Raw genomic sequence first — 57,671 nt, 5'->3', positions numbered from 1 at the left:
TCCATCACCCGGTCCCGCCCGAGCACATCGGCGAGCGTGGTCGGCGGAATATCCTGAAAAGCGCTGTTCATACCGTCACCCTAGGACAGGGATCGACCGCCCGGGACGCCCGTCTCGGGGCAGAGCACGCCGTTCTTCGCCACACCCGAAGATCTGCGGATGTTTCTATCGCTGCCAGGGCGGCGGCACCCGGACCGCGGCCATCCCCGCCGCCTCCGCCGCCTGCACGCCCAGCTCGGTGTCCTCGAAGACCAGGCACCGCGCCGGGTCCACGCCGAGCAGCCGCGCCCCGGTCAGGTAGGGCTCCGGATCCGGTTTCGGCTTCGCGTAGTCCTCCGCGCAGACCAGCACCGGGAACCGGTCCAGCAGCCCGACCGCCGTCAGCGAGGCGGTGACCGACTCCCGGGTACTCCCCGAGACCACCGCGAACGGCAGCCGCTCGTGCGCGTCGTGGATGTGCTCCAGCACTTCCGGAACCGCCCGCATGCCGGGGAAACCCTCCTGGAAGAGCGCTTCCCGCCGCTCCGCCACGCCCGCCACCGGCATGCTCAGGCCCTGCTGCTCGTTCAGGTCGGCGATGATGTCGGTCACCAGGCGCCCGCCCCACGCGTAGAACAGTTCCTCCGGGAACTCGCACTCGTACTCCGCGAGCGCCCCGAGCCAGGCTCGGTAGTGCAGCGGCATCGAGTCGGTGATCGTCCCGTCGCAGTCGAACAGATAGGCCTGGAAGTCCCCGTCGGGCAGTGGTAGCAGCACGGCCGGAACGGTACCGCCACCAGGTTGCCACTCTGTGTGCCGAGCCGCCGATCGAGACCGGGGACACGGTCCGCTCCCACCCCTGACCTGGCAGATTTGTGCCATGGACTTCCGTCGCACGTTCCGCTCCGCCGCCATCGCCTACGCCGGTCTGGCCGCCAGCATCCCGCCGGACCGCCTCGACGTTCCCGGCCTCGGCGACTGGAGCCTCCGTGACCTGATCGGTCACACCGTGAGCTCGGCGCTCCGCCAGGTCCCGGCCGTCCTCGCCACTCCCGCCCCGCAGGTGGAGATCGACTCCCCTGAGGGCTACTTCGCCTACGCCCGCTCGGCCCCTCCCGCCCTGGTGGCCGCCGCCGTGGCCGCGTCGACCGAGGACGCCCGCCGGACCGGCGCCTCGCTCGGCACCGCGCCCGCCGACATGGTGAGCGAGCTGGTCGGCCGGGCCACCCAGGCCCTGGCCAACGTCAACGACGACGACCCGGTCGTCACCTCGGCCGGCGGCATGCGCGTCCGTGACTGGATCCCGACGCGCACCTTCGAACTCGTGGTCCACGGCCTCGACGCCGCGGCCGCCGCGTCGCTTCCCCTGGACCTCGCCCCGGACGCCCTCACCGAATCCCTCACCCTGGCCGCCCGCGTCGCCGCGCTGACCGGCCAGGGCTCCACGGTGCTCCGCACCCTGACCGGCCGAGGTCCGCTCCCCGCCACCTTCTCCGTGCTCTGACTCCGGCCGTCTGCCCCTCCGCCCGCCCTCCGCCCGCCCCTCCGTCCGCCCTCCGCATGCCGGGAACGCTATCGGCGGTGGCCGCCGGTGCCGGTAGTGCTGGGTTCACCTTCGGCACTCACCCCGGCGTCACCGCGAAGACTCACCCTGGCACTACCGCCCGGCCGGCCGCCGGACGGTTGGCTCACGGGCATGACGAAGCGGGGTGGACAGGCAGAGACCAGCGGCCGCGCCGCGCCCGGAAGGACGCGGCGCGGCCGCGTGGAAGGGGTGGAACGGGAGTCAGAGGACTTCGGCGGCGATCGGCAGGTCGTTGCCGAACCGGTGGGCGGTGATACTGACGGCCTGCTCGTGCAGGAAGGGCAGGAGCTCGACGCGACCGGCCTCGACCACCGGGCCCGACCAGACGGCCAGGTCGGGGCGCCCGCCGGTGGCCTCGGCCAGAGCGGAGGCCGAACCCCCGATGAGGCGGACGCGCCCGGTGGTGAGAGAGCTTGCGAACGCGGCATCGTCCTCGACGACCAGGTCCCGGCAGCGGGTCGCGAGGGCGTCGGGGAGCGGGGCGGCCGTCGAGACCCGCACCGGAGCCCCGGCGAGCACCCCGGCGGCGAGGACCCGGACCAGATCCGCGACCGGGGCGCCCTCGGCGAGACGAACGGTGACCGGGCAGGGCAGGTAGCGCAGGACGTTGCGCTCCACACCCAGGGCGGAGACGTCGGCCGCCTGACCGAAATCGGACGCCCAAGCCTCGGCGTCGCTCCGTGCGGCGCGTTCGACGCTCGCCATCTCGCCGGCGGTCAGCGCGGTGGTCGCGGCGCCGTCCGGAGTGCCCGCGAAGTCCGGGCCACCGGCCGAGCCGGTGACCGTGACCGGCGTGCGCGCCTCGGTGGGGACCGTGGAGCGGGCGGCGGCGAGCAGGACCCGCACACCCGGGTGGGTGATCTCCGCCGTCGCCGTGGACGGGACGGGGGACCAGGCGGTGAGGCCGGTCAGGTAGTTGGGGCCACCGGCCTTGGTGCCGGGGCCGACCGCCGAGCGCTTCCAGCCGCCGAACGGCTGGCGGCGGACGATGGCACCGGTGATGCCGCGGTTGACGTACAGGTTGCCCGCCTGGACGCGGTCCAGCCAGCGGCGGATCTCGTCGGCGTCGAGGGAGTGCAGGCCGGAGGTGAGGCCGTAATCGACCTCGTTGACGACGTCGATCGCCTCGTCGAGCGAGTCGGCCGTCATGATGCCGAGGATCGGGCCGAAGTACTCCGTCCGGTGGTATGCCGAACCGCGCCGTACGCCGTCACGCACGCCGGGGCTCCAGAGCCTGCCGCTGTCGTCGAGCTTGCGGGGTGCGATCAGCCAGTGCTCGTCCGGACCGAGAGTGGTCAGGCCGTCGAGCAGCTTGCCGGCGGCCGGCTCGACCAGCGGGCCGACCTGCGTCCGCGCGTCCCACGGCCACCCGACCTCCAGGGAGGACACCGCGTCCAGCAGCTGGGTACGGAACCGCTGGGACCGGGCGACCGAGCCGACCAGCACGACCAACGACGCCGCCGAGCACTTCTGGCCGGCGTGGCCGAACGCCGAGGCGACCACGTCCTTGACCGCGAGGTCCAGGTCGGCGCTCGGGGTCACGATGATCGCGTTCTTACCGCTGGTCTCGGCGAGCAGCGGGAGGTCCGCGCGGAATGACCGGAACAGTTCAGCGGTCTCGTACGCGCCGGTGAGGATGACCCGGTCGACCAGCGGGTGCGAGACCAGCTCGCGGCCGAGGGTGCCCTCGTCGACCTGGAACGGGGTGACCAGGTCGGGGTCGGCACCGGCGGCGGCGAGGGCGTCGCGGACGATACCGGCGAGCACCGCGCCACAGCGTTCGGCCGGGCCGGCCGGCTTGATCACCACGGCGGAGCCGGCGGCGAGGGCGGCCAGCATGGAGCCGGCCGGGATGGCCACCGGGAAGTTCCACGGCGGGGTGACCAGCGTGACCCGGGCGGGTACCGGTTCGGCGCCGTCCATCCGCTGGTGGGCGAGCTCGGCGTAGTAGTGCGCGAAGTCGATCGCCTCGGAGACCTCGGGGTCGGCCTGGTCGATCGTCTTGCCGGCCTCGGCGACCATCACCTCGAGCAGCTTGTCGCGGTTGGTCTCGAGGGCGTCACCGACGTGGTGCAGCACGGCCCGGCGGGAGAGGGTGCCCCAGCTCGCGGCGGCCGCGGTGGCCAGGGCCGCGTCGAGTTCCGCGCGCTCGCCGATCCGGCGCAGGTCGAGGCCGAGCGTCGTGGACGGCACACGTTCGAGGATCTGCTGGATCCGGTGACGGTTGACCACGACGGCCGGGTCGGTGTCCGGGGTGTTCTCGAAGTGGCCGGGCACCGAGTGCGGTACGGCGGCGTAACGGTCGGCTACCCGGTTCGGCTCCGGCACGACGTCGTCCAGCGTCTGGAGGGAGGCGAGGAACCGCTCCTTCTCCCGCTCGAACAGGGCCGTGTCCGTGTGCAGCTCGAAGACCGCCGACATGAAGTTGTCCGAGCTGGCGCCCTCTTCGAGACGCCGGATCAGGTACGCGATCGCCACGTCGAACTGCTCCGGCCGGACCACGGGCGTGTAGAGCAGCAGCCCGCCGACCTCCCGCCGGACCGCCTCGGCCTGGCCCTCGGCCATCCCGAGCAGCATCTCGAACTCGATGCCCTCGCGGACGCCGCGCTCGCCGGCCAGCGTCCACGCGTACGCCACGTCGAACAGGTTGTGCCCCGCGACGCCGAGCCGGACGTTGCCGATCCGGTCGGGGTGGAGGGCGTAATCGAGGACCCGCTTGTAGTTGGTGTCGGTCGCCTGCTTGCTCTCGCAGGTCGCGAGCGGCCAGCCGTGCACGGCCGCCTCGACCTGCTCCATCGGCAGGTTGGCGCCCTTGACCAGGCGCACCTTGATGCCCGCGCCGCCGCGCTCGCGCCGCGACGCGGACCAGACCTGCAGGCGCATCATGGCGGAGAGGGCGTCCGGCAGGTACGCCTGCAGGACGATGCCCGCCTCGAGCCCGAGCAGCTCGGGCCGGTCGAGGATCCGGGTGAAGACCGCGATGGTGAGGTCGAGGTCCTTGTACTCCTCCATGTCCAGGTTCACGAACTTGCCGGTCCGCGCCGCGAGCATGAAGAGCGGGGTCAGCTCCTCCACGATGTCCGCTACGGCCTCGTCGAACGCCCACGGGTTGTGCGGCGCGACCGTCGACGACACCTTGATCGACACGTAGTCGACGTCGGCCCGGGCCAGCAGCCGCTCGGTGTCCTTGAGCCGCCGGGACGCCTCGCCGCGGCCGAGGACGGCCTCGCCGAGCAGGTTGACGTTGAGGCGGACGGCGCCCTGGGCGGTGGAGCGGCGCCGGATTTTGCTGATGGCGCGACCAAGGCGGGCGTCGGTGGCGTCCACGATGAGGTGGCCGACCATGTGGCGCAGCGCGCGCCGGGCGATCGGCACCACCACTCCGGGCATCACCGGGGCGAGCGCGCCACCGAGGCGGACCGCGGCCTTCAGGTGTGCGGGGAGGAACGCGGGAACGTCTCCGGCCAGCGAGTTCAGGGTGCGGGCGCTGACGCGTACGTCCTCCGGGCGGACCACGCCGTCGACGAAGCCGACCGCGAAGGCGAGTCCTCGCGGGTCCCGCAGCAACCCGGCCAGCTGAGCTGCCGAACCGCTGACGGGAACGGTCGAGGCCTCGCGCAGCCAGCGCCGAACAAGGGCGATCGTCTCTTCGGCGATCTCAGACATCGGGATGCTCCTTCCAGCAACAGCGACAGTGTGCGTCGGCTGATCCGGTTAGGAAAAGCGATCGTTGATGACGAGTATTCTTCAGCTGAGCTAATGTATGGGCCCATGCTGGAGATCCGTCGTCTGATCCTGCTCCGTGAGCTCGCCATCCGCGGGACTTTGGCCGCGGTCGCCGAGGCGCTGAACTTCACCCCGTCCGCGGTCAGCCAGCAGCTCAGCCAGCTGGAGAAGGAGACCGGCACGGTGCTGCTGCGCAAGGCGGGGCGCCGGGTGCAGCTCACTCCGCAGGCCGAGGTGCTGGTCGAGTCGGTCGGCGAGGTACTGGACACGCTGGAGCGCGCCGAGGCCCGGCTCCAGGCCGCCGCGACCAGGGTCACCGGCCGGGTCCGGGTCGCCGTCTTCCAGAGCGCGGCGCTCGCGTTCATGCCGGCCGCGTTGCGCGCCTCGGCGCTGCGTTTTCCGGACGTACGCGTGGAGATGGTCCAGCGTGAGCCGGAAGAGGCCCTCCGCGAGACCTGGGCGCGGGACTTCGACATGGTTATCGCCGAGCAGTACCCGGCCCACGCGGCGCCACACCATCCGGGCCTGGACCGCCGTGACCTGACCACCGACGCGATCCGCCTGGCTCTGCCGCCCGAGGGGGAGTCGCTGCGCCCGGTCGACTCGCTCGACACCGCCCGGCAGATGCCCTGGGTGATGGAGCCCCGCGGCGCCGCCTCCCGCCACTTCGCCGAGCAGCTGTGCCGCGGCAACGGCTTCGAGCCGGACGTCCGCTACGAGACGGCCGACCTGCAGGCCCACATGCGCCTGGTCGAATCGGGCAACGCCGTCGCCCTGATCCCGGATCTGGTCTGGGCGGGCCGCCCGACCTCCTGCCGCTTGATCGACCCGGGCGGCGCCCCACGCCGCACCATCTTCACCGCCCAGCGGCTGAGCGGCGCCGAGTCCCCGGCGTCCCGGGCCTTCCGCGGCATCCTGGAGCAGACCGCCAACCCGGCCTGACCCGCACCGCTGCGAGAAGCCGGGCCGCCCACGGCCCGGGCAGGCTGCCATGTGACCGCGGCGCGACGGTGCGGGGCGGTGCGTGACGGTGCGGGGCGCTGCGGTGAGGGGCGCGGCGAAGCGCGGGCGGGGAGCTAGTCGCCGCGCTGCCAGAAGCGGCGTTTGCGGGTCTTCTTCGGCTCGGGCTCCGGCTCGTTCTCGCGCTCGATCCGGGCCAGCGCCGCGAGTGCCCGGGACCGGTCCTCGCCGGTGCACCCGGGCGTGATCAGCATCAGCCGGGCCAGCGACTCCTCGATGGTCACCACCCGGGGTGCCGCGGTCGCCGCGTCCAGGCGCAGGCGGACCAGTTCGCGGGCCTCGGTCCGCTGCGCCGGTTCCCGGTACGCGGCGGTGACCAGCGCGAACAGGGCCGCGTCGGCGATCCAGTCCTCGGCGCCGAGGGCCAGGTCGACCAGCACCTCGCGCCGGGTCGAGGTCGCCCACGGTTCGTCGCCCGCGTGGTGCAGGATGCCCAGGCAGACCCACGGCTGGAGCAGGCGGTACCAGTACGCCGGGGTGGACTTGGCGAGGTACTCCCAGCGCGGGGTCGCCGGGGCGGCGGGCGCGTGGGTGAGCAGGCCGATCAGCTCGGCCACCGGGAACCCGCCGAGCGGCTCCGCCTTCAGGTATCCCGAGATCGGGGAGGGCCACGGCTCGCCGGCCACCTCGCGCAACACCGTGACCGCCGCCGCGGACGGCTCGGGGACGGTGGGGAGGGGCCGTTCGCCGTCGTAGCGCCAAGCGGCGTACCGGCCACGGCGCAGCGGCGTGCGGATGTCGGGTTCGGGGAACTCGGCGATCTCCACATCGATCGGCCCGGCGATCCGCTGGCAGGCGGCGACCGCGCTGGGCGGCTCGGCGGCGGAGAGCGCGAGCCCCTCGATCGTCAGCTCCTCACCCTCGGCCCGGCGGCGCCCGACCTCGTTGGCGACGTTCACGATCGCCTCCGAGGGCATCGGCACCCAGTTCAGCCAGGGCCGCGCGGTCCCCGCCATGGCGAAGATGATCTCGGTCATCCCACACGGGTGCGGGTCGTCGTAGACGGCCAGCAGCGCGGCGACATCCCCGGCACCCCGAAACGCGATCGCCTGCCGCGCCGCCTCCCGATGCGGAAACTCCGGATCCGCCACGAAGTCCCGCAGCTGTTCATCCACGTTCTCGAACATGGCGCGCAGCCTAATCGATCATGCTCATCCCCGAGGTCCGGAAGAACCGCGACGACGGCTCCGCCGGAGCCGTTGCCCTGGTAGGGCGCGGTCGCCCGGTGATGGTGGCCGCCGCGATGCCGGATTGCCGTCATCGCCGTATCCCCGGCCAGGGAGGGGATGTCCGGGAATCCGTGATCGGAATGCGGGTCACCCGTGATTTCGCGGGGAGTGCGGTGGCGTGGTGACGGGGCAGGTGGGTGCGGTGAACTCCGGGCGTACGCCGATGGTGAAACGGCAGCCGAAAGACGCGGAGGCGACCGTTCGGCGGTCCTGGATGGCGTCGCCGGCCGGGCGGTGGCCGGTGCGGATCCAGCCTGTCAGGTCGGTGAAGGCCTGCTGGAGTTCGGGCTGGGTGAAATCGCAGTGGCCGACGCCGCGGATGGCGCGGGAGACGAACAGGTTCGCGCGGCCGTTGCGGGCGGCCCGGGCCGCGTACTCCTGCTCCATCGAGAAGGGTACGAACAGGTCGCCGATGTCGTGCAGGGAGAGGACCGGGACCGAGGGGCGGCCGTCGACCGCCGGGATGCCGGAGAGGCCCGGGTCGGCGGTGGCGGTGCGCCGTACCCGGAGGACCTCGGCGTTGAGCTTGAGGTCGGCGATGGTGGGCAGCCGGCCGCCGGAGGTGCTGTACCAGGTGTCCTGGTTGTCGGTGACGTTGCCGGGGGCGATGCTGCCGGTGCCGCCGGTCAGGCCGGGGTAGAGGCCGAACAGGAACGGCAGGTCGGCGAGCGGGTCCAGCGACGTGGCGGTGTTCCAGTACGCGAAGGCCGCGTCGAACCCGGGGCGTTCACCGCCGGTGCGCTGCTCGGCCACCTCGGACCAGATCCGGCCGGCCGGGGTGAGCGCCGGGGGAGCACCCGCGGTCAGGCCGAGGGCGGGCAGGATCCGGCTCACCTGTTCCCGCCACGTGGTCTGGTAGTCGGCGGGCGGGACCAGCGGGAAGTCGATCTTCACGTCGGCCAGGGCGGCGGCGGTGACGTTCGCGTCCAGGAACCAGTCGTAGAGTGAGGTGTCGGCGAGCACGCCGCAGTACGGCATCGCGCCGGCGAAGGCTCGCGGGTACTCCTCGACGGCGACCGCGGTGACGTGCCCGCCCATCGACTTGCCGGACATGATCACCGAGCTCGCGACCCGGCCGGTGACCTGCCGGAAGACATCGATCAGCGCGTACGAGTCACGGACGCCCTGGCCCACGTCGTACCCGTTGGTCGCGTAGCTGGACGCCGTCCACGCATAGCCCTGCTGCACGTAGAACGCGCGCAGGTCGGGATCGTCCACATAGACCGTGGTACCCGTGCCGCGGTAGCCGTGCGCCCAGACCACGAGCCGCCCGTTCCAGTTCCGCGGCACCTCGATCCGGTACCCGGCACCGCCCCGGATCCCGGTCCAGACGCGGGCCCCGGCGAGCGCGGTGAACGCGGTGCCGTCGACGTTGCAGGCCGGATCGAAGACGGTGTACCCGGCGTGTGTGGTGCTCGGGACCGGTGCGGCGCAGGTCGTGGCCGCGCTGGCCGGTGCGCTCAGCACGGTGACCAGGGCGAGAACGACGGCGAGGACGGCCGTGCATTTCCGGCGCATGGTCACATCCAATGGCCGGTCATCGATGTTTGTCAAGCACATCGACGACCGGCCGGGCACTTCAACGGCTTTCTACCCCTTGCGTACGCGCACCGCGACGCTGTCGCCGGTGTACACCAGGTCCGCCCGGTAGCCCGCCGTGGTCACCACGACCTTGGCGAACCTGCCGCGGACGCTGCGCGCCTTGAGGACCGGGATCGTCGGGTCGCAGTGCTTGCCCGCCGCGATCGAGAGCACCACGTTCGCGCCGATGACCGCCTCGCCGTCGACGGTCAGCGGGGTCTTCTCCTCGGCGTCCACCGAGGCGACCAGGGTGCCCGCGCTCTGCCGGAAGCCGCCGCGTACCTTCACGCCGCCGGCCTCCAGCTTCAGCGTGCCGCCGGAGACGGTGACGTCGCCGCCGCCCAGGGCGGTCCGCGAGGCCGCGGTCAGCGTTCCCTCGGCCACCGTGACACCGCCGCGGAAGTCGTTGTCGCCGGAGAGGGCCAGTTCGCCCGAACCGAGCTTGACCAGGCCGCCCCTACCGTCGATGTCGTTCTTCCAGGTGTCCTTCGCCGCGAAGCCGCCCTGCGCCGCGTCGAGGGTGACCGCGACGGTCGCGTCGAACGCGCCGAAGCCGTCGGCCGCCGCGAACAGGTTGATCCGGCCCCACTGCTCGGTGCTGTCCAGGATCGGGTGGCCCGAGGCGAGCCCGGTGGTGCGCAGGACCTCGCGCCGCTGCTCCGCGTCGAGGTAGGGGAGCCGGGTCTCGAGCAGTACCTCGGCGCCCTTGGGCACGGTGAACGGAACCCGCTTGCCGTGCGACGGCAGGTCGTAGGTGTGCTTGTGCCGGATGTTCGCGGCGTTCGCGGACCGGTCGCCGTATTCGTCCACGTAGGAGTGGGCGAAGTCGAACACCCCGGAAGTGCCCGCCTGGGCCTGGAAGTAGGCGAGTGCCTGGGCGCGCGCGTCCGCCTTGACCGACGCGTTCGCCGGGTCGTTCAGGATGCCGGCGGCGAGCGCGGTGGCCAGGATCCGGCCGCCGATCACGTCGACGGGGGAGTGCATGCCGGCCACGATCCGGGTGTGCGCCAGGTCGTACGCGGTGGCGACCAGTTCCTGGAACCGCTCCGGTACGGCGTACGCATAGGAGAGGGAGGCCAGGAAGAGGGCGTTGGTGTGACCGCTGACGAAACCGGCGTCGTCGGTGGGCGACGTGCTGCGCTGGCGCAGCAGCGTCGGAACGACCTTGACCTCGGAGTCGTAGACCGGGAAGCCGAACTCGTCGAGGACGCCGGTGTCGACGACCTTGTTGGCGAGCGTCATCCGCCACGGGCGCGGGTACTGGTACGCGTACTTGCTCGGGTTGCCCGAGGAGTAGTTGCCCCGCAGCGTGTTGACCAGGGTGACCACCCTGCCCAGCGCGGACGAGGTGGAGCCGGCGCCGATCGCCGAGCCGGCCGGGGCGTCCGCCGGGACCGCGTCGCTGATCGTGGTGGCCGGGGTGGTCGCGGGCGCGGCGGTGATGCCGGTGACCGCGAGCGCGCCGGAGCGGTAGAGCGCGGCGAGCGGGCCGAGTCCGGCGATCACCGAGTAGCTCTGGTGCTGGCGGTCGACGACGAACGCCTTGTCCGCCTCGGCCTGCGTCCGCTTCGACGTGATCGTGATGGCGCCGCGCATGCTGGCGCGCAGGAAGGCCTCGTCGAGAACGGTGCCGGTGTTCCACGCGGTGCCGGTGGACCAGACGGTTTGGAAGCCGGAGAGGATCCGGACCGCGGCATTGGTGTCGACGGTCAGGTTCGCCGTGGTGTTCGTCTGGTAGCTGTCGACGAACGCGGCGGCGGTGGAAGCGGCGGCGGTGGAAGCGGCGGTGGTGGAAAGAGGAGCGGCGGAGGCCGGGGAGGCGGCGAGGACGCTCGGTCCAGCAAGGAAACCGGCGGCGGAGGCGCGCAGGATGGTCCGGCGGCTCACGGGCATGGGGAGACTCCACGTGGTGGGGGCAAGATCGCGGCCCAGCCTTAGCGCGCGTTGAGAACACGCAGCTAACGGCCCGTGGGGGGAACGTGAACATCCCTCAACGCGGCGATGCCCACACATGACCAAGGGTATCGATGATCACGACGAGGGTTCCCTTACGGGCGTTCAGGTGTTTACCTTCCGATTCGTGTTGAAGACACGGATCCCCCTCGCGGTCGCCCTCACGGCCGCTGCCGTCCTCGCCGTTCCGGCCACCGCCGCCTCCGCGGCCAGCACCGGGACTCTCAAGCTTCTTTCCTACAATATCGCCGGTCTCCCCGACATCATCTCGAGTGCCGAGACCGATCGGGCGACCGCGACGACGGCCATCGGCCAGCGTCTCTCCCCCTACGACCTCGTCCAGGTCCAGGAGGACTTCAACTACCACGCCTACCTGTACGCCACCGACACCCACACGTACCGGACCGCGACCAGCGGCGGCGCCGGCATCGGCTCCGGGCTGAACACCGTGTCGTCGTACGCGTGGGACGGCGACGACTTCGAGCGGGTCGGCTGGGACTCCTGCCAGTACGACTCCGGTGACTGCCTGACCCCCAAGGGCTTCACCTTCATGCGTACGCAACTCGCCGAGGGTGTGTACGTCGACTTCTACAACCTGCACACCAACGCGGGCACCAACGACGGCGACCTGGAGTCCCGGGCCGACAACCTGGCGCAGATCACCGCGTTCATCGGCACCCACTCCAACGGGAACGCGGTCGTCGTCATGGGCGACACCAACACCCGCTACACGCGGACCGGGGACACGATCGCCGAGTTCGTCGCGAACAACGGGCTCACCGACGCGTGGGTCAAGCTGCAGCGCGGCGGCGTCGCGCCGGCCAAGGGCTCCGACGCGCTGGTCTGCGACGAGTCGGCGATCACCGACACCTGCGAGGTGGTCGACAAGATCCTCTACCGCAGCAGCAGGCTGGTCACGCTGAACGCGTCGTACTACCACAACGAGCACGCCGCGTTCCTCGAGGACGGCACCGGGCTGATGCTCTCCGACCACGACCCGATCCACGTCAACCTGGACTGGTCGGTCAGCTCGTCGTACCAGCTCAGCGAGCAGTTCGGCGGCCCGCACGGCGACTACTACAACGACATCGACGCGGTGCCGGCCGGCGGTCAGGCCACCACGATCGGGCTGCGCGCCGGATCCCGCGTCGACCAGGTCAACCTCACGCTGGCCAACGGCACCACACTCAGCCACGGCGGGACCGGCGGCACCGCGGTCTCCCGCACGCTGAGCAGCGGGGAATACGTGACCACCGCGTACCTCTGCAGCGGCGTCTACAGCTCGCACACGCGGATCTTCTACGCCAAGTTCACCACCAACCTCGGCAACAGCATCGCGGGCGGCACCACCACGTCGACCTGCGTGACCCGTACCGCGCCGTCCGGCTGGCAGATCGCCGGCTTCCACGGCCGCACCGGCGACGAGGTCGACAAGGTCGGCTTCATCTATACCAAGCGCTGACCTCGGCGCACGCTTTTCGGCCGGGAAGGGCTTTCCGCTCTTCCCGGCCTTCATTTCTTCCCGTACGCCGTGAGCATTCCCCTCCGCGCTTAATCATCACCTCTCATTTCGGGGATATTTCGATTCCCGCGTAGATGCAGCTCGGGGTGGGCGTATGAACGATGCCGAATCGTATTTTCGGACGAGTGGCGCTGGTTTCCCGGACGGCCGTCGAGGCGGGGCGTAGGTTCGGTCCCGAAAGCGATCCGACAAATACGGGGGATTAGAGGAAATGAACGTCCGCAAGGTTGGCGCCACTCTCGGCAGTGCGATGTTCCTGGGCGGCCTCGGCCTGGTCCAGGGCCTGACGACCGCACCCGCAGCCGCCGCGCCCGGGCACCACGCCGTCACCACCTCCGCCGCCGACCGCCACGACTGGTGGGAGGGGTACCGGGACGGCAAGGACGACGGCTGGAACGACGCCCGGCGCAGCTGCCGTGAGCCGCGCGACAAGTACGCCGACGCGTACGGCGGCCGCCACGGCCGGGACTACGCCCGCGGTTACCGCGAGGGCTGGGACGACGGCTGGGACAACGGTTACGACCGGTTCTGCGATCGTGACCACGATCGTGACGGGGGCGGCCGGGGTCCCCGTTGAGGCGTCGTTCGGCCATCGATGACTGGAACAGGGGTTCGCCCCTGTTCCAGTTCGGTATCCGGCAGTTCTCGCGGTATGCGCGTCCCGCCCGATAGGGCTACTGTCCACCCTTACACCGTCGGGGACGTGTCTAGGTGGCGACTGATCATGGGTGAACGTGCAGCGGGGATCGCGTACGGGTTCGGCCGGCACCGGGGTCTCCTGGTCGACCGGACCGGCATCGACGACATCGTCTACGGGCGGGCGATCGTCTATCTGGAGAAACCGGACGTCGACCTGATCCGCACCCTCGCGCCACGTCTCTCCGGCGCGGTCGTGGAGGAGCCGGTCACGCCGTATGCGCCGGAGGCCCGGGCACTGTGGGCACTGCCCGTACCGGTCCTCACCGGCATCGCGGTCGACGACAGCTGGCTCGGCCAGGACATCGTCGTCGACTTCGACTCCGCGACCACCGCGCCCCCGGCCGCGCACAACGGCGACCTCCGCGTCTTCGCCGAGGTCACCGACCTGGCGGAGGCCCGCGACTACGGCGGCCTCGCCGACGGCTGGTCCCCGCTGCGCGCCGAGGACCTGCGCGCCATGTCGCCCGACGACCGCGCCGACCTCTGGGAGCTGCTCGCCCTCTCCGGCCGCCGCCTCCCCGCGATCCGCTACTTCGACCAGCCCGGCGCCGCCGCCCCGGCCGCCGCCTTCGGCCGCCGCGGCGTCCGCGACCTGCGCCCCGAGACCGTTCGCTCCTTCCGTACGCTGGTCGCCGAGGCACCCACCGACGATCCGGTGGTGATCCTGCCGATGGTCTCGCTGCCCTCCGAGGTCGACGCCTTCCGGATGGCCGCCGCGTCCCACTGGCGCCTCGGCCTGGACGTCGCCACTCCGGCTGCCGCCCTCGGCATCGCCGACCTCCTCGACGACTGCCACCTCCTGCACGTCAGCACCGGCGACCTGGCCCAGCACACCCTGGTCTGGGACCGTACGGTCCGCAACGACGCCCTGCTCCCGCCCGACCGCCTCCCCCGGGTGGTCGCCCAGCTCACCGAGTGGTCGGTCTCGATGGCGGTCGCCCGCTCGATCCCGTACCGGGTCTCCCTCGACCTGCGCCCGACACCGACCCTGCACGAGCAGCTGACGGCCCTGGGCATCCGCGAGCTCTCCTGCCCCGCCCCCCTCCTCCCGCACTGGCACCGCCTCCTCGACACCCTCCGCTGACCCCGCCGCCCACCGCCCACCGCCCACCGCCCACCGCCCGCCGCCCACCGCCCGCCGCCCGCCGCGCGAGCCCGCTGCCCGCTGCCCGGCGCGCGAGCCCGCCGCCACCGCCGGCCGTAGCGCGGCTTCCGGTTTTGGCTGGTCGTCAGGGGTGTGTCGGGTCGGCCGACACACCCCTGAGCACCAGCCGAGAGGTGGGGGCGCGCTATGGCCGGGAGTGACGCCGGAGGTGGCGTTGCCGTGAGGGGGTCGCCTTTTGCGCGCGGCGGGGGAGGCGACGGCGTACCGGAGAAAGGGTGAAGGCGCCGACGTGAGCCGGCGCCTTCTCGCGGAGCGGGGGGATCAGGGGGTGATGGACCACTGCTGGCAGGAGTTGCCGAGGGCGGTCCACTGGCGGACCAGGACGTTGTTGGCGGTGCCGCAGTCGGTGACGTCGAGGACCAGGCCGTTGTAGCGGTTGGCGATCAGGTAGTAGCCGCCGATCGGGGTGACGGACCACTCCTGGCAGACGTTGGAGAGGTCGGCCCAGAGGTCGATCGACGTGCCGTTCGTGGTGCCGCAGTTGACCGAGTCGAGCTTCGTGCCGCTGTTCACGTTGGTGATGCGGTAGTAGCCGCTGGTGGACTTGGTGAAGGTCCACTTCTGGCAGTTGTTGCTCAGGTCGGAGTACTGCTGGATCGTGGTGCCGTTGGCGGTGCCGCAGTTGACGGCGTCGAGGAGCTTGCCGCTGTTCTGGTTGATGATGCGGTACGCCGTGCCGGTGACCGGGAACGATACGCTGCCGCCGGGGTCGCCGGACGGTGCCGTGATGCTGGTGGAGAGCGCGTCGGGGGTGCCCAGGTTGGGGCTGCCGTCCGAGTTCCAGCCGACCTTCTTGATCCGGGTGGTCCGGGTCGCGCCGCAGCCCTGCGAGGTGGTCTCGTTGGCGTGGTAGACCAGCCACGTCTCGGTGCCGTCGGGGGAGTTGAAGAAGCCCTGGCCGCCGACGCCGTAGACGCCGTTCGCGTCGCTGCGGGAGAAGATCGCGGTGCTCTTCTTGGTCCAGCTGGACGCGGAGAGCGGGCTGCTGCCGGTCAGGGTCAGCATGCCGATCTTGTAGTCCGGGGTGTTGCAGGAGCTGGCCGAGTACGTCAGGTACGTGACGCCGTTGTGCTGGACGACGTACGGCGCCTCCTCGGTGTTCCCGCCGACCATCTCCCAGTCGTACGTCGGGTAGGAGATCCGGGTGCCGTACGCGCTCACCGTCCACGGGTTGGTCATCGGCGCGATGAAGAGGCTCTGCAGGGTGCCGACCCAGGACGAGTAGAAGAAGTAGTTGCTGCCGTTGATCGTCGCCACGCTGCCGTCGATCGCCCAGCCGTTGCTCGCCTGGACGGCGAGCTGGCCCTTGTACGTGTACGGCCCCATCGGGTCGGTGCCCGAGCTCTCCAGCACGTACGAGTGCTGGTTGTCGCAGCACGCCGCGGTGCCGGCCGTGTAGTACAGGTACCAGCGGGTCCCGTTCGGGCCGGTGAGCTGGTGCAGCGACGGTGCCCACATGTTGCAGCAGTTGGCGGTCTCGGTTCCGGTGTAGACGACCGACTCGGCCGCGCCGGGGAGCGCGGCCACCGAGGTCGCCTTCTTGATCACGATCTGCGAGTTCCAGGTCGTGGTGGCCACGTAGTAGTAGCCGTTGTAGTAGCCCATCCACGGGTCGGCGCCGTAGGGGGCGGCGGCGACCGGATTCGTGAACGTCGTTGCGGCCTGACCGGGGGACGGGTGGAGCAGCACGGTGGCCAGCAGCATCAGTACGGCTGCGAGTCGTGCCATCGGGGACATGACAAAGGCTCCCTTCAGGGGGGATGTGGAGCCGGATCGTGTTGCGTTGATGTTAACGATCACACACGTCTGGTCAAGGCCTGTTACATCGGACGCTGTGCACGTTCTACCAAATCGGACGCCACGCCGCTGAGCGTGCGGCCGGTCTCCCAGGAGACCAACCGCACGCTCCGCGAGGTGGCGTAGGCCCTGGTCGAACGGACCCGGCCCCGGCTGACGGGCCGGGTCAGGCGCTGACGTCCAGCCGCCCGCCGCCGCGCTGGGCGAGGTAGCGCAGGGCCGGTTCCAGGTATCCGGCGACCGGGTTCCGGCCGGGGCTGGACTGGTCGTACCGGCGGGAGAGGTCGTGCAGGTAGGTCGCGGTGATCTCCTGGCCGGGCGCCAGGCGGCCCATCGCCCGGTCCGCGGCGATCGCGGCGGCGAGCGAGTTGATCCAGCCCGCGTTCGGCTGCCCCTCGCCGATCCGCTGGCCGGTGGCCTGGTAGATCAGCTCCCGGTCCCGGTCGGTGAGGTAACCGGCGTCGTCACGGGTGTTCCGGGCTCGGTCCCGCACGCTCGGGCGGGCCACCACGGCGTAGGCCTGCTGGGCGCGGCTCAACCGGGAAACGGACATCGGGCGCAACCTCCTGGCGATCGTCCTACTCCCGATCGGCTACCGGGCCCTGCTCCTTAGGCGGCGTACCGTGAGGTCGTCCCCCCGAGAGGACGGGAAAGGACAGGGACATGACCACCTGGACGACCGAGGAGCGGATCGAGCTCGCCAGTGCCAGCCTCGACGGTGATCTGACCCTCGCCGAGCACGCGACCGGCCTGGTCCTCTTCGCGCACGGCAGCGGCAGCTCGCGGCAGAGTCCGCGCAACCGGGCGGTGGCCCGGGACCTCAACCGGCGTGGCCTCGCCACCCTCCTGATCGACCTGCTCACCCCGCACGAGGAGGCCACCCGGGACCTGCGATTCGACGTCGGGCTGCTCGCCGACCGGCTGGTCGGGGTGATCGACTGGCTGCGGGTCCAGCCGGCCACCGCGACGTTGCCGGTCGGGCTCTTCGGTGCCAGCACCGGTGCGGCGGCGGCCCTGGTCGCGGCGGCGGCGCGGCCGGAGAGCGTACGCACGGTGGTCTCCCGCGGCGGGCGCCCCGATCTGGCCGGCCCGGCGCTGATCGAGGTGCGGGCGCCGACCCTGCTGCTGGTCGGCGGGGACGACCAGCCGGTGATCGAGCTGAACGAGCAGGCCCGGAACACCATGCGGACCCGGGCCGAGCTGCGGATCATCCCGGGCGCGACGCACCTGTTCGAGGAGCCGGGCGCGTTGGAGCAGGTCGCCGCCGAGGCGGGGGAGTGGCTGACCGCGCACCTGACGCCGGCTCTGCGATGATCTTCCGAAACCGGACCAGCGCCGGCGAGCTGCTGGCCGAGAAACTGGCAGACGTCCTCACGAGCCGGGAAGAGAAGATCGTCCTCGCTCTGCCGCGCGGTGGGCTCCCCGTCGCGGCGCCGGTGGCGGAGCGGCTCGGCGCGGAGCTCGACATCGTGGTGGCCCGCAAGATCGGTGCGCCCGGCCGGGAGGAGTTCGGCGTCGGGGCGATCGCCGAGGACGGCCCGCCGGTCTTCGACGAGGCCAACCTGCGCTGGGCCGGGGTCACCGCCGAGGACATGGCGGCCACCGTCACGGCGGAGCGGGCCGAACTCGCCCGCCGGGTGCGCCGCTACCGGGGCGACCGCCCCACCCCACCGGTGACCGGCCGGGCCGTGGTCCTGATCGACGACGGCCTGGCCACGGGGGTGACCGCGCACGCCGCGCTGCGCTGGCTGCGCCTCCAGCAACCGGCGCTGCTGGTGCTGGCGGTGCCGGTCTGCGCACCGCAGGCACGGGACCTGCTCGTCCCGGACGCTGACACGGTGGTCTGCCTGTGCGCCCCGGACGACTTCATGGCGGTGGGCCGGTGGTACGAGGACTTCGGCCAGCTCGACGACGAGGACGTGGACGCGGTGCTGGCTACAGCGCGCCGGTGAGGTAGCGCTGCACGTTCGGGCCGACCGCGGCGACCAGCGTCTCGGCCGGCGCGGACGCCAACGGCTCCACCTTGATCACGTAGCGGGCCAGTGCCAGCCCGACCATCTGGCTCGCGGCGAGGGAGACCCGGAGCGGGCCCTCCGCCTCGTCGAGGCCCAGCCTCGGTACGGCCCGCCGCAGCACCTGGGTGAGGATGAACTCCCGGAACAGCCGGGTGGTCCACTCCGTGCCGACCACGGACCGGAGCAGGGCCACCCCGGCCGTCCCGCCGGGCCCGTCCCAGATCGACAGGAACACCCGGACGAACCGGATGCCGATCTCCGCCGGGTCGCCCTCGGCCGCCGCGTCGATCACGTCGACCGGGTCCATCGGGGACTCCATCGCGGCGAGGAAGAGCTTCTCCTTGGTGCCGAAGTAGTGGTGGATCAGCGCCGGGTCGACCCCGGCGGCGGTGGCGATCAGCCGGATCGAGGCGCCGTCGTAGCCCTTCTCGGCGAACGTCCGCCGGGCGGCGTCCAGGATCGATTCGCGGGTGTCCTGGTTGCCGGGGCGGCGCCCGGTGCGTCGTGCCATCGCCACGTCTCCACCGTACAAAAGTCACGAAGCGCCGATGGAACCGAGATGGGCCTCGATCTCCTCGCGGACCGGTTCCGGCAGGTCCTCGAACTGGCAGCCGACCTCGGCGCCGCCCTCCCGGGGCAGGTGGCGCATCACCCGGGCGCCGGCGGTCAGGGTCCTGCCGTCCAGGGTCAGCACCGCGTCCACCCGGTTGCCGGCCGCGATCCGGGCGCCGGCCGGTACCAGGCAGCCGAAGCCGTCCTGACTGAGATCGATCAGCTGGGCGGTGACCGGCTGCGGCGTGCCGGGAACCTGGAGCCGGGCGCTCCCCTCGACGGCGACCCGGTCGTGACGGCGGCGCTCGAGCCGTTCGGCGACGCTGCCGAGGTCGCCGATCTGCGCCATCGTGGCGTCCACGCTCCGGTGCAGCTCCAGCACGATGCCGTGCTGCCGGTCGGCGATCCCGCCCAGCTGCCGCATCGCCTCCTCGATGTCGCCGACGTCGTGGATGATCGCGCTGAGCGTCTCGCCCATCTGCGCCACGTCCGCCTCCAGTGCCGCGATGGTGCTGGTGATCTGTTCGGTCGAGTCGGCGGTGGTGTCCGCCAGCCCCTTCACCTCGTCGGCGACCACCGCGAAGCCGCTGCCCGCGGTGCCCGCGCGGACCGCCTCGATGGTCGCGTTCAGCGCCAGCAGCCGGGTCTGCGAGGCGATTCCGGAGATCACGCCGGCGATCCCGGCCACCTGCCGCAGGCTGGCGTTGAGCGCGGTGGCCGCCTCGTCGGCACTGCGGGCCCGCCGGACCAGGGCCTCGGCGGCCGCGCTGGTGCTGCCGACCCGCCGCTGGGTGTCGTCGGTGGCGGACCGGGCCGCGCCCACGTGCGTGACGACGACCTCCAGCTTGTCGCCGATCACCGCCGCGGTGTCGTCGATCGCCTCCTTGGCCCGCCGCCGCAGACGCTGGTTGAGCTGCCGTTCCTGCGCTCCAGCGGCCTCCGCACGCGCGGCGCGGTCGGCCCTGAGGTGATCCAGCTCCGCGTCCTTCTCCGCCAGCGCTCTGCGGAGTCCCTCAAGGTCAGATTCCGGTTCCTCCGGTACGGCCGGAGCAGAGCGTCGCCGGCGCACCCGTATCGACCGGACGCCGGCGCCGACGGCGATCGTGGCGAGGAACGCGACGAGAACGAGGAGCAGCACGCTATCGGTTTCCCTGTGTGATTTCCCTCAACCCGGCGGACGGCTGCCGATGGTCGGGTCTCCCAGCGATCTTGAGGAGCCCGAGATGACGATCAGCATCGGCACCGCGACACAGACGTCGGCGCGCGACACCCATACCGCCTGGCTGCGGATGCGCCTGCAGGAGCACTCCCGCCGGCAGGCCGCGGTCATCGCGGCCGGACAGCGCGACCGGGCGGACCGCCTCGCCGGCGGGGAGGAGAACCGGGACGCTCAGTGAACCGAGGCGAGCGCCTCGGCCAGCACGTCCTTGGCGTCCCGCACGTCGATCTCCCGGCGCTGCAGCGGGCCACCGGTCTCGGTGAGCCGCGCGGCCGACGGGCCACCGGCGAAGAACGGCGCGAAGCCCAGATCGCAGATGAGCCGGTTGGCCGCCTCCCGGGCGTCCCGCTGATCGGTGCAGATGAACTCGGCGAGCAGCGGGTCGTGCCCGCGCCGCCGGTCCAGCACGTCGGCCGGGATGGTGTTGAACGCCTTCACCCAGTGCGCCCCGGGCGCCCAGCCGATCAGTGTCTCGAAGCCGCTGCGGGACTTGAGGTACTGCGCCGCTATCTGCGGGGCGGCCAGACCGCCGGGACCGGGCGCGTCCGGCAGTGAGCCGTAGCCGAGGGACTGCCGGTCCGGGTTGGTCGCGTCGATGACCACCTTGCCGGCCAGCGCGTCGTGCGCCAGGTCCACGGCCTCCTTCGCGGAGTCCCAGTTCGGGGCGAAGATGATCACGTCACCGAAGTCGGCCGCATCCGGGATCGCCATCGCGTGGACGTGCTCGCCCTCGAGCGCCGCGAGGCGTTCCGGATGCCGCGAGGTGACCGCCACCTCGTGGCCGCTCTCGGCGCACCACGTCGCGAGAGTGCCGCCGAGCTGACCCGCACCAATCACACCGATACGCATGACCTCAGGGTGCGCCGACGGTGGCCTCCTCCGGGGGTAAATCGCCGTACATCATGCGCAGCTCGACCGTGACCAGGTCGTCGACCAGGCCCTCCGGATCGGTGGCCCCGGCGAACGCGGCCAGCTGCAGGTCGTCGGCGAGCTCGGCGAGCACCCGCGCGGACGGCCCGCCCGGCGCCAGGCCCGCGGCCCGGTCCCGCTCGATCCGGGCGGTGAGCCGCTCCACGTGCCCGCGGCGCAGCCCGGCCCGCCACTCGGCGATCGGCGGGCAGCCCGGCGCGGCGGCGAGCGCGCCGGTGAGCAGGCGGCCGTGGTCGCGCCAGAGCGCGGCGAGCGAGGCGATCGACTGCCGCAGCGCCGCCCGGTCCGGCCCGGTCCCGTCCAGCCAGGGTCCGGTGTCCCGGCTCACCTCGGCGGAGAGGCCGTGCAGGAGCGCCACCACGACGGCGGTCTTGGAGTCGAAGTAGAAGTAGAAGCTGGACCGGGAGATCTGCGCGCCACCCGCCAGCTCGTCGATGGTGATCTCCGCGAGCGGCTTGCGCCGCAGCAGCTCACGGGCGGTGTCGAGGATGGCCCGCTCGCGCAGGTCACCCTTGCTGGGACCGCGCCGGCGACCGGTGGTGGGGGAGCTCATGGCCTAACCGTAACGTGGTGTCGAGTTTTTCGACGTACTGTCGATTCCACACAACGATGAGTCTGAGGAGTGCACCCATGCAGGAGATCCGCCTCGCCAGCCGACCCAGCGGATGGCCGACCGCCGATAACTTCGCGCTGGTCGAGGTCGAGACGCCGGTGCCGGGGCCGGGTCAGGTGCTGGTCCGCAACCGGTTCATGTCGGTGGACCCGTACATGCGGGGGCGGATGAACGACGTGAAGTCCTACGTCCCGCCGTTCCAGCTGGGTGTGGCCCTCGACGGCGGCGCGGTCGGCGAGGTGATCGCCTCCAATGCCGAGACGGTGCCGGTCGGCGCGACGGTGCTGCACGGCCTGGGCTGGCGTGACCACGCGGTCCTGGACGGCTCGTCGGTCCGGGTGGTGGACCCGGCCGCGGCGCCGACGCTCTCCTCCTACCTGGGCATCCTCGGGATGACCGGGCTCACCGCGTACGTCGGGCTGCTGGACATCGCGCAGTTCAAGGAGGGCGACACGGTCTTCGTCTCCGGCGCCGCGGGTGCGGTGGGCGGCGTGGTCGGCCAGATCGCCCGGCTGCGCGGCGCCAAGCGGGTGATCGGCAGTGCCGGGTCGGCCGAGAAGGTCACGCACCTGGTCGAGGACCTGGGCTTCGACGCGGCGTTCAACTACCGGGACGCCCCGGTCCGCGAGCAGCTCCGCGCGGCCGCCCCGGACGGCGTCGACGTCTACTTCGACAACGTCGGCGGCGAGCACCTGGAGGCGGCGATCGCGTCGGCCAACAAGTACGCCCGGTTCGCCCTCTGCGGCGCGATCGCCCAGTACAACGACGTCGCGGCGCCGTCCGGCCCGCGTAACCTGGCCTCCGCCATCGGCAAGGAGATCAACCTGCGCGGCTTCATCGTCGGCAACCACTACGACCGGATGCCGGCGTTCCTCGGCGAGGTCGGCGGCTGGCTGCGCGAGGGCCGGATCGGCGCCCGGGAGACCGTGGTCGAGGGCCTGGCCAACGCCCCGGAGGCGTTCCTGGGGCTGCTGCGCGGCGAGAACACCGGCAAGATGGTCATCAAGATCACGGACTGATCGTTTCTTCGCTTTCGGGGCGAAGTGGGGCCAGTGCCGGCAACGTCGACACTGGCCCGTCGCTTCCTGTTGATCTTTTGGATACGGACCGTCCGGCTGAGTGCCGTCGACCGTACGGACGACGCACTGACGGAAAGCAGACACTAGCGTTCCCGTGTGGCAAATCGGTTCCAACTCTGGGGTCAAGCGGGATGGGCAAGCGCCGAGGTGGTCGGCGAGACGCACTACGCGAAGTCGATACGTGCCCTCTTCGGCGCTGACTTCAATCCGCAGGGAACCGACCTCACCCTCCCGGTCCAGCTCATCCCCGACCGTACGAACCGGCACGACCGCAACGCCGTCGGGGTCTGGGCCGACAGCCAGCTGCTCGGGCACCTGCCCCGCCCCGAGGCCGCCCGCTACTCCCCGGTGCTCACCGAGCTCACCAAGCGCAACCTGGTCCCCGAGGTCAACGCGCAGATCCACGGCCGCGAGTGGGACGGCAACCCGAACTCGTTCGACGCGAACATCCGCCTCGACCTGGCCGAGCCGCACATGCTGGTGCCGGCCAACCAGCCGCCCGTCCAGGAGCACCGGCTGCTCCCGACCGGCTCGGCGGTCCAGGTCAACGGCCAGGACCAGCACCTGGACGCGCTCGCCCCGCTGTACCGGACCGAGGGCGAGTGCTGGGTCTACGTGACCCTGCAGGAGATGGCGGACCACCTGGTCGAGGTCCGGCTCGGCGACAAGCGGGTCGGCGACCTGAGCCCGAAGATGAGCGGCGAGCTGCTCCCGGTGCTGCGCCACCAGTCGGAGCGCGGCCTGGTCACCGCGGCGCGGGCGATCGTCAAGAGCACCATGAGCGTCGAGATCCTGCTCTACATCGCCCGGGTCCAGGACCTCGGCGAGAGCTGGCTGGGCTCGTCCCGCTCGGTGGGCGCGGTCTCCGGCCGGCTCACCCCGGCGCCCGCGACCACCCCGGTTCCGCCCACCTCCGGTTCCGGCGCGATGCCCTCGTTCGCCGGGGCCGGGCCGATGCCGCCGCTCAACGGCGCGGGCCCGGTGCCGACCTGGATGACACCGCAGGACACCGTGCCGACCTGGGCCGTACCGCAGCCCGCCCCCGAGCCCACCTGGATGGACCGCAGCGAACTGGTGCCGACCTGGGTACAGCCGAGCACCCAGGTGCCGGGCTGGGCCTCCTCGGTCAGCGGTCCGGTGCCGACCATCGCCGGGCCGACCACCGCGCCGCCGGTGAGCGGCCCGCCGTTGCCGCCCGAGGCGATCGCGCCGACCAGCCCGGTCCCGATCAGCCCGGCGCCCCTCCCGGGCTCCCCGGTGAGCGGCCCCGGCACCCTCTTCGGCGGCCCGGTCGACGCGCCGGGCTCCGGCACCCTGTTCGGCGGGCCGGTCGACGCGCCGGGCCCCGGCACCCTCTTCGGCGGGCCGAACGCGGAGATCGCCGAGACCACCGTGATCCCGGCGCTCACCGCCGTGGTGATGAACCAGCACGCGGCCGTGGCCGCGGCGGCCGCCGCGCCGGTCTCCCCGGCCCCGGAGGAGAACCCGCACCCGGACATCCCGCCCGCACCCACCGGGGTGAAGTTCGTGGTCCCGCCGGGCTGGCCGACCCCGCCGGACGGCTGGTACCCGCCGGAGAGCTGGCGCCCGGACCCGGGCTGGCCGCTGGCCCCGGCGGGCTGGCAGTGGTGGGTCCCGACCTGGGACTGACCACCCCACTAGCCCGCGCCCGGGCCCGGTGACGCCGCGCCCGGCCCCGCTGACGCCCGCGCCCGGGCCGGTGATGCGCGCCCGCCTCGTGCCCGTCGCGCGGCCGCCGGAAATAAGGGATCTGTCCGGAACATAGGATCAACCCGAAAAAACGCCCACATTCGGCCCGTCGCCTTGCTGGAATGGGAAAATGCGGTGGGATCATGCGGACGGGTTGACCGGGCGGCCGGATACGCACGTGCGGGCGACGCTGGAATCATGGCGTGACGGCCTGCTCGACCTCACCGGCGCCAACCCGCTGATCGACGTCGGGCGGGGCCGGCCCGCTGTGGTGGAGATCGTCAGCCCGTCGCCGCGCAGCGTCATCGAGGCGCTGCAGCAGGGCCGTGAGTGCGGCTTCCTCGGCATCGAGGAACAGGCCGAGGGCCCGCGGCCGCGGATCACCAACGTCTTCCAGACCGCGCTCTCCGACGCCGAGATGGACGCCACGCTGCGCGCCCTGCTGCGTACCGCCCAGCGCGACCACCTGGAGCACGGCCTCTCCCCGCTGCACCTGTCGGTCGGCACGCTCTACTGGCGCCCGGGCCAGGACGCCGAACCCGAGTACGCCAGCCCGATCCTGCTGATCCCGGTCGAGCTGACCACCCCGGACCCGCACGACTACCCGCGGCTGCAGGTCCGCCCGGAGGACCCGATCGTCAACCCGGCGCTGGAGATCGTGCTCCGCCGCCAGGGCGTCGACCTGCCGATGGTGGACTCGCTCGTCGGCCTGGACGTGACGGTCTTCTGGGCCCGGCTGGACGCGGCGATCGGCGACCACCCGGCCTGGCACTCCGACGAGGCGGTCCGGCTCGCCCGGTTCCCGGTGCACCGCGAGATCATGTACACCGACCTGCGCGACAACGAGCGCCAGATCCTCGCCCATCCGGTGGTCCGCGCGCTGACCACGCCCGCGGACGAGCAGACCGACTCGTTCCGGTTCGAACCCGCCCCGCCCCGCCGGATCGACGAGCTCTCCGCGCCCGACGACGTGCCGCTGGTGCTCGACGCGGACGCCGGCCAGCGCTCCTGCGTCGCCGCCGCCCTGCACGGCCGTAGCTTCGTGATGCGCGGCGCGCCCGGCACCGGCAAGTCGCAGACCATCGCGAACACCATCGGCTGCCTGATCGCGGCCGGCCGGCGGGTGCTCTTCGTCAGCGAGAAGGCCGCCGCGCTGGACGTGGTCCGGGAACGGCTGCGCCCCTCCGGCCTGCACGACTACCTGCTCGAACTGCACAGCGACAACACCGGCCGGGACCAGGTGGCGTCCGCGCTGGCCCAGGCGCTGGACTTCATCCCGCTGCCGCCGCCCGGGCTCTCCACCGACGAGCGCGAGGAGCTGATCGAGTACCGGCGGCGGCTGAACGCGTACGCCGAGGCGATGAACGAGGTCCGTGAGCCGCTCGGCCACCGGCTGCACGACGTGCTCGGCATGTGCGCGCAGATGACCGACGTCCCCGAGGCGCCGGTACCGCCGGAGCTGCCGATCCCGCTCACCACCGCGTCGCTGCAGCAGGTCCGGGACGCCGCCGAGCGGCTCGGCCGGGCCTGGCGCCCGGCGGTCCAGGGCGACGGGTTCCTCTGGCGGGACGTGATCGACCGCAACCGCCTGGACGCCCGGCTGCACCAGGCACAGTCCGCGCTGGAGCACCTGCGGACGGCGTTCGGCCAGGACCCGCTCGCCGACGCGTTCGGCGCGCACGACATCGGCTCCGGGATCACCCTGACCACGCTGGTCGGGCACGCCTCCCGGCGGCCGCCCGCCGCCGCCGACGAGTGGCTCACGCTGGCCAGCCTGGAGCCGGTCGCCCGGGCCACCGAGAGCCTGGTCGGCCACCTCCGGACGCTGAACCAGGCCGAGGAGGCGGTCCGCGCCAAGGCCGGGGTGACCTGGAGCGCGCTGCCCAACCCGGCGAAGCTGCCGCTGATCCCGAGCCTGGCGCACCTGAGCCCGCCGGCGATCGAACTGCTCCCGCTGACCGCGACCCAGGCCAGCGGGCTGGCCCGCCGGTTCGCCGACGAGGCCGACCGGCTGGAGCAGCACCAGCACAGCCTGGACCGGGTCACCGCCCGGCTCGGCCTGCCCAACGTGGTGGCCTTCCCCGACCTGACCCGGCTCGCCGCCGTCGTCGACCTGCTCTCCCGCCCGGACAAGCCCGAGCCGGCCTGGTTCGACACGATGGGGACGACCCGGGCGCACACCGCGGTCCGGGTTCTCCGGCGGGCGGTCGACACGGCCACCGCCGCCGAGACCCGGGCCCGGCAGTATTTCAACGACGCCGCGCTGGCCGAGCCGGTGGACCAGCTCGCCGAGCGGTTCGACAGCGTGCACAAGGGCATCCGCAAGCTGCGGGCGCAGGCCCGGCGGGACAAGCGGGCGGCCGCCGACATCGCGCTGCCGGACGTGAGCCGCTCCGCCGCGGTGGCCAACCTGGACGCGGCCGCCGCCTGGAAGAAGGCCCTGGCCGAGCTGGACGCCGCCGAGCGCGAGTACGCCGGGATCCTCGGCCGGCACTGGCGCCGCCAGGAGACCGACTTCGACGCGATCCTGCACGCGCTGCGGACCGCCGAGGAGGCCACCCAGATCACCCCGCCGGAGGCGCTGCCCGCGGTGATCGAGCGGATCTGCGCACCCACCCCGAACAGCGCGATCATCCGGATCGTCGGCGAGGCCGGCAAGGAGTTCGACCGGTGGATCGCGGCGCTGCGCCCGGCGCCCGAACCGGCGCCCCGGCCGCAGCTGGCCGGCGGGCCGATCCACGACGCGGTGGTCTGGCTGCGGGCGCACGTCGAGCCGTTCACCGCGGTGGCCGAGCTGACCCAGGCGTACAGCACGGCGGCGGGACGGGACTTCACGCTCGCCGAGGCGGCCGCGATCGGGCTGCTGCGGGAGAGCGCGTCGGAGGCGTCCTCGGCGCTGACCGGGAACGCGACCGAGTACGCGAAGGTGCTCGGGGACGCGTACCGGGGCACCCAGACCGACATCGACGCGCTCGCCACCGCGATGGAGTGGACCTCGGAGGCCCGCCGGGTGCTGGGCGGCGCCGACACCGCGCTCACCGAGAGCCAGGCCGCCGCGCTGCGCAAGGCCCGCCCGACCGACGTCCTGCCGTCCCGGGTCGCCGAGTGGCAGGCCGCCCGGGACTGGATCCTGCGCGCCTTCGCCCCGCAGCGGCACCCGGCACTGACCGCCGCGCTGGACGACTTCGAGAAGGCCAGGGTGCTGATCCGGGACCTGCTCGAGGACAGCCGTGGCCAGCAGGAGTGGTTCGACCACCAGGGCGCCCGGCAGGTCCTCAGCGAGCACGGCCTGGACACGGTGGTGGACTTCTGCGTCCGCGGTGACCTGCCGGTCGAGCAGATCCTGCCGGTGCTGGGCCGGGCCCTCTTCCAGTCCTGGGCCGACACGCTGATCCGCCAGGACGACCGCCTCCCCCCGCTGGACGCCGCCGGACGGGACCAGCTGGTCGCGGCGTTCCGGCTGCTCGACGCCCGGTTGCAGCGCTCCGCGGCGGCCGACGTGATGAACGCCGTCGACGCTCTGCAGCCCTCCGAGGCGGCCGCCGCCGAGGCCGCGCTGCTCCGGGCCGCGGCCGCCGCGCAGGCCGCGGTCCAGGGCAAACGCCTTCCGGTACGCGAGCTGCTGCACCGTACGCGCAACGCCGCCCTCTCGGTGAAGCCGTGCCTGGTGATGTCCCCGGCCGACGTGAGCCGGCTGATCCCCTCGGACGTCAAGTTCGACACCGTGATCATCGACGAGGCGTCCCGGGTGCCGGTCGCCGATGCGATCACCTGCGCGTACCGGGGTACCGCACTGATCGTCTGCGGCGACGACCGTCAGCTCCCGGCCGCGCCGCTGCCCGGCGGCGAGGCCCGCTCGGTGCTGGAGCTCGCCCTGGCCTGCGGCGCGTTCCGCTCGCTCGACCTCGCTACGCACTACCGCAGCCGCGACGAGTCGCTGATCGCCTTCAGCAACCACACGTTCTACCAGGGCACGCTCAACACGTTCCCGGCCGCCGCCGCGCCCGGACCGGACGCCGGCGTCCAGCTCTACCCGGCCGACGGCGAGATGGCGATGCCCGAGCTGGTCGCCGCCCGGGTGGCGCACCACTTCGTCACCCGCCCCGACCTGACCCTCGGCGTGGTCGCCTGCACCGAGCGGGACGTGCTGGAGATCGAGGCCGCGGTCGCCGACATGGTCGCCCCGCCGATGGACGACCGGCTGCGCGGCTTCTTCGTCAAGGACCTCGACCTGATCCAGGGCGACGAGCGGGACGTGGTGATCTTCGCGATCGGCGGCGAACTGGGCGGCCTGGCCGGTCCGGAGGGCTGGCGCCGGCTCAACGTGGCCACCACCCGGGCCAAGCGCCGGGTCGAGGTGGTCTCCGCGCTGCGCGCCCGGGACCTGCCCGAGGACGACGAGGGCCTGCGCCCGCTCGCCGCGTATCTGGAGTACGCCGCCCGGGGCATCCCGGCGCTGGGCCTGGAGGAGCCGGCGCTCACCGCCGAGTCGCAGAACCCGTTCGAGGACTCGGTCCGGGAGACCATCCAGGGCTGGGGCTACCGGGTGCGTACCCACGTCGGCACCGGCGGGTTCCGGATCGACCTGGCCGTGCGGCGCGGCTCCCGGCGGAACGCGCCCTACGCGCTCGGCATCGAGTGCGACGGGACCAGCTACGACGCCGCGCCGAGTGCCCGGGACCGGGACCGGCTGCGCGAGCAGGTGCTCGACGGGCTCGGCTGGAAGCTGCACCGGATCTGGGGCACCGCGTGGTACCTGGACCGTCCGGGGGAGGAGGCCCGGCTGCGGCACGCGATCGAGGACGCCTTCGCCGCGCTGCCCGACGAGGAGCCGGCCGAGCTCACGGTCGCCTCGACGGCCCCGGTCTCACCCGCGCCCGCCGGCGCGTTCGAGGCCACCGCCGAGGAGATCCACGCCGAGGATATCCACGCGGCCGACGAGATCCACGTGGCCGAGGAGATCCGCGTGGCCGACGAGATCCGCGTGGCCGAGGAGTACACCGCCCAGCACGCCTGGTCCGACCTGGACGACATCGGCCTGGCCGACGTGGAGGCGGCCGCCGAGGCCGAGCTGGAGGAGGCGCACGAACTGGACGGCCTGCACGCCGCCTACGCGGCCGGCGCCGAGACCACCCACCACGAACTCGCCGACGAGGAGATCGCCGCGCCCGCCGAGCAGGCCTACGCACCCGAGCAGATGCACGCACCCGAGCAGGTCTACGCACCCGAGCAGGTCTACGCACCCGAGCACGCGGTGTCCGAGCACCTGTCGTCGGAGCATCTGCACGCGGCCGGGACGGTCACCGATCCGGTCGACTGGCCGGTGGTCGGGCCCGAGGAACTGGCCGCCGCGGCCGCCCGCTTCGACCTGAGCCGGGAGCAGCTCGCCGAGTCCGCCCGGCACACCAACGCCAGCCGCGAGGACCTGAGCGAGGTCGCCGAACGCTTCGGCGTCGACGCGGACGAGCTGGTCGAGGCGGCGTCGCAGTTCCTGGCCGGGCTGGTCGAGCCCGCGGCGGCGGAGACCGCGGCCCGCTTCCACGCCGAGCTCTGGGACCGTCAGGAGGCCCGCCTCGCCCCGTGGGAGACCGACCCGGAGGCGCTCGCCGCGTTCCAGGCGGTCGCCTCGGCCCCGCTGTCGGAGCTCGAGCGCGAGCAGAGCGAGCCGGATCTGGAGTACGGCGAGCCGGATCTGGAGTACGGCGAACCGGATCTCGAGTACGGCGAGCCGGAGCACGGTGAGGAGTACGAGCGCGTCCAGGTGTGGAGCGCCGACAACCCGTTCGAGGGGCAGCCGGAGATCGCCGCCGCGGTCGCCGAGTTCGAGGAGACGATGGGCGCCCCGCCCGGATACCTGCACCCGATCACCGCCGCCGCGACCCCGGAGCCGGCCGAACCCGCGCTCTGGGCGGCGCAGAACGCGGGCGGGCACACCGACGAGTGGGCACAGCCGTACCGTAAAGCGGAACTCGACCCGCTCCCGGCCGGCGCCGCCCTGACCGACCCGGACCTGCACGAGGAGATCGCCGCGGCCCTGCGGCGGCTGGCCATCGTGGAGGGCCCGGTGCACATCACGGTGGTGCTGCAGCGGATGCGCGAGGAGTGGGAGCTGGCCCGGATCACCCGGCCGGCCCGCACCGCCATCGAGGACGTCCTCGCCCGGATCGCCGCCGGTGGCGAGGTGACCTGGGACGGTACCTTCCTCGGTGATCCGTTCCAGGCCCACCCGGTGGTCCGGCAGCGCGCCGACGGCGTGGCCCGCAAGGCCGACCAGATCGCCGACAGCGAGCTTCGGATCGCCCTGGAGAACCTGATCGTCGACGGCGGCCACCTCACCGTCGACGAGACGCTGACCGCCGCGATCCGGCTCTACGGCTGGTCCACCCGCCGCTCCACGGAGACCGACGCCCGCCTGACCGGCCTCCTCGCCGACCTGGTCGCCGAGGGGCACCTGCGGCAGGACGGCGACGGCCTCTCCGCGGCGCACGGTCTACCGGACCCGGCCACGCTGGCCCACCACGACGCGGCCCCGGCGACGAGCCGCCGCCGTCGCTCCGCCCACTCCTCCTGACCGGCCGCTCCGGGTCTTGGCCGGCCCCCAGGGGTGCCTCGCTCCACACGAGGCACCCCCTGACCCCGCTGGTCGATGCCGGCGGGATCGTCGCCGACGGGGTCGCGGGGTGGGCGTTCTCGGTCATGGTCCGGGGTGGGCCCTGGCTGGCCGGGTTTGATCGACTTTTCATGATCAACCGCGATGGATGATCTTCGCGGCTGGTGGTCAGGGGTGTCTCGGCGGGCTTGAGGGACCTCTGGGCGCCAGCTTTCCCGGCGTGGCTGGCGTTCACGGGTCTCTCGGAGCGCCTGAGACACCCCGGATCGCCAGCCTGCCGGCCGAGGCACCCGGATCGTCGGCTCACCGTCCGCGGGATTCCGGCCCGCCCGGGTGGGCCGGAGTCGACCAGCAGGGTCACCCCTGGACGCCGGCCAGAACCGGGAGCGGTCAGGAGAGGTGCAGGTCGATGTGGGAGACGCCCGGCTGGACGCCGATCACGGTGCCGGCCGGGTAGCGCAGCGTGTGGTCGCGTTCGGTGGAGATCAGTACCACGCCGATCCGGTGTCCGGCCGCGAAGACGTGGTCGGTGCTCTGCAGGTCCCAGTGGAACGTGTACGGGCGACCGCTCTCGATCGGGACGGTCCGGGACGGTGAGAGCCGGTTGCGGACGTCCAGCCAGCCGCGGGTGACGATCTCGTACGGTGTGGTGGCGGTGACGTACTCGCGGCGGTTGAAGCAGCCCGGGTCGCCGTCGATGCCGGGGCCGACGCAGTCCTGCACGGTGAGCGTACGGGTCCCCGCATACCGCTCCGCCTCGCCGTAGTCGACCAGCAGCGCGGTCAGGTACGGCGAGTCCCCGGCCAGGTCCGCCGTCACGGTGATCCGCGGTGTGCCGGAGAGCCGGGTCTCCCCGGTCAGCGGGGCGCCCAGCGAGAGGAAGCGGTTCGGGTCGGCCGAGGTCTCGTCGGCCACGAGCGAGTCGGCGGTCCGCGACGGGTCGTCCACGAAGGTCACCCGGGATCCGGAGCCGAGCGGCACCCGCACGTCCCGGCCGTCGGGGAGCGGCCAGGTCGAGGCGGTCGTCCACTGGTTCGGCGCGACCTCCACGTCGGCCATCGGCTCCCGCATGATCCCGGTGTCGATCCCGTACAGCCAGAAATCGAACCACCTGTTGAGTGTGGTGAGCCAGGCGTCACGGCGTACGTTGAAAGGATCCGCATGCCCGGCCTGATGCAACCAGATCTTGCGCGGGATGTGGCGCGCGGCAAGCGCGTCCCACCACTGACCGGCCTGGCCGGTGCGGACGTTGTCGTCGTGCAGACCGTGCACCAGCAGCACGCTCGCCCGCACCCGGTCCACGTCGCGCAGGTAGTCCCGCTCGGCCCAGTAGGCGCTGTAGTCGCCGGTCTCCCGGTCCTGGAGCCGCTCCAGCTCGTCCATCACCGGCGCGCAGACCTCCGGATCGGCCCGGGTCAGGACGGCCTTGGCCAGCACGTCGGTGTCCTCGCCCTGATATCCGCCGGGCGCGACCACGCCGCCGTTCGCGCGGTAGTAGCCATACCAGCTGCTGATCGCCGCGATCGGCACGATCGTCTTGAGACCCTCGACGCCGGTGGTGGCGACCGCGTTCGGCAGCGTCCCGTTGTACGACGCCCCGATCATCCCGGTGTTCCCGGTCGACCAGGTCGCGGTGACCGTCGCGCCGGAGGCGTCGAACGCCCTGGCGCGCCCGTTCAGCCAGTCGACCACGGCCTTCATGCCCAGCGTCTCGTTGCGCCCGCCCGAGGTGGGGCAGCCGGTCGAGCCGCCGGTGCCGAGGCTGTCGGCGAAGACCACCGCGTACCCGCGCGGCACGAAGTAGTTGTCCAGGTAGCCTGCGAAGAAGATGTCGTCGGCCCGGTTCACCCCGGCCGCGGCGCCGGCGCTGACCGAGCCGTCCCGGTCGATGTCGTCGTGATTCGGGACGTCGTTGAGCCCGGCGTAGTACGGGCTGGGCTGGAAGATGATCGGCACCCGCAGCCCGCCGGCGGTCTCCGCGGGCCGGATGACGCGAACCGCCACCCGGTCCTTCGCGCCGTCGCCGTCGCTGTCGACCGGTGCCTCCACCCACACCTGTTCGCGGATGGCCGCGGCATAGTCGTACACCGGCTCGGTACCGTGTCTCCCGGTGGCGTGCGCCGGGGCGGGTAGGGCGATGAGGGTGACAGCGAGTAGGGCAGCCAGTCGTCTCACCACCGCATGCTATCGCCATTCATCGATTCCTGTGGGGGCCCGACGTGGATGAGATCACGCCGCTGACCGTCCGCCCGGTCCGCCGTCCGCTGCTCCACCAGCGCTGGACCGACCTGGCGTTCCTGCACTGGGCGGCCGACCCCGCGCTGGTGGAGCCGCTGTTACCGGCGGGCACCCGGCCGGACCTCCTGGACGGTGTCACGTACGTCGGGCTGATCGGCTTCCGGATGGAGGGCGTCGGGTTCCTCGGCGGTCCGGGAGTGCCCTACCTCGGTACGTTCCTGGAGACCAACGTCCGGCTCTACAGTGTCGACGGGCAGGGGCGGCGGGCCGTGGTCTTCCTCTCGCTGGACGCGGAGCGGCTGATCCCGGTGCTGACCGCGCGGGCCACGCTGCGGTTGCCGTACATGTGGTCCCGGATGCGCCTGACCCGCGACGGCGACGTCCTGACCTACGAGTCCCGCCGCCGCTGGCCGTCCGGTCCTGCCCCGGCCGTCAGCCGGATGAGCGTCCGCGTCGGTGCGCCGATCGCCGAGCCGGCGCCGCTGGAGGACTTCGTCACCGCGCGCTGGGGGCTGCACACCACCGCCTGGGGTGGCACCCGGCACCTGGCGAACGAGCATCCCCGCTGGTCGCTGCGCCGCGCCGACCTGCTCGACCTCGACGACGGCCTGGTCGCCGCGGCCGGGCTTCCCGGGATCGAGGGTCCACCGGCGAGCGTCCTCTACTCGCCGGGCGTGCCGGTCACGTTCGGGCCGGTCCGGTCCCCGCACCCGGCCGCGAGGAAGCCGTAGTCCGAGGCGCGGACGGTGACCTCGACCGCCGTGCCCGCCGCCGACCCGGAAGACGCCGTACCCGCTCGCGTCGGCCGCCACCCGGTCCCGGTCGCTGTTCGGCGCCACGATCTGGACCGGCTCGCCGCACCGCGGTCACGTCGCAGAACCGGGCGTTCGTGGTCCAGGGCGCGGTGACGTCGTACGGGATCGATCCGTTCGGATGAACTAACGGGAAGCGCTGTTTCCTTTCTCGGCGTTCTCGGCGTTCTCGGCTTCCAGGATGAAGCGCGAACCGCCGCCCGGGTTCGGCTCGTACCGGATGTCGCCCTGGTTGGCGTGGGCGAGACCCCGCACGATGTAGAGCCCCAGTCCGGTGCCCTGCACGGTGGCCGCGTCCCGGTCGGCCCGGGCCAGCCGGTCGAAGAGGAGATCCCGGAAATCCTCCGGTACGCCCGCCCCGCCGTCCTCTACGGTGACCAGCACCCGGCCGTCCCGTTCGGCGATCCGGATCGCGATCGCGCCACCGCCGTACTTGGCCGCGTTGGAGAGCAGGTTCACCAGGATCTGCTGCAGGTGACCGGCCTGGAACAGCACCGCCGCGTCGCCGCCGTGCACCGGCAGCTCCTCGGCGTCGGCCGCGGCCAGTGCATGCCCGATCTCGGTACGCAGATCCAGGCGCCGCCGGTCGGCCCGGATCGTCCCGGCCTCCACGGTGACCATGGTCAGTACCTCGTGCGCGATGTTGTCGAGCCGCCCGGTCTGCCGCAGGATCGCCTCGATGGCCCGGCTCCGGCGCGCGTCGTCCAGCTCCCGCCAGTCGTCGGCGAGGATCTCGGCGTGCCCGCGGATCGCGGTCAGCGGGTTGCCGATCTCGTGGCCCAGCATGCCGATCAGATCCGACTTCAGATGGTTGGCGGCCTCCAGCGCGGCGGTCCGCTCGGCGATGGCGCGTTCCGTCGCGCGTACGGTGGTGACGTCGAGCAGTTGGACCACCGCCGTGGCCGGCCCCAGCTCGTCACTGATCACCGAGGTGTGCGCGGTGATGGTCAGCGGGGTGCCGTCCCGGTGCCGCAGCACCACCTCGCGCTCGCCGCGATGCCGCCGCCCGGACGCCAGGTCGTCGAGCGCCGCGTCCAGCTCCGGCGAGTCGCCGCCGATCAGGTCGGCGACGCGCAGGGTGGCGGTGGCCGCCGCGGGATAGCCGAAGAGCCGCCCGAACGCCGGGTTCGCCAGCGTGATCCGTCCCAGGTCGGGTTCGCGCAGTCCCATCACCATCTTGGCGATCGGGCTGTGGTCGAAGACCTCGGCGAAACCCTGCTCGCTCTGCGCCAGCCGTTCCATCGCGTCCAGCACCGTGGCCCGCTCGTGTTCCAGGGCCTGCACCGCCGCGGTCGCCCGGGCCAGCAGCTCCTGCCGGATCGCGGTCTCCTCGGCATGCCGGAGCGCCCCGCTGAGCGCGTCGGCGAGCAGGGTGAGCTGGTGCTCGTCCCCCTCGTCGAACGCCCCCGGCCGCCGGCTGCCGACGATCAGCACCCCGAACGGGTCCCCGCCGGCGGCCTGCAACGGCGCGACCACCAGCGACCGTGTTCCGGCGAACCGTGCCATCGCCCGATCCACCCGCGGATCGTCCTCGGTGTCGTCGCTGCGCAGTGTGACCCGCTCGGCGACGGCGAGCGCCGCGAAGTTCCCGCACAGCGGCAGCGGCGGCAGCGCCCGATCGGCCAGCCGCCCGGTCCCGGCCACCAGCCGCAGGCTGCCCCCGTCCGCGTCGACCAGCCGAACCGCCGCGCTGTCCCCGGCCGGTAGCACCTCCAGCGTCCGCCCGGCCATCATCCGCAGCACCGCCGCCCGGTCCCCGGCCACCGCGGTGATCTCCCGCTGCACCCCGATCGTGGTCCGCAGCCGGTCGGTCTCCCGCCGCGCCGCCACCGCCTCGGTCATGTCGGTGATCTCCACGACCAGGTACGGCCGCCCGCCCCGGTCCTCGACCCGCACCGCATGCCCGGACACCCACACCCGTGACCCGTCCCGCCGCGTGAGCTCCCGCTCGGCCAGCGCACCCTCGGTCAGCTGCGGCTGCGCGGCGCCCAGCAACTCCGCCCGGGCATATCCGAGCAGCGCACAGAACGCGTCGTTGACCTCGGTCAGGAGGCCGTCGGCATCGATCACCGCCTTTGCCGCCGGACTGCACGCGAAGGCCGCCGCCAGCAACGGCGGATCCTGGAGCAGTTCTACGGGCCCGGCACTCACCTCCGTCTCATCGGCCGGACGACCTCACACGTGAGCAGACCCGTCCGCCCCGCCCCGCCCTGCCCGCCCCGCCCTGCCCGCCCTGCCCGCCCCGCCCTGCTTGTCCGCCCTGCCCTGCTTGTCCGCCCTGCCCGCCCTGCCCTGCCCGTTCGCCCTGCCTGTCCGCCCCGCCTGGCGATACGGTTCGATGGGCCCGGGACGGCGGGCGCACTCGCCGTCTCCCTCAGGCGCGCGCCCTCGCCACCGCCGCCAGCACCGCCTGAACCGAAGCGGTCAGCACCGACGTGTCCCGCCCCGCGCCCCACCAGATCACCCCGTCGACGCGGCACTCCGCATAGGCCACCGCAGGGCTCTCCGGCCCGCTGCCCACCGAGTGCTGCGCGAAGCTCCGGATGTCGATCCCCAGCGCATCCGCCAGCGCCGCCAACGGCCCGTTCCCGACCCCCTCGACGGCGCCACCGACCACCACGCTGCTGCTGGCTGGCCTGCTGCCGTCGGCTGGCCCGCTGTCGTCGGCCGGCGCGTTGTTGCCAGCCGGCGCGCTGCTGCGGGCGGGTGTGGCCCTTCCGGCGGGCGCGCTGCTGCTGGCGGTGGGTGTGGCCCTGTCGGCTGGTGCGTTGCTGTCTTCGGCCGGCGCGCCGTGGAAGTGGTGCTCGCCCGGTGTGGTCTCCTCGGTGGTCCAGGCGGAGAGCACGGTGTGGCCGGGACGTACGTAGGTCTCGTCGAACAGCGCCAGCAACTCCCCGTGGCCCAGCTCCCGTCCGGTGGCGTCGGTGACCCGCTGGACCGCGCGGGCGAAGTCCGGGCGCATCGCCGGGGGCAGGTCGAGCCCGTGGTGGACCCGGAGCAGGTGCGCGATGCCGCCCTTGCCCGACTGCGAGTTGATCCGGATGACCTCCTCGTAGGTGCGTCCCACGTCGGCCGGGTCGATCGGGAGATAGGGCACCTCCCAGAACTCGCCGCCTCGCTCGGCCCGCTCGATGAGCCCCTTGGCGATGGCGTCCTGGTGCGTGCCGGAGAACGCCGTGTGGACCAGGTCCCCGCCGTACGGGTGACGGGGGTGCACCGGGATCCGGTTGCAGTGCTCGACCACCTCGCGGATCACGTCGATGTCCGAGAAGTCGATCATCGGGTTGACGCCCTGGGCGTAGAGGTTGAGTGCCAGCGTGACCAGGTCGACGTTGCCGGTCCGCTCGCCGTTGCCGAACAGGCACCCCTCGACCCGCTGCGCTCCGGCCAGCACCGCGAGCTCCGCGCACGCCACCCCGGTGCCCCGGTCGTTGTGCGGGTGCACCGAGAGGATCACCGCGTCCCGCCGCTCCAGGTGGCGGCTCATGTACTCGATCTGGTCGGCGTAGACGTTCGGCGTGGCGATCTCCACGGTGGCCGGCAGGTTGTGCACCACCGGGCGGTCCGGGCTCGCGTCCCAGAGCTCGGTCAGACCGTTGCAGATCTCCAGGACGTAGTCCGGCTCGGTGAGGTTGAAGACCTCCGGCGAGAACTCGAACCGCGCCGAGTCGGGTGCCCGCCGCATCACGTGGGTGGCCGACTCGCGGATCATCTTGTGCAGCTCGTCGCGGTCCCGCCCGAGCACCACGCTCCGCCAGGCCGGCGCGGTCGCCGTGTAGAGGTGGATCAGGGTGCGGGGGAGACCCGCGATCGACTCCACGGTCCGGTCGATCAGATCCTGCCGCGCCGCGGTGAAGACCGAGATCGTCACGTCGTCGGGGACGTCGCCGCTGGTGGCCAGGTGCCGCACGAAGTCGAAGTCGGTCTGGCTGGCCGACGGATAGCCGACCTCGATCTCCTTGAAGCCCATCGCGACCAGCAGGTCGAACATCCGCCGCTTCCGGGTGGTGTCCATCGGCTCGGCGAGCGCCTGGTTGCCGTCCCGCAGGTCGACCGGCACCCAGAGCGGGGCGGTCTCGAGGCGCCGCTGCGGCCAGGTGCGCGCGGTGAGCGGCAGGTCGACCCAGTCGTGGACCGCGCGATAGCGCCGGTGGGGCATCGCGCTGGGGCGTTGCGGGTTCCAGTGCGGCGCGCCGGCCGGGACCGGGCCCGCCGGGGTGCGCAGCGTGGGAAAGGTAGCCATGCCCGCAACGGTAGCCACTCCTCAGCTCCTCAGACAAGTTGAATTTCCGATAGGTTGACGGCATGCCGCTGGACGCCATCCGCCCGTCGCCCCTGGTCGAGCAGGCCACCGAGCGCCTGCGTGCGCAGATCACCGGCGGTGACTGGACCGTGGGCACCAAGCTGCCCGGCGAGACGACCCTGGCGCAGATGCTCGGGGTCGGCCGCTCCACCGTGCGGGAGGCGCTGCGCGCGCTCGCCGGCGCCGGGATGGTGCAGGCCCGGCACGGCTCCGGGGTCTTCGTCCTCGCCGCCGAGCCGGTCGAGGAGTGGTCGGTCAAACTGCGCCGGGCCGCGATCACCGACGTGTACGAGGTCCGGATGTTCGTCGAGGTCGGTGCCGCGCAGTTGGCCGCGACCCGCCGGAGCCACGGCGACCTGATCCGTCTGCGCGAGGCCCTCGAACGCCGCCGGGCCGCGGCGCTCGAGGGTGACGCCGCTTTCGTGGAGGCGGACATCGCCCTGCACGCGACCGTGGTGGAAGCCGCGCACAACCCGGTGCTGGACGGCCTGTTCACCGAGTTCGTCCCGGTGCTGCAGAAACGGTTGCTGGACCTGGTCGAGCTGCTCGGCCTGCGGGAACGCGACCCGAACAACGGCGACGCCGGCCACACCGCACTGGTCGACGCGATCGTCCGGCGCGACGCCGAGGGTGCCGCCCGGGTCCTCCGCGAGGAGTTGGAGCAGACCCTCGCACTGCTCCATGCGCTCTGAATTCCTTGCCATTCTCCAAACTGCCGGTAAACGACTGGCCGCTCACGGGCGGAATCGGCTAGAAGGACAGCAACCGGGTGGCCGCCGCGATCGCCCGGACGGACGGGCGATCGGGTACGTCGAGGCCTTCTGCGCCCGGGCCGACGAGCTGACCACCGCGCTCGTCGACGGCGTGGCGCCGGCCGACGCGGCCGCGGCGCGCACCGTGGAGCAGGCGATGTTCACCGGGACCGACCTTCGTCTCGAACTGGACTACCGGAACGCGTACGGTGGGGCCTATCCGATGGTGCAGGTCACCCACGAGGTGGTGTGTTGGGCCGGTACGCGGGAGCCGGCGCGGGGATTACTGGCGTACGCGTCCAGCGAGGCGGGCCAGGCGGCCGCCGTGCGGGCCGGGTACGCCCCACTGCCGGCGGCGCTGCGTGCCCGGGTGGCCGAGGCCGTGGCGGCGCTCGGTTGATCGCCAGTCGTGTTAACACTCACATCCGTGCTCAGATGATCAAATTCAGGCCTTTCGGGCTTTGAGGAGTGGGCCCGGGATCCAGTATGGTGAACGCTAACAACGTCGGTCGTCGAGCTTAGGATGGCGAAGTGACAGTCGGGTCGGAGGCCCTGCGCCAGGATGTGCTGCGGGCCAACCTGGTCATCCCCAAGGCCGGTCTCGCCCAGCTCACCTGGGGCAACGTCAGTGGTGTCGACCGCGAGGGCGGATTCTTCCTGATCAAGCCCTCCGGTGTCGCGTACGACGACCTGACCGCGGAGAAGCTGGTCCCCGTCGACCTCGAGACCGGCAAGGTCCTCGGCGGCGACCTGCGCCCGTCGGTGGACGCCGAGACGCACCGCGCCTTCTACCTGGCGTGGCCCTCGATCGGCGGCATCACCCACACGCACTCGACTCACGGCGTCGCGTTCGCCCAGGCCGACCGGGACATCCCGGTCCTCGGCACCACGCACGCCGACACGTTCAACGGCCCGGTCCCGGTCACCCGCGGCCTCACCGCCGACGAGTGCGCCCACGACTACGAGTGGAACACCGGCCAGGTCATCATCGAGACCATCGGCGACGACGAGGCCGCCGCCGCGATGCCCGCCGCGCTGGTCGCCAACCACGGCCCGTTCACCTGGGGCGCCACCCCGCAGAAGTCGGTCGAGCACGCCATCATCTGCGAGGCCGTCGCCGAGATGGCCCTGAAGACCCTGGCGCTCAACCCGAACGCGGCCACCCCCGCCCACCTGCAGGAGCGCCACTTCAAGCGTAAGCACGGCCCGGGCGCGTACTACGGCAACCCCCGCTAGACCTGATAGAGGCGCTCACACGTCCGGCTGCCTGGGACCGGTGTCGAACAGCGTGTGACGCGCCCTCTCCTCCAGGATGTCGCCACCCTTCCGGTGTTCTCTCTCATCCACCGGATGGAGGGCGACGTTCTGCCGGCCCGGGCGTGGCTGGGAGCTCGCCCGGGCCGGCCGCCACACTCTCTCCGCGGAGCTGTCGCCGTGCCCTGCTACCTTGGCGCGTCCCTCCGGCGGAAGGTTCCCCCGTGCCCGACCCCACGTCCGCCGTTCCCTCTGCCGTGACCGATTCCGATCCGGCTGCGGCCATCGATCCCGCTCCCGCGGCCGCTGTCGATCACGCCGGTGGGGCGCCGTCACGGTTCCGGCTCGCCGCGCCCGCAGTCGTCGTGCCCGTCGTGGTGTCCATCCTGCTGGCCGTACTGGCCTTCCTCGCCGACTCGGTCGACGGCGCTCCCGGACGGTTGATGACCGCGCTCACCAGCAGCGGTTTCGCCTGGGGCCTGGCCGCTTTCCTGACGGCTTTCTCCGCACCCACCCTGCGCCGCGCCGTGATCACCGCGACGGCGCTGCTGACCGCCACGACCCTCCTCTACTACCTGCTGATCCTGCTGGTCAGCCGCCGCTGGTCCGGCGGTTACCTGGAGGACGGCTCCTCCGCCGACATGTTCGGCCTCCTCTCGTTGGCCATCATGACGGCCGCCTGGCTGGTGGCCTCCCTGATCGCCGGCCCACTCTTCGCCGTACTCGGCCACGCGGTCCGCACCGCTCCCCGCCCCCGCGCCGCCCTCGCCCTCGGCACCGCATCCGGCCTCCTGCTGGCCCAGTCCGTCTACGAGATGGCCGCCGTCCCACCGTGGCGCTTCCCCGACATCCCCTTCTCCGACGGCGTCCTCCTCCCCGACATCACCCTCACCGTCCTCCCGCTCGCGGTCCTCGCGATCCTGGCCACCCTCCACCGCCTCTGGCCATCCTGGCCGCTTCTGATCACTTCCCTAGCCGCCGCATCGGCCATCGGCGCCACCCTCTGGTCCATCCCCAACACCATCGCCACCCTTCTTTAACCCCCTTCCCGGGTACGCCCCTGGCCAGCCCCGTTCCCGGAGGCGCCGCAGCCCCCCGTTCCTGTCGTTGTTCCGGGTCGGGATGGGGTTTCCCCGGGCGGAGTGGGCCCTGTCCGGCCGGCATTGATCGACATTCCATGATCAACTGCGGGGGCGATCTTCGCGGCTGGCGTTCACGGGTGTCTCAGCGGGCTTGAGTGACCTCTGGGCGCCAGCTTTCCCGGCGTGGCTGGCGTTCACGGGTCTCTCGGAGCGCCCGAGACACCCCGGAGCGCCAGCCCACCGCCCCGAGACACCCCGGATCGCCAGCCCACCACCCGGGGTGCCGCCCGGCCGTCCATGACCGAGCCTTGGCCGCCGGAGCCGCCGGAGCCGCCGGAGCCGCCGGAGCCGCCGGAGCCGCCGGAGCAGTCGGCTCCGACGTTCCGTGACGGCGAGTGTTCGGGTGGGCTCGTTGAGCATGCCCGGGTGGGCGCGAGTGCCGCCTGGGCGGGTATCCGAGGTGGCGGCGCGTCACAGCGGCGCGGCGAAGCGGTGGGTGGCGGCGCGGTGTTCGGCGGCGCGGCGAAGCGGTGGGAGGCGCCGTGTCACGCCGGATCGGCGAAGCGGCGGGCGATGGCGCGGTGTTCGGCGGCGGCGCGGGCAATGTCGGTGGCCGGGATGGTGATGCCGGGGGTGGGGCCCATCGTGACGATCTGCTCGGCGAAGCGGAGGTGCTGGGTGTGGGCGTGTTCGCGGCAGGCCAGGCAGGTGACGCTCTCCGGGCGGGTGGAGGTCATCGCGTACGGCACGCGCTTGCCGCAGCCGGCCGTCACCTCGGTGGGGAGTTCGCCGACCAGGCCGAAGACCGAGGCGGTGAGGTTGCGGACGGCCGCACGCGTGCTGGGCACGGAGGCCTCCACGTGAATGTGCGGATCCCCGTCGTTCACCCCGCCAGTCTCGCACGCCTCACGCCGGCCGGGACCCCACGACGCCCGCCGGGCCGCCGAAGGGGCGCGCCCCGTGACGCCGGGCAGCCGAAAGGGCGCGTGGCCCCGGCTGAGGGCGGCGTCAGCGGCGGACGGAGTGGGTCAGGTCGCGGAAGAGGGCCTGGACCCGCTGGCGGAGATTGGGTGGATCGGCGTCACGGGCGTTCGGGGCGGGGTCGGACGGGGCCGGCCGTGGCTGCGGCGTCCGGGCGTTGCGGGGCTGGCGGGCGTCGGGTGCGGGTGCCGGGGCGTTCGTGGGTGGGAGCGCCTCGGTGCGCGGGTGCGGGATCTCCCCGGCCGAGGGTGCGTGCCGATTGGCCGGGCCGCGAGGGGTGGTCGAGGAAGGCGGAGCGGGCGGCACCGACGACGACGTGCCGACGGCGGGGGAGGGCGACGTGCCGGCGGTGGCGGGGGAGGGCGACGACCCGGCGGTGGTGGGGGAGGGTGGCGCGCCGGGGGCGGCGGCGGACGGAGGGGCGAGAAGGGGCGGATGGTCGGGATGGTGCCAGGTGAAGCGGGACCCGGCGAGGGTCACCGTCTGGCCCGGGTAGCAGAGACCGGACTGGATGTCCTCCGGGGAAGGAGAATCCCACGAAGGGGAAGGGGAATCCGGCGAAGGGGAAGGGGAAGAGCCTGCCGACGGGGACGGGCCGTATTGGATCATCAGGGCGGTGATCGTGGCGGCGGCGTCGACGTGGACGGCCCAGACCTCGCCGTGGCCGGGGAGGCCGGTGCCGCGCGGGGTCAGGACCGTGGCGCGGCCGCGGAGGGGGATCGCCAGGGAACGGCCGGTCGGGGACGTGATGGCTAGGGTGCCGCAGAGACTGGGGTGCCGTCGGCGGCGCCACCATCCGGGGCCGCTGGATGCCGGGGTCATCAGCTCACCTGTCCTTTCAACGGGTCGAACGGGACCGGGACCAGGCGTGGTTCACACCGGACCGAAGGAGGTTCGGTCCGGCGGAGCCGCGTGCGGGGAGAGAGACCGTGTCGGGCGACGGCGAGAAGGCGCGCGGGCCGGCGGCAACCGGCGGGAGAGGTGCGCGTCGTAGGGGCAGGACGTCCGGTGCAAGAGCATCCGGACACCCCTCGGACTGTAGTGGCTACCCGCCGGCAAGAACCGGTTCATTCACCGGTCAGGGTGAGGTGAAAGTGAATTCCACACGGGATGACCAGGGCGTGAACGAACCGTCATGTCGCGGATCGGACGCAAGAGGGTGGATTCGGACGAGAGGGGGGTAGGCAGGAGTACGGGAGACCTCGGGGGAGGGAGGCGCTCATCGGTTCTTCCGTGGGGCGGTGCTCGTCCGCAGGATCAGGTCCGGGGCGACCACCACGTTCTCCGGCGGCGCGCCGTCGTCCGGGCGGCTCATGTGCCGCAGCAGCAGGGCGAGCGCGCGACGGCCCAGCTCGGCGAAGTCCTGGTGGACCGTGGTGAGCGGGGGCATGAAGTAGCCGGAGTCCGGCATGTCGTCGAAGCCGACCACGCTGACGTCCTCCGGTACGCGCCGCCCGTTCTCATGCATGGCGCGGAGCACGCCGAGCGCTATCCGGTCGTTGGCACAGAGGACCGCGGTGACCTCCGGGTCGGCGGCGAGCCGGCGGCCCTGCTCGTAGCCGGCGGCGGCGTCCCACCAGCCGGGGGTGACCGGGGGCACGACGGCGCCCGCGGCGTAGAGCGTCTCCCGCCAGCCGTCCACACGGGCCTGCGCCTCGGGCCAGTCCGGCGGTCCGGCGGCGTGGTGCACGGTGGCGTGTCCCAGGTCCAGCAGGTGCCGGGTGGCGAGCCGGGCTCCGGCGGCGTTGTCCACGCGTACGGTGGGAAACTGATCGAAGCCGGACCCCGCACCGGAGGCCGGACCCACCACGGGGTTGGCTCCTCCGACGGCGACGCAGGCGAGCCCGGCGGGCGCGTGGGTGAGCGCCGTGATCACCGCCGGCTTGGGCGCGATGGCGATTATCCCGTCCACGTCGTGCTGGGCGAGACGGTCCATCGCCTCCCGGACCGGGCGGTGGGAGAGCTCGCGGACGGTGGCGACGCTGACCAGGTATCCGGCGCCGCGGGCCGCGCTCTCGATGCCGTAGAGCATCGACTCGGGTCCGAAGAGGGTGGTCTCGAAGCCGATGATGCCGAGGGTGTGCGACTCGCGGGTGGCGAGGGTGCGCGCGGCGAGGTTGCGCCGGTAGTTGAGGGAGCGCATGGCCGCCAGTACACGCTCCCGCGTCTCGGCGCGCACGTTGGGATGGTCGTTGACGACCCGGGAGACGGTCTGATGCGAGACCCCGGCCAGCTTCGCGACGTCGCGCATGACGGTGCCCCGCTCCTTGCCGGCTCGTGGCCGGGGGGCGGGTGCAGGCGGCTGGGCTGCCGGTTCGGTGTCCGGCGCCGGGTCAGAGGTCGGCATTGGACGATATCTAGCAGGTGACGGTCCGGTCGCAGCGGGTGAAACCGCCGTTCTTGCAACCTTCCTGAAACAACGATCCTGATCTCTTGACGACCACGATGAGAACGGTAACACTCACGAAACGCAATCTGTGACACCGGTCGCAGGTTCACGGCGATCTCTGCGGTGACAGCGCTGAACGCTGCCCGCTTCTCATTTTGTGAACGGTAACAGTTCGGGAGGTTTGAAGTGCGCGTGAAGATGATCGCGGCGGCGGTGACGGGCCTGCTGGCCGTGTCGGCGCTCTCCGCTTGTGGTGGTGGCGACGACAGCGCCTCGGGCGACGACGGCCAGATCGTCCTCGGTTTCTCGCAGGTCGGCGCCGAGAGTGGTTGGCGTACCGCCAACACCAAGGACATTCAGGAGCAGGCGGCCGCGGCCGGCATCAAGCTCCAGTTCTCCGACGCCCAGGGCAAGCAGGAGAACCAGATCACGGCGATCCGCAGCTTCATCACCCAGGGCGTGGACGTCATCGCGTTCTCCCCGGTGGTGACCTCCGGCTGGGACGCCGTCCTCAAGGAGGCCAAGGACGCCGGCATCCCGGTGATCCTGACCGACCGCGCGGTGGACTCGACCGACACCACGCTCTACAAGACCTTCCTCGGCTCGGACTTCGTCAAGGAGGGCAAGGAGGCCGGCGACTGGCTGGTCAAGGAGGAGGCGAGCGCGACCGGACCGGTCAACGTCGTCGAGCTCCAGGGCACCACGGGCTCCGCGCCGGCGATCGACCGGCAGAAGGGCTTCGCCGAGGCCATCGCGGCGAACCCGAACATCAAGATCGTCAAGTCGCAGACCGGTAACTTCACCCGGGCCGAGGGCAAGACGACCATGGAGGGCTTCCTCCAGTCCGTCAAGGACATCGACGTGCTCTACGCGCACAACGACGACATGGGTCTCGGCGCGATCGAGGCGATCGAGGCGGCCGGCAAGAAGCCCGGCACCGACATCAAGATCATCACGGTCGACGCGGTCAAGGACGGCATGACGGCGCTCTCCGAGGGCAAGATCAACTACATCGTGGAGTGCTCGCCGCTGCTCGGTACCCAGCTGATGGACCTGGTCAAGAAGGTCCACGCCGGCGAGACGGTGGAGACCCGGGTCCTCACCGAGGAGACCACCTTCACCCAGGAGCAGGCGAAGGAAGCCCTGCCGAACCGCAAGTACTGATAGATGCCCCGCGGGTCGCCCCGGCCACACGGCCGGGGCGACCCGTTAAAGCGCGAAACGGAGCCACGCATGGGCGCGCAGTCCCCGGTCCTCGAGATGACCGGGATCAGAAAAGTCTTCCCCGGCGTCGTCGCCCTCGACGGCGTCGATTTCCGGTTGTTCCCGGGTGAGGTGCACGCCCTGATGGGCGAGAACGGCGCCGGCAAGTCCACCCTGATCAAGGTGCTGACCGGCGTGTACGACATCGACGGCGGCGACATCAGGCTCGGCGGCGAGACGGTCCGGATCGGCGGTCCCCTCCAGGCGCAGCAGGCCGGCATCAGCACGGTCTACCAGGAGGTCAACCTCTGCACCAACCTCACGGTCGCGGAGAACATCTTCATCGGCCGGGAGCCGCGGACCTTCGGCAAGATCCGGTGGGGCGTCATGCGCAAGCGCGCCGCCGAGCTGCTCGCCGGGCTCGACCTCGACCTCGACGTCTCGGCGCCGCTGAACACATACTCCCTCGCCATCCAGCAGATGGTCGCCATCGCGCGGGCCATCGACATCTCCGCGCGGGTCCTCATCCTCGACGAGCCGACCTCCAGCCTGGACGCCTCCGAGGTGGAGCAGCTCTTCACGGTGATGCGCCGCCTCAAGGAGGACGGCGTGGCGATCCTCTTCGTCTCGCACTTCCTCGACCAGATCTACGAGATCTCCGACCGGCTCACCGTGCTGCGCAACGGTCAGCTGATCGGCGAGTTCGAGACCGAAGAGCTTCCCCAGGTACGCCTCGTCGAGAAGATGATCGGCAAGGACCTGGAGACACTGGAGGGTCTGGAGGACAAGGCACAGCGCTCGCGTGCCAGGACGGCCGAGGCGAAGCCGATCCTCGAGGCGAAGGGAGTCGGCCGGACGGGAGCGATCGCCCCGTTCGACCTGACCATCCACGCCGGCGAGGTGGTCGGACTGGCCGGGCTGCTCGGGTCCGGGCGTACCGAACTCGCCCGTCTGCTCTTCGGTGCCGACAAGGCCGACACCGGCGAGATGGCCGTCGACGGCAAGCAGGTCAACCTGCGGGACCCGCAGATCGCGATGAAGAAGGGGATCGCCTTCTCCTCGGAGAACCGGCGTACCGAGGGCATCATCGGCGACCTGAGCGTCCGGGAGAACATCATCCTGGCGCTGCAGGCCTCGCGTGGCTGGACCCGCCCGATCCCGCGCCGCAAGCAGGACGAGATCGTCGACAAGTACATCAAGGCGCTGCAGATCCGGCCGGCCGACCCGGAGCGCCCGGTCCGCAACCTCTCCGGCGGCAACCAGCAGAAGGTGCTGCTGGCCCGCTGGCTGATCACCGAGCCACGGCTCCTGATCATCGACGAGCCGACCCGGGGCATCGACGTCGGCGCCAAGGCCGAGATCCAGAAGCTGGTCGCCGAGCTCTCCGACGGTGGGATGGCGGTGCTCTTCGTCAGCGCCGAGCTGGAGGAGGTCCTCCGGCTCAGCCACAAGATCGCCGTGCTCCGCGACCGCCGCCTGGTCGAGGAGCTGGAGAACACCGCGGACGTGGACGCCGACCGCATCATGCAGACCATCGCCAGCGGAGCAAGCTCATGACCATCCTCAAGAACCGGCTGTTCTGGCCGGCCGCCATCCTGCTGGTGTTGCTGGTCGTCAACGTGTTCGCGTCGAACCAGTTCATCACCATCCAGGACGGGCACCTCTTCGGTACGCTCCCCGACATCCTGCGCGGCAGCGCCCCGCTGATCCTGGTGGCGCTCGGCATGACCCTGGTGATCGCCACCGGCGGTATCGACCTCTCGGTCGGCTCGGTGATGGCGATCTCCGGCGCGGTGGCCTGCCTGCTGATCAAGGACCTCAGCGACCAGAACGCGGTCGGCGCGGTGCTGCTCATCGTCGCGATCGCGATCGCCGTCTCGGCGGTGCTCGGCGCGTGGAACGGCTCGCTGGTCGCGCTCGTCGGCATCCAGCCGATCATCGCCACGCTGATCCTGATGGTGGCCGGCCGTGGCCTGGCCCAGCTCGTCACCGACGGCCAGATCATCAACGTGCAGTCCAGCCCGTACGCGACCATCGCCACCGGCTTCTTCCTGACGCTGCCGGTGGCGTTCCTGATCGCGATGGCCGCGGTGGCGCTGACCGGTCTGCTCACCCGGCGGACCGCGCTCGGCCTGTTGCTGGAGTCGGTCGGCGGCAGCCCGGCGGCGAGCCGTCTGGCCGGCATCCGGGCCCGGCGGATCACCATCATGGTGTACGTGGTCTCTGGCGCCTTCGCCGGACTGGCCGGCCTGATCTACAGCGCCAACATCAAGAGCGCGGACAGCATCTACGCCGGCAACCTGATCGAGCTGGACGCCATCCTCGCCGTGGTGATCGGCGGCACCGCGCTGATCGGCGGCCGCTTCTCGATCATCGGCTCGGTCCTCGGCGCGATCCTGATCCAGACGCTCACCGTGACCGTCGTCAACGTCGGCGTACCGAGCAAGGCCACGCTGCTCTTCAAGGCGGTCGTGGTGGTCGCGCTCTGCCTGTCCCAGTCCCTGGAGTTCCGGCAGAAGGTCTTCGGCCGCTTCAAGAGGCCCGCCGCCCGAGTAGAGGTTCCCGCATGACCGCCGTCGACATGACCCCCGTGACGAACAAGAACGTCAACCCCCGGCGCCGCGTCTACCGGCCGAACACCAAGTACATCCCGATCCTGGCGACGCTGGCCCTGCTGATCATCATGTACTGCAGCGCGGTGTCGAACTACGACGGCTTCAGCCAGCCGCGCGTGGTGGTCAACCTGTTCCGGGACAACGCGGTGCTGCTCGTGGTCGCGGTCGGGATGACCTTCGTGATCATCACGGGCGGCATCGACCTCTCGGTCGGCGCGGTCATCTCGCTCACCACCACGCTCACCGCGACGCTGCTGCAGGGCGGCTGGCCGCCCCTGGTCGTGCTGCCGCTGGTGCTGCTGCTCGGCGCGCTGCTCGGCGCCGGGATGGGCGCGGTGATCCACTTCTTCAAGGTGGAGCCCTTCATCGCCACCCTGGCCGGGCTCTTCCTGGCGCGAGGGCTGGCGCTGTTCATCAACCAGAACTCCATCCCGATCCGGGACGGCCTCTGGACGACGCTCTCCGAGTGGCACCTGGTTCTCGGCCCGCGGGTCTACACCACGATGACCGCGCTCACCGCGGTGACCGTGGTGCTGATCGCCGCCGCGGTGCTGGCCTGGACCCGGTTCGGCCGCAACGTGTACGCGATCGGCGGCAGCGCCGACTCCGCCCTGCTGATGGGCCTGCCCGTGGGCCGGACGCGGATCCTCGTCTACACGCTGAGCGGCTTCTGCGCGGCGCTCGGCGGGGTGCTCTTCAGCATCAACTCCACCTCCGGCTGGGCTCTGCAGGGCAACGGGCTGGAGCTGGACGCGATCGCCGCCTGCGTGATCGGCGGCGTGCTGCTGACCGGCGGATCCGGCTACGTCTTCGGCGCGCTGCTCGGCGTGCTGGTCACCGGCCTGATTCAGACGATCATCACGTTCCAGGGCGATCTCAACGCGGCCTGGACCCGGATCATCATCGGCGTTCTTCTCTTCGGTTTCATCGTCATGCAACGGTTGGTGACGAGGAGAGCCAAATGACATACGCCGTCGGGGTCGACTACGGCACGCTGTCCGGGCGTGCCGTGGTCGTCCGGGTCGGGGACGGAGCCGAACTGGGGAGCGCCGTCCACGCGTACCGCCACGGCGTGATCGAGCGGACCCTGCCGGCGACGGGGGAGACCCTGCCGCCGGACTGGGCGCTGCAGGATCCGGAGGACTATCTCGACGTCCTCCGGACCGCGGTCCCCGAGGCGGTCGCGGCGGCGGGGATCGACCCGTCCGCGGTGATCGGGATCGGGATCGACGTCACCTCGTGCACGGTGCTGCCCGTGCTCCGGGACGGCACCCCGCTGTGCCGTCTCCGGCCGGGTAGCCGGCATGCGTACGTCAAACTCTGGAAGCATCACGCCGCACAGGCGCAAGCGGACCGGATGACCGAGATCGCGCAGCGCCGGGGTGAGCCGTGGCTGGGGCGCTACGGCGGCCGGATCTCTTCGGAGTGGCTGCTGCCGAAGGCGCTGCAGGTCCTCGACGAGGATCCGGCGACCTGGGCGGCGACCGAGCGCTGGATCGAGGCGGCGGACTGGATCGTCTGGCAGTTGTGCGGCCGGGAGACGAGGAGTGCCGGCACCGCGGGCTATAAAGGGATATTTCAGGACGGCGCCTATCCGTCCCGGGGCTATCTCACCGCGCTGAACCCCGCGTTCGCCGCGATCACCTCCAAGATCGACGGCCCGGTCGCGCCGCTGGGCGCCACGGCGGGCAATCTCACGAAAAATGCGGCAGAAATGACCGGCCTGCCCGAAGGAATCCCCGTCGCCGTCGGCAACATCGACGCCCATGTCACCAACGCGGCCGCGAAGGCCCTCGACCCGGGTCAACTGCTGGCGATCATGGGCACCTCCACCTGCCACGTGATCAACAGCCCGGAAATATCCGAAATTCCGGGCATGTGCGGCGTGGTGGACGGCGGCGTGATCGATGGGCTCTACGGCTACGAGGCCGGTCAGAGCGGCGTCGGCGACATCTTCCACTGGTACGTGACCACAACCGGTCAGACCCACGAGCAGCTGACCGAGAAAGCCGCCCGGCAGCCGGTCGGCGCGCACGGACTGGTCGCCCTCGACTGGCTCAGCGGCAACCGCTCCGTCCTCGTCGACCACCACCTCTCCGGCCTGATCGTCGGCCTGACGCTGGCGACCGAGCCGCACGAGATCTACCGGGCACTGATCGAATCCACCGCCTTCGGCGCCCGCAAGATCGTGGAAAGCTACGAGAAGGGCGGCATCCCCGTCACCGAGTTCATCGTCGCCGGCGGCCTGAAGCGCAACGACCTGGTCATGCGCGTCTACGCCGACGTCCTGAACCGCCCGATCAGCGTCGCCCCCTCCGAGCAGGCCCCGGCCCTCGGCTCCGCGATCCACGCCGCGGTCGCCGCCGGCGCCTACCCCGGTGTCCGCGAGGCGGCCGCCGTGATGGGCCGCCTGGAGAAGGACGTGTACCACCCGGACCCGGCGAACACCGCCGTGTACGACCAGCTGTACGCCGAGTACGACCGTCTGCACGAGCAGTTCGGCGTCCTCGACACGATGTCCCACCGCTTGCGGCGCATCCGCGACGCCGCACTCTCGCAGGAGGTCCCATGAGTGACGGGCAGATCTGGTTCCTGACCGGGAGCCAGGGGCTCTACGGTCCGGAGACGCTGGATCAGGTCGCCTCGCAGTCCCGCGAGATCGCCGATCAGCTCGACCGGCAGCTCGACGCCGAGGTGATCTGGCAGCCGGTGCTGACCAGCGCCGAGCAGATCCTCGACGTCTGCCGCCGGGCGTCGTCGACGCCGGGCGTGCTCGGCGTGATCACCTGGATGCACACGTTCTCCCCGGCCAAGATGTGGATCGCCGGCCTGGACGCGCTCCGGGCCCCGCTGCTGCACCTGCACACCCAGCACAACGTGGCGCTGCCCTGGTCCGAGATCGACATGGACTTCATGAACCTCAACCAGGCCGCGCACGGCGACCGGGAGTTCGGGTTCATCGAGGCCCGGCTCGGGGTGCCGCGCAAGACGGTGGCCGGGCACGTCTCGAACCCGGCGGTGGTGAGCCGGATCGCCACCTGGGTGCGGGCGGCGCGCGGCTACTCCGCGATGCGCACCCTGAAGCTGGCCCGCTTCGGCGACAACATGCGCGACGTGGCGGTGACCGAGGGGGACAAGGTCGAGGCGCAGCTGCGCTTCGGCGTCTCGGTGAACACCTATGGGGTCAACGACCTGGTCGCCGTGGTGGACCAGGTGACCGACGCCGAGATCGACAAGCTCGTATCCGAATACTCCGACATTTACGAAATCTCGGATGAACTCAAGAATGGGCGAGCCGACTCCCTCCGCTACGGTGCCAGGATCGAGATCGGACTCCGCCAGTTCCTCACCGCCGGGGGCTTCAAGGCCTTCACGAGCAACTTCGAGGACCTCGGCGGCCTGAGGCAGCTGCCGGGACTCGCCGTCCAGCGCCTGATGGCCGACGGCTACGGCTTCGGCGGCGAGGGCGACTGGAAGACCTCGGTCCTGGTGCACACGCTCAAGGCGATGGTCCCGGGCGGCGCCACCTCCTTCATGGAGGACTACACCTACGACCTCACCCCGGGCAACGAGGTGATCCTCGGCGCGCACATGCTCGAGGTCTGCCCGTCGATCGCCGCCGGTACGCCGAAGCTGGAGATCCACCCGCTCGGCATCGGCGGCCGGGAGGACCCGGTCCGGCTGGTCTTCGACGCGGCGCCCGGCAAGGCGATCGTTCTCGGTCTCGCCGACCTGGGGGAGCGCTTCCGCCTGGTCGCCAACGAGATCGAGGTGGTCCCGCCGACCGCGCCGCTGCCGAAGCTGCCGGTCGCCCGGGCGGTCTGGAAGCCGGCCCCGTCGCTCTCCACCTCGGCCGAGTGCTGGCTGACCGCGGGCGGCCCGCACCACACCGTGCTCTCCTCGGCGGTGGGCGCGGAGGAGCTGGCCGACCTCGCCGACATGGTCGGCACCGAGCTGCTGCTGATCGACGCGGACACCACCACGCGCCAGTTCACCAAGGAGGTCCGCTGGAACCAGGCCTATCACCGCCTGGCCCGCGGTTTCCGCTAGAACTCGGCATCGGCGACCTGGATGGTCACGTAGTCCAGGTCGCCGGCGTAGTAGTCACACCCCACGACCTTCTGGTCGCACTGCGACTTGCCGCCGATCGAGAGCGGCCAGTGGTTGGCGATGTACCCGGTCCAGCCCTTCTTCCCGGCGACCCGCTGGCCGTCGATCGCGAGCGCCACCCCGGTGCGCACCCGTACGCAGGTCACCACGTGCCAGTCGCCGTCGTTGATGCTGTACGGCGCCACCGTCTCGATCGTCCCCCGGTCACCGCGGAACACGCACTCCACCCTGCCGTTCGGGATCTGGAGCTTGAAATTGCCGCCCGCGACGGTCGCCTGTCCTTTCTGAATGATGTTGCCGAAGTGGTTCGTCGTCCGCAGACGGAGCGTGACCGAGAAGTCCCGATCGCCGGGGTTCAGTGCGGGATGGTCCGGCACCACCACGAGATGATCAGGATGGGTCGGCGGGGTGTCCGGCTGCAGCCGTGTGAACCGGTACCCGACGTCCATGCCGTTCGTCACCCCGGTGCCCACCTCGGGGCCGATCCGCCCGTCAAGGCCGTGTCCGCTGACGTCCAGCATCTGGGTCGCGCCCGGCGGCTCGTTCATGTCCCAGTAGGCGATTTCGGTCGTGACGGCGAGTGTCGGCGCCGGTGGCGCGATCAGCAGAGCGGTCAGGGCGGTGCCCAGCGCGCGGCGTTTTCCCATATTTTCGTCCTCGGAGGCGCGGTGCGGAATCGTACCGAGAGTAATGGGCGATTTCTCCTATTAGTCCGCGACCCCGGAAAACCCGGCCAGTTGTTCATCTCCGCCCCTCGCCCACTACTAGATCCGGTTGGTAACATCCGCCGATCATGACCGTAGTTTCCGCCGGTCACGACGCTCCCTCTCGGTACCCACCGCACGGCCGTGCGGAGTCTTTTCGAGGGAGCGGCACCAGTGGGACCGGTGCGTAGGAAAGACTGACGAATCAGATAAGGATCGTGTCGAAGTGCTGCTCAACGGGACGAACAACGAGACCTCGGAGCATGCGGTGATCGCACCCAACCCCGGCCTGCCCAACCAGGCCCTGCAGGTGCTGGCCCTTGCCCAGCGCACCGCGGAGGAGCACGTCGCGAGTGCGCAGCACCACGCGGACAAGATCCGGACGGACGCCCTCGCGGCGGCCGAGCAGATCGCCCGCGACGCGCAGCAGCACGCCAACCAGGTCCGGCACGAGGCCGACCGGGTGCTCGCCGAGGCGCGCTCCGCCGCCGAGCAGATGGCGCGCGAGGCCCAGGCCCGTGCCGAGGAGGCGCGCCGCACCGCCGAGAAGATCGTCAACGACGCCCGCCAGCGCTCCGAGGTCATCGGTTCCGACGCGCTGGCCGGTGCCGAGCAGCTCAAGGCCCAGGCCCAGCAGCGCTACGACGACGTGGTGGGCAGCCTCGGCGTCAAGCGCGAGGCCCTGCAGCAGCAGATCGAGTCGCTGGAGAACTTCGACCGCGAGTACCGTGGCCGTCTGACCGCCTTCATGCAGAGCCAGCTGCGGGCCCTCTGGGCCGAGACCCCGCAGGTCACCGCCGAGGTGATCGACGAGGAGCCGATCGCCGAGGAGATCGAGGCCCCGTCGCAGCAGGTCGTCCCGCACGGCCACCAGCACCAGCAGGTGGTCCAGCACGGCCATCACCAGGCCGACGACGCGGACGACGAGGAAGACCCCGAGAACGACCGCTGAGCTCACCGCGAAACGGCCTGGTCCATGTCTGGTCCAGGCCGTTTCGCTGTTCCTGTACGCTCGGCGGCTCACCCGCCGCGCTCAAGAGGTGCCCGGTCAGACGAAGGTCTGCCGGATCTCCCCGATGCCGTCCACCCGGCTCACGAGCACCTCACCGGGCTGGAGATAACGCGGCGGCTGCCGCCGGTTCCCCACGCCCGCCGGCGTCCCCGTGAAGATCAGATCGCCGGGCAGCAGCGGGCAGACCGCCGAGATCCGCGCGATCAGATCGTCGACCGGGAAGATCATCTCGCTGGTCCGGCCGTACTGGACGACCTCGCCGTCGAGGGTGCACTCGAACCCGATGTCCTCCCGGTCCGGGAACTCGTCCGGGGTGACCGCCGCCGGACCGGTCGGGCCGAAGCCGGGGAACGACTTGCCGAGCGAGAACTGCGCCGGCTTCCCCGCGGCCTGGACCACCCGCTCGGAGAGGTCCTGCCCCACGGTCAGCCCGGCCACCGCGCCCCAGGCGTCCTCCCGGGCGATCCGGTGCCCTCCGGCCCCGATCACCGCGACCACCTCGATCTCCCAGTCCGGCTTCCCCGGCGGCAGCGTGACCTCGGTGACCGGCCCGGTGACGCAGGACGGGAACTTGGTGAAGAGCAGCGGGCTCTCCGGCGCCTCGAACCCGGCCTCCGCGGCGTGCGGCCGGTAGTTCAGCGCCACCGCGAAGACCTGCCGGGGCCGCGGCGACGGCGCGCCCAGCTCCGCCTCGGTGAACGGCACCGCCGCACTCCAGTCCGCGCTCTCCGCCCACGCGGCGAACTCGCCGAAGCGGGCCAGCGTCACGTTGACCTCCGCGGCGAACCGCCCGTCGCTGGCCTTCTCGACGTCGAGTGCCCGGCCGTCCTCGATCAGGACGAGGCGGTCGCCGATCGTTCCGAATCGCATCTGCGGTCCCGTCTCAGCTGGTGTAGAGGTCGCTGCTGAACGGCTCGGTGTCGTGCGCGGCCTTCCACGGCACCACGTGGTTGCGGAGCAGGCCGACGCCCTCGATCTCGGCCTCCACCACGTCGCCCGGCTTCAGGTAGAAGTCGAACGGATTCGGCTGCACCGCGGCCACGCCCGAGATGGTGCCGGTAGTGATGATGTCACCGGCCGAGTAGCCCTGCGGCGAGTGGTGCGCGACCAGGTGGGCGAGCGAGAGGATCATCTGCTCGGTGTTGCCCCGCTGGCGCACCTCGCCGTTGACCCGGAGCTCCATGTTCAGGTTCTGCGGGTCGGCGATCTCGTCGGCGGTGACGATCCACGGGCCGATCGGGCAGAACGTGTCGATGCCCTTGGAGAACGAGAAGACGCCGGACTGCATCTCGCGCCGCTGGATGTCCCGGGCGGTGATGTCGTTGAAGACGGTGAACCCGGCGATGTAGTCCTTGGCCTCCTCGGGCCCGAACCAGCGGCCGGACTTGCCGATCACGATGGCCAGCTCCAGCTCGTAGTCGAGCTCCTTGGTCAGCCCCTCCGGGTAGACGATGTTCTCCTCCGGCCCGATGATCGCGTCGACGTTCTGGAAGAACACGATGCCCTTGTGCACCGGGTGCGACCAGTTCACCTTCGCCAGTTCTTCGTGGTGCACGGTGAAGTTGCCCGCGGTGTGGAAGAACTTCTTCGGCTGGATCGGCGCGCGCAGCGTGACCCCGCTCAGCGGCAGGACCTCGCCGGTCTCACCCACCTCGCCGCCGCGCTCGAAGTACTCCCGGGTCGATCCGACCGCCAGCTCGACGACCTCGTCGCCCTCGATCCGGCCGACCCGCCCCGCGTCGAATGTCACCAGTCGCATGCCAGCCTCGTTTTCACTCTGTGAAAGTATGTTTCTGTTAGGAAAAATCCTGCGTCGTGGACGGGGGACTGTCAAGGGATTCCGGACTCTCCACCCGGAACACCCGGAGCTGGAGTGCGAGCGTCGCGTAGTACCCGACAAGGGTGCTGAGCTCGAACAACGCCGGTTTTCCGAGCCCCTCGACGGCGGCTGTGAACTCGCTGTCGGAAAGATCGCCGCGCTCGGCCAGGGCGGCGCACGTGTCGAAGACCAGGCGGTCGGCCGGGTCCGGGAAGGCCGTCGCGTCACCGGTGCGGAGTGCCTTCAGCTCCTGTTCGCCGAATCCGGCCACCCGCGACACGGCCTCATGGGCGTACGTCTCGAAATCGCTCCGCCAGACACGCGCCACGGTGAGGATGGCGATCTCCCGGGCCCGCGTGCTCATCGCGGTGCGGTACCGCACCGCGCTGCCGAGCTCCTGAAGCGCGCCGCCCAGGCCGGGCTGCAACAGCATCGCGTTGAACGGGCCCTCCAGGCCGCCCTCGCCGTCGGTCAGCCGGAACGCCGAGTTCGCCGCCCGCGGTCCGCTCGCGATCGCGTCGTAGACCTCCCGCTGCGCCTCGTCGAGCTCGCCGGGGCGGAACTTGCGCAGCCGCGTCACGCCGTCACCTCGCGGTGCCCGAGCAGCGCCGAGATGTCCGCGCAGGCCTCGCTGACCAGGGGCTTCAGCTCGCGGACGATGCGCTGGGTGGACCAGTCCCGGGACTGCACGGCCAGGTTCGCGCCGGCCACCACCCGGCCCTGGGCGTTGCGCACCGGCGCGGCGACCGAGCGGAGACCGTACGCCAGCTCCTCGTCCTGCATCGCCCAGCCGTCCCGCTTGATCTTGGTGAGCTCGTCGTGCAGCTCGTCCATGCTGACCTTGGCGTTCGGGCCGTGCAGCCGGGAGAACGAGGTGTCGGTGACCCGCGACCGCAGGTCCTCCTCGTCCAGGTGGGCCAGGAGCAGCTTGCCGATCGAGGTGTGCACCGCCGGCAGCGTCGAGCCGACCTGGATGTTCGCGGTGACCAGGTCGGAGTTGCGCAGCCGGACCAGGTAGAGCACCTGGTCGCCGGTGAGCACCGCCAGGTTGACGGTCTCGCCGGTGGCGCTGCCCAGCCGCTGCAGGCGCGGGGTGGCGAGCTCGACCAGGTCCAGGCTGCGCAGCGCGGCGGTGCCCAGGCTGAGCACCCGGACGCCGGGCCGGTAGTCGCCGTTCGGCAGGTGGTCCAGGTAGCCCTCGGCGGTCAGCGTCATCACCACCCGGTAGACCGTGGGCAGCGGCATCCCGACCGCGGGCGCGATGTCGCTGACCCGCCAGGTGGGGCGCTGCTCGGTGAAGAGCGAGAGGATCCTTAGGCCCTTGGCCAGGGCTTCCACCCGGTACTCGGGTTTCTCGTTCTCTTTTCTCGCGGCCATCTCCGGTCCTCTGCTTGATCGGTTGCCCTGGACAGG

At 71.6% G+C, this 57,671-nt stretch carries 46 protein-coding genes (1 of these 46 only partly in view); 23 read left to right on the top strand and 23 right to left on the bottom strand.

What is annotated here, in order from left to right; all coding sequences use genetic code 11:
• Positions 1 to 71, bottom strand: partial view of an RraA family protein gene (locus tag AB0M08_RS04565; protein WP_364488316.1) — the 5' end (the start) only. The gene continues 547 nt to the left of window position 1, outside the view; only the first 71 of its 618 coding nucleotides appear in the window; its start codon is at positions 69 to 71; its stop codon lies beyond the left edge, outside the window.
• Positions 72 to 165: 94 nt separating this feature from the next.
• Positions 166 to 756, bottom strand: coding sequence for an HAD family phosphatase (locus AB0M08_RS04560; protein WP_364488313.1), 591 nt, complete (start codon positions 754 to 756; stop codon positions 166 to 168).
• A 103-nt stretch (positions 757 to 859) separates the two neighbouring features.
• Here AB0M08_RS04560 and AB0M08_RS04555 point away from each other — a divergent pair, with 103 nt between their 5' ends.
• A complete protein-coding gene (locus AB0M08_RS04555) occupies positions 860 to 1,483 on the top strand; it encodes a maleylpyruvate isomerase N-terminal domain-containing protein (RefSeq protein WP_364488310.1) in 624 nt (207 codons plus the stop codon).
• A gap of 282 nt (positions 1,484 to 1,765) precedes the next feature.
• Here AB0M08_RS04555 and AB0M08_RS04550 read toward each other — a convergent pair whose 3' ends face one another.
• On the bottom strand, positions 1,766 to 5,230 hold the full coding sequence (locus AB0M08_RS04550) for a bifunctional proline dehydrogenase/L-glutamate gamma-semialdehyde dehydrogenase (RefSeq protein WP_364488307.1): 3,465 nt from the start codon (positions 5,228 to 5,230) through the stop codon (positions 1,766 to 1,768).
• Positions 5,231 to 5,335: 105 nt separating this feature from the next.
• Between AB0M08_RS04550 and AB0M08_RS04545 the strand changes: the two genes are divergently transcribed.
• Positions 5,336 to 6,232, top strand: coding sequence for a LysR family transcriptional regulator (locus AB0M08_RS04545; RefSeq protein ID WP_364488304.1), 897 nt, complete (start codon positions 5,336 to 5,338; stop codon positions 6,230 to 6,232).
• Between the two features lie 134 nt (positions 6,233 to 6,366).
• Here the strand turns inward: AB0M08_RS04545 and AB0M08_RS04540 are convergent, their stop codons facing one another.
• From AB0M08_RS04540 to AB0M08_RS04530, 3 genes are all read right to left on the bottom strand, one after another.
• Entirely contained in the window at positions 6,367 to 7,437 is a 1,071-nt protein-coding gene (locus AB0M08_RS04540; RefSeq protein WP_364488301.1) for a hypothetical protein, read from the bottom strand.
• A gap of 189 nt (positions 7,438 to 7,626) precedes the next feature.
• Positions 7,627 to 9,057 carry a phthalyl amidase gene (locus AB0M08_RS04535; protein ID WP_364488298.1) on the bottom strand — a complete coding sequence of 477 codons (1,431 nt, stop codon included), beginning with the start codon at positions 9,055 to 9,057 and terminating at the stop codon, positions 7,627 to 7,629.
• A 72-nt stretch (positions 9,058 to 9,129) separates the two neighbouring features.
• Positions 9,130 to 11,013 (bottom strand): phosphatase PAP2 family protein, encoded by a 1,884-nt coding sequence (locus tag AB0M08_RS04530; protein ID WP_364488295.1) that lies wholly within the window; start codon positions 11,011 to 11,013, stop codon positions 9,130 to 9,132.
• 187 nt (positions 11,014 to 11,200) lie between these two features.
• Between AB0M08_RS04530 and AB0M08_RS04525 the strand changes: the two genes are divergently transcribed.
• The 3 genes from AB0M08_RS04525 to AB0M08_RS04515 all read left to right on the top strand — a co-directional run bounded on the left by AB0M08_RS04525 (position 11,201) and on the right by AB0M08_RS04515 (position 14,378).
• Entirely contained in the window at positions 11,201 to 12,535 is a 1,335-nt protein-coding gene (locus AB0M08_RS04525; RefSeq protein ID WP_364488292.1) for a jacalin-like lectin, read from the top strand.
• 271 nt (positions 12,536 to 12,806) lie between these two features.
• A complete protein-coding gene (locus AB0M08_RS04520) occupies positions 12,807 to 13,172 on the top strand; it encodes a hypothetical protein (RefSeq protein ID WP_364488289.1) in 366 nt (121 codons plus the stop codon).
• A 147-nt stretch (positions 13,173 to 13,319) separates the two neighbouring features.
• Positions 13,320 to 14,378, top strand: coding sequence for a putative PEP-binding protein (locus AB0M08_RS04515; RefSeq protein WP_364488287.1), 1,059 nt, complete (start codon positions 13,320 to 13,322; stop codon positions 14,376 to 14,378).
• A 342-nt stretch (positions 14,379 to 14,720) separates the two neighbouring features.
• Here the strand turns inward: AB0M08_RS04515 and AB0M08_RS04510 are convergent, their stop codons facing one another.
• Both AB0M08_RS04510 and AB0M08_RS04505 read right to left on the bottom strand, forming a co-directional pair.
• Complete coding sequence (locus AB0M08_RS04510) at positions 14,721 to 16,187, bottom strand: family 43 glycosylhydrolase (RefSeq protein WP_364488284.1); 1,467 nt, start codon at positions 16,185 to 16,187, stop codon at positions 14,721 to 14,723.
• A gap of 235 nt (positions 16,188 to 16,422) precedes the next feature.
• Positions 16,423 to 16,809, bottom strand: a complete 387-nt coding sequence (locus tag AB0M08_RS04505; protein WP_364488281.1) for a hypothetical protein — start codon at positions 16,807 to 16,809, stop codon at positions 16,423 to 16,425.
• A gap of 110 nt (positions 16,810 to 16,919) precedes the next feature.
• Between AB0M08_RS04505 and AB0M08_RS04500 the strand changes: the two genes are divergently transcribed.
• Together AB0M08_RS04500 and AB0M08_RS04495 are read left to right on the top strand one after the other, a co-directional pair.
• Positions 16,920 to 17,570: a dienelactone hydrolase family protein gene (locus AB0M08_RS04500; RefSeq protein WP_364488279.1), complete on the top strand. Its 651-nt coding sequence runs from the start codon at positions 16,920 to 16,922 to the stop codon at positions 17,568 to 17,570.
• Entirely contained in the window at positions 17,567 to 18,208 is a 642-nt protein-coding gene (locus AB0M08_RS04495) for a phosphoribosyltransferase family protein (RefSeq protein WP_364488276.1), read from the top strand. The genes AB0M08_RS04500 and AB0M08_RS04495 overlap by 4 nt, the downstream gene beginning before the upstream one ends.
• Here AB0M08_RS04495 and AB0M08_RS04490 read toward each other — a convergent pair.
• Positions 18,192 to 18,782, bottom strand: coding sequence for a TetR family transcriptional regulator (locus AB0M08_RS04490; protein WP_364488942.1), 591 nt, complete (start codon positions 18,780 to 18,782; stop codon positions 18,192 to 18,194). The genes AB0M08_RS04495 and AB0M08_RS04490 overlap by 17 nt on opposite strands.
• Positions 18,783 to 18,806: 24 nt before the next feature.
• A complete protein-coding gene (locus AB0M08_RS04485; protein WP_364488273.1) occupies positions 18,807 to 19,961 on the bottom strand; it encodes a methyl-accepting chemotaxis protein in 1,155 nt (384 codons plus the stop codon).
• An 85-nt stretch (positions 19,962 to 20,046) separates the two neighbouring features.
• Here AB0M08_RS04485 and AB0M08_RS04480 point away from each other — a divergent pair, with 85 nt between their 5' ends.
• Positions 20,047 to 20,220, top strand: coding sequence for a hypothetical protein (locus tag AB0M08_RS04480; RefSeq protein ID WP_364488270.1), 174 nt, complete (start codon positions 20,047 to 20,049; stop codon positions 20,218 to 20,220).
• Here AB0M08_RS04480 and AB0M08_RS04475 read toward each other — a convergent pair.
• Together AB0M08_RS04475 and AB0M08_RS04470 are read right to left on the bottom strand one after the other, a co-directional pair.
• Positions 20,214 to 20,891 carry an NAD(P)-binding domain-containing protein gene (locus tag AB0M08_RS04475; protein ID WP_364488267.1) on the bottom strand — a complete coding sequence of 226 codons (678 nt, stop codon included), beginning with the start codon at positions 20,889 to 20,891 and terminating at the stop codon, positions 20,214 to 20,216. The genes AB0M08_RS04480 and AB0M08_RS04475 overlap by 7 nt on opposite strands.
• A gap of 4 nt (positions 20,892 to 20,895) precedes the next feature.
• Positions 20,896 to 21,525 carry a TetR/AcrR family transcriptional regulator gene (locus tag AB0M08_RS04470; protein WP_364488264.1) on the bottom strand — a complete coding sequence of 210 codons (630 nt, stop codon included), beginning with the start codon at positions 21,523 to 21,525 and terminating at the stop codon, positions 20,896 to 20,898.
• A gap of 77 nt (positions 21,526 to 21,602) precedes the next feature.
• Here AB0M08_RS04470 and AB0M08_RS04465 point away from each other — a divergent pair, with 77 nt between their 5' ends.
• The 3 genes from AB0M08_RS04465 to AB0M08_RS04455 all read left to right on the top strand — a co-directional run bounded on the left by AB0M08_RS04465 (position 21,603) and on the right by AB0M08_RS04455 (position 30,945).
• Complete coding sequence (locus AB0M08_RS04465) at positions 21,603 to 22,604, top strand: NADP-dependent oxidoreductase (RefSeq protein WP_364488261.1); 1,002 nt, start codon at positions 21,603 to 21,605, stop codon at positions 22,602 to 22,604.
• A 156-nt stretch (positions 22,605 to 22,760) separates the two neighbouring features.
• Entirely contained in the window at positions 22,761 to 24,314 is a 1,554-nt protein-coding gene (locus AB0M08_RS04460; RefSeq protein WP_364488258.1) for a hypothetical protein, read from the top strand.
• 190 nt (positions 24,315 to 24,504) lie between these two features.
• Positions 24,505 to 30,945: a DUF4011 domain-containing protein gene (locus AB0M08_RS04455; protein ID WP_364488255.1), complete on the top strand. Its 6,441-nt coding sequence runs from the start codon at positions 24,505 to 24,507 to the stop codon at positions 30,943 to 30,945.
• A 429-nt stretch (positions 30,946 to 31,374) separates the two neighbouring features.
• Here the strand turns inward: AB0M08_RS04455 and AB0M08_RS04450 are convergent, their stop codons facing one another.
• A complete protein-coding gene (locus AB0M08_RS04450; RefSeq protein ID WP_364488252.1) occupies positions 31,375 to 33,159 on the bottom strand; it encodes a Xaa-Pro dipeptidyl-peptidase in 1,785 nt (594 codons plus the stop codon).
• 44 nt (positions 33,160 to 33,203) lie between these two features.
• Between AB0M08_RS04450 and AB0M08_RS04445 the strand changes: the two genes are divergently transcribed.
• Positions 33,204 to 33,953 (top strand): DUF2071 domain-containing protein, encoded by a 750-nt coding sequence (locus AB0M08_RS04445; RefSeq protein WP_364488249.1) that lies wholly within the window; start codon positions 33,204 to 33,206, stop codon positions 33,951 to 33,953.
• Between the two features lie 207 nt (positions 33,954 to 34,160).
• Here the strand turns inward: AB0M08_RS04445 and AB0M08_RS04440 are convergent, their stop codons facing one another.
• Positions 34,161 to 36,185, bottom strand: coding sequence for a PAS domain S-box protein (locus tag AB0M08_RS04440; protein ID WP_364488246.1), 2,025 nt, complete (start codon positions 36,183 to 36,185; stop codon positions 34,161 to 34,163).
• A 223-nt stretch (positions 36,186 to 36,408) separates the two neighbouring features.
• Positions 36,409 to 38,193, bottom strand: coding sequence for a 2-isopropylmalate synthase (locus AB0M08_RS04435; RefSeq protein WP_364488940.1), 1,785 nt, complete (start codon positions 38,191 to 38,193; stop codon positions 36,409 to 36,411).
• 146 nt (positions 38,194 to 38,339) lie between these two features.
• On the opposite strand from AB0M08_RS04435, the gene AB0M08_RS04430 reads away from it, so the two are divergent.
• The 4 genes from AB0M08_RS04430 (at position 38,340) to AB0M08_RS04415 (ending at position 41,383) form a co-directional block, all read left to right on the top strand.
• Positions 38,340 to 39,029, top strand: a complete 690-nt coding sequence (locus AB0M08_RS04430) for an FCD domain-containing protein (protein ID WP_364488243.1) — start codon at positions 38,340 to 38,342, stop codon at positions 39,027 to 39,029.
• Entirely contained in the window at positions 39,019 to 39,489 is a 471-nt protein-coding gene (locus AB0M08_RS04425; protein ID WP_364488240.1) for a hypothetical protein, read from the top strand. The genes AB0M08_RS04430 and AB0M08_RS04425 overlap by 11 nt, the downstream gene beginning before the upstream one ends.
• A gap of 131 nt (positions 39,490 to 39,620) precedes the next feature.
• Entirely contained in the window at positions 39,621 to 40,325 is a 705-nt protein-coding gene (gene araD, locus AB0M08_RS04420; protein ID WP_364488237.1) for an L-ribulose-5-phosphate 4-epimerase AraD, read from the top strand.
• 242 nt (positions 40,326 to 40,567) lie between these two features.
• Positions 40,568 to 41,383 carry a DUF6518 family protein gene (locus AB0M08_RS04415; RefSeq protein ID WP_364488234.1) on the top strand — a complete coding sequence of 272 codons (816 nt, stop codon included), beginning with the start codon at positions 40,568 to 40,570 and terminating at the stop codon, positions 41,381 to 41,383.
• 587 nt (positions 41,384 to 41,970) lie between these two features.
• Here AB0M08_RS04415 and AB0M08_RS04410 read toward each other — a convergent pair.
• From AB0M08_RS04410 to AB0M08_RS04400, 3 genes are all read right to left on the bottom strand, one after another.
• Positions 41,971 to 42,273: a hypothetical protein gene (locus tag AB0M08_RS04410; RefSeq protein ID WP_364488231.1), complete on the bottom strand. Its 303-nt coding sequence runs from the start codon at positions 42,271 to 42,273 to the stop codon at positions 41,971 to 41,973.
• A 160-nt stretch (positions 42,274 to 42,433) separates the two neighbouring features.
• Entirely contained in the window at positions 42,434 to 43,228 is a 795-nt protein-coding gene (locus AB0M08_RS04405) for a hypothetical protein (protein WP_364488228.1), read from the bottom strand.
• Positions 43,229 to 43,625: 397 nt separating this feature from the next.
• A complete protein-coding gene (locus AB0M08_RS04400; protein WP_364488225.1) occupies positions 43,626 to 44,657 on the bottom strand; it encodes a LacI family DNA-binding transcriptional regulator in 1,032 nt (343 codons plus the stop codon).
• 324 nt (positions 44,658 to 44,981) lie between these two features.
• Between AB0M08_RS04400 and AB0M08_RS04395 the strand changes: the two genes are divergently transcribed.
• The 6 genes from AB0M08_RS04395 (at position 44,982) to araA (ending at position 52,663) form a co-directional block, all read left to right on the top strand.
• Entirely contained in the window at positions 44,982 to 45,959 is a 978-nt protein-coding gene (locus AB0M08_RS04395) for an ABC transporter substrate-binding protein (protein WP_364488222.1), read from the top strand.
• 69 nt (positions 45,960 to 46,028) lie between these two features.
• Entirely contained in the window at positions 46,029 to 47,555 is a 1,527-nt protein-coding gene (locus AB0M08_RS04390) for a sugar ABC transporter ATP-binding protein (protein ID WP_364488219.1), read from the top strand.
• On the top strand, positions 47,552 to 48,568 hold the full coding sequence (locus AB0M08_RS04385) for an ABC transporter permease (RefSeq protein WP_364488216.1): 1,017 nt from the start codon (positions 47,552 to 47,554) through the stop codon (positions 48,566 to 48,568). The genes AB0M08_RS04390 and AB0M08_RS04385 overlap by 4 nt, the downstream gene beginning before the upstream one ends.
• Complete coding sequence (gene yjfF / locus AB0M08_RS04380) at positions 48,565 to 49,578, top strand: galactofuranose ABC transporter, permease protein YjfF (RefSeq protein WP_364488213.1); 1,014 nt, start codon at positions 48,565 to 48,567, stop codon at positions 49,576 to 49,578. Before AB0M08_RS04385 ends, yjfF begins: the two co-directional genes overlap by 4 nt.
• Positions 49,575 to 51,185 carry a ribulokinase gene (gene araB / locus AB0M08_RS04375; protein WP_364488210.1) on the top strand — a complete coding sequence of 537 codons (1,611 nt, stop codon included), beginning with the start codon at positions 49,575 to 49,577 and terminating at the stop codon, positions 51,183 to 51,185. The genes yjfF and araB overlap by 4 nt, the downstream gene beginning before the upstream one ends.
• A complete protein-coding gene (araA, locus tag AB0M08_RS04370; RefSeq protein ID WP_364488207.1) occupies positions 51,182 to 52,663 on the top strand; it encodes an L-arabinose isomerase in 1,482 nt (493 codons plus the stop codon). Before araB ends, araA begins: the two co-directional genes overlap by 4 nt.
• Here araA and AB0M08_RS04365 read toward each other — a convergent pair.
• Complete coding sequence (locus AB0M08_RS04365) at positions 52,660 to 53,370, bottom strand: laminin G domain-containing protein (RefSeq protein WP_364488204.1); 711 nt, start codon at positions 53,368 to 53,370, stop codon at positions 52,660 to 52,662. The two genes, araA and AB0M08_RS04365, sit on opposite strands and share 4 nt — an antisense overlap.
• A gap of 283 nt (positions 53,371 to 53,653) precedes the next feature.
• On the opposite strand from AB0M08_RS04365, the gene AB0M08_RS04360 reads away from it, so the two are divergent.
• Positions 53,654 to 54,379 carry a hypothetical protein gene (locus AB0M08_RS04360; RefSeq protein WP_364488201.1) on the top strand — a complete coding sequence of 242 codons (726 nt, stop codon included), beginning with the start codon at positions 53,654 to 53,656 and terminating at the stop codon, positions 54,377 to 54,379.
• A 96-nt stretch (positions 54,380 to 54,475) separates the two neighbouring features.
• On the opposite strand, the gene AB0M08_RS04355 is transcribed toward AB0M08_RS04360, so the two are convergent.
• Genes AB0M08_RS04355 through AB0M08_RS04340 form a run of 4 tightly spaced genes read right to left on the bottom strand, consistent with a single transcriptional unit; the run spans position 54,476 to position 57,635 of the window.
• Positions 54,476 to 55,309 (bottom strand): fumarylacetoacetate hydrolase family protein, encoded by an 834-nt coding sequence (locus tag AB0M08_RS04355; RefSeq protein ID WP_364488198.1) that lies wholly within the window; start codon positions 55,307 to 55,309, stop codon positions 54,476 to 54,478.
• A gap of 13 nt (positions 55,310 to 55,322) precedes the next feature.
• Entirely contained in the window at positions 55,323 to 56,198 is an 876-nt protein-coding gene (locus AB0M08_RS04350; RefSeq protein ID WP_364488195.1) for a fumarylacetoacetate hydrolase family protein, read from the bottom strand.
• Positions 56,199 to 56,235: 37 nt separating this feature from the next.
• Entirely contained in the window at positions 56,236 to 56,838 is a 603-nt protein-coding gene (locus AB0M08_RS04345; protein ID WP_364488192.1) for a carboxymuconolactone decarboxylase family protein, read from the bottom strand.
• Positions 56,835 to 57,635 (bottom strand): IclR family transcriptional regulator, encoded by an 801-nt coding sequence (locus AB0M08_RS04340; protein WP_364488190.1) that lies wholly within the window; start codon positions 57,633 to 57,635, stop codon positions 56,835 to 56,837. Before AB0M08_RS04340 ends, AB0M08_RS04345 begins: the two co-directional genes overlap by 4 nt.
• Positions 57,636 to 57,671 lie beyond the last annotated feature (36 nt).

The sequence above is a fragment of the Actinoplanes sp. NPDC051851 genome (assembly GCF_040681165.1).
In the GTDB taxonomy this organism is placed as follows: domain Bacteria; phylum Actinomycetota; class Actinomycetes; order Mycobacteriales; family Micromonosporaceae; genus Actinoplanes.
This window is presented reverse-complemented; position numbering and strand designations above follow the sequence as displayed.

Excerpts from the sequence above, each read along its gene's own strand:
- AB0M08_RS04530 (WP_364488295.1), bottom strand. The coding sequence starts at position 11,013 with ATGCCCGTGAGCCGCCGGACCATCCTGCGCGCCTCCGCCGCCGGTTTC.
- AB0M08_RS04520 (WP_364488289.1), top strand. The coding sequence starts at position 12,807 with ATGAACGTCCGCAAGGTTGGCGCCACTCTCGGCAGTGCGATGTTCCTG.
- AB0M08_RS04355 (WP_364488198.1), bottom strand. The coding sequence starts at position 55,309 with ATGCGATTCGGAACGATCGGCGACCGCCTCGTCCTGATCGAGGACGGC.
- AB0M08_RS04350 (WP_364488195.1), bottom strand. The coding sequence starts at position 56,198 with ATGCGACTGGTGACATTCGACGCGGGGCGGGTCGGCCGGATCGAGGGC.
- AB0M08_RS04400 (WP_364488225.1), bottom strand. The coding sequence starts at position 44,657 with ATGCGCGACGTCGCGAAGCTGGCCGGGGTCTCGCATCAGACCGTCTCC.
- AB0M08_RS04510 (WP_364488284.1), bottom strand. The coding sequence starts at position 16,187 with ATGGCACGACTCGCAGCCGTACTGATGCTGCTGGCCACCGTGCTGCTC.
- AB0M08_RS04555 (WP_364488310.1), top strand. The coding sequence starts at position 860 with ATGGACTTCCGTCGCACGTTCCGCTCCGCCGCCATCGCCTACGCCGGT.
- AB0M08_RS04465 (WP_364488261.1), top strand. The coding sequence starts at position 21,603 with ATGCAGGAGATCCGCCTCGCCAGCCGACCCAGCGGATGGCCGACCGCC.
- AB0M08_RS04340 (WP_364488190.1), bottom strand. The coding sequence starts at position 57,635 with ATGGCCGCGAGAAAAGAGAACGAGAAACCCGAGTACCGGGTGGAAGCC.
- araA (WP_364488207.1), top strand. The coding sequence starts at position 51,182 with ATGAGTGACGGGCAGATCTGGTTCCTGACCGGGAGCCAGGGGCTCTAC.
- AB0M08_RS04425 (WP_364488240.1), top strand. The coding sequence starts at position 39,019 with ATGCGCTCTGAATTCCTTGCCATTCTCCAAACTGCCGGTAAACGACTG.
- AB0M08_RS04545 (WP_364488304.1), top strand. The coding sequence starts at position 5,336 with ATGCTGGAGATCCGTCGTCTGATCCTGCTCCGTGAGCTCGCCATCCGC.
- AB0M08_RS04480 (WP_364488270.1), top strand. The coding sequence starts at position 20,047 with ATGACGATCAGCATCGGCACCGCGACACAGACGTCGGCGCGCGACACC.
- AB0M08_RS04540 (WP_364488301.1), bottom strand. The coding sequence starts at position 7,437 with ATGTTCGAGAACGTGGATGAACAGCTGCGGGACTTCGTGGCGGATCCG.
- AB0M08_RS04430 (WP_364488243.1), top strand. The coding sequence starts at position 38,340 with ATGCCGCTGGACGCCATCCGCCCGTCGCCCCTGGTCGAGCAGGCCACC.
- AB0M08_RS04475 (WP_364488267.1), bottom strand. The coding sequence starts at position 20,891 with ATGCGTATCGGTGTGATTGGTGCGGGTCAGCTCGGCGGCACTCTCGCG.
- AB0M08_RS04515 (WP_364488287.1), top strand. The coding sequence starts at position 13,320 with ATGGGTGAACGTGCAGCGGGGATCGCGTACGGGTTCGGCCGGCACCGG.
- AB0M08_RS04550 (WP_364488307.1), bottom strand. The coding sequence starts at position 5,230 with ATGTCTGAGATCGCCGAAGAGACGATCGCCCTTGTTCGGCGCTGGCTG.
- AB0M08_RS04505 (WP_364488281.1), bottom strand. The coding sequence starts at position 16,809 with ATGTCCGTTTCCCGGTTGAGCCGCGCCCAGCAGGCCTACGCCGTGGTG.
- AB0M08_RS04495 (WP_364488276.1), top strand. The coding sequence starts at position 17,567 with ATGATCTTCCGAAACCGGACCAGCGCCGGCGAGCTGCTGGCCGAGAAA.
- AB0M08_RS04455 (WP_364488255.1), top strand. The coding sequence starts at position 24,505 with ATGCGGTGGGATCATGCGGACGGGTTGACCGGGCGGCCGGATACGCAC.
- AB0M08_RS04470 (WP_364488264.1), bottom strand. The coding sequence starts at position 21,525 with ATGAGCTCCCCCACCACCGGTCGCCGGCGCGGTCCCAGCAAGGGTGAC.
- AB0M08_RS04405 (WP_364488228.1), bottom strand. The coding sequence starts at position 43,228 with ATGACCCCGGCATCCAGCGGCCCCGGATGGTGGCGCCGCCGACGGCAC.
- araB (WP_364488210.1), top strand. The coding sequence starts at position 49,575 with ATGACATACGCCGTCGGGGTCGACTACGGCACGCTGTCCGGGCGTGCC.
- AB0M08_RS04385 (WP_364488216.1), top strand. The coding sequence starts at position 47,552 with ATGACCATCCTCAAGAACCGGCTGTTCTGGCCGGCCGCCATCCTGCTG.
- AB0M08_RS04500 (WP_364488279.1), top strand. The coding sequence starts at position 16,920 with ATGACCACCTGGACGACCGAGGAGCGGATCGAGCTCGCCAGTGCCAGC.
- AB0M08_RS04535 (WP_364488298.1), bottom strand. The coding sequence starts at position 9,057 with ATGCGCCGGAAATGCACGGCCGTCCTCGCCGTCGTTCTCGCCCTGGTC.
- yjfF (WP_364488213.1), top strand. The coding sequence starts at position 48,565 with ATGACCGCCGTCGACATGACCCCCGTGACGAACAAGAACGTCAACCCC.
- AB0M08_RS04365 (WP_364488204.1), bottom strand. The coding sequence starts at position 53,370 with ATGGGAAAACGCCGCGCGCTGGGCACCGCCCTGACCGCTCTGCTGATC.
- AB0M08_RS04435 (WP_364488940.1), bottom strand. The coding sequence starts at position 38,193 with ATGCCCCACCGGCGCTATCGCGCGGTCCACGACTGGGTCGACCTGCCG.
- AB0M08_RS04390 (WP_364488219.1), top strand. The coding sequence starts at position 46,029 with ATGGGCGCGCAGTCCCCGGTCCTCGAGATGACCGGGATCAGAAAAGTC.
- AB0M08_RS04490 (WP_364488942.1), bottom strand. The coding sequence starts at position 18,782 with ATGGCACGACGCACCGGGCGCCGCCCCGGCAACCAGGACACCCGCGAA.